Origin of the sequence: Salmonella sp. 741265055_HSA, assembly GCF_046569525.1 — a bacterium.
GTDB classification, from domain to species: Bacteria; Pseudomonadota; Gammaproteobacteria; order Enterobacterales; family Enterobacteriaceae; genus Salmonella; species Salmonella enterica.
The window spans coordinates 56,842-107,596 of record NZ_JBKFSQ010000012.1 but is presented as its reverse complement, the minus strand read 5'-3'; the positions used below and the strand labels follow the sequence as shown (position 1 = coordinate 107,596).

The 50,755-nt window shown below is 52.4% G+C and carries 52 protein-coding genes and 4 tRNA genes (1 of these 56 cut by a window edge); 23 read left to right on the top strand and 33 right to left on the bottom strand.

What is annotated here, in order from left to right; genetic code table 11:
- Nucleotides 1-18 precede the first annotated feature (18 nt).
- The 9 genes from ACLD4K_RS09350 to pncC form a co-directional block, all read right to left on the bottom strand.
- Nucleotides 19-95 (bottom strand) — tRNA-Arg (locus ACLD4K_RS09350).
- A 197-nt stretch (nt 96-292) separates the two neighbouring features.
- Nucleotides 293-369 (bottom strand) — tRNA-Arg (locus ACLD4K_RS09345).
- Between the two features lie 61 nt (nt 370-430).
- A tRNA-Arg gene (locus ACLD4K_RS09340) sits at nt 431-507 on the bottom strand.
- Between the two features lie 3 nt (nt 508-510).
- Nucleotides 511-603: transfer RNA gene (locus ACLD4K_RS09335), tRNA-Ser, on the bottom strand.
- 303 nt (nt 604-906) lie between these two features.
- Entirely contained in the window at nt 907-1,092 is a 186-nt protein-coding gene (gene csrA, locus ACLD4K_RS09330; RefSeq protein WP_000906486.1) for a carbon storage regulator CsrA, read from the bottom strand.
- Between the two features lie 234 nt (nt 1,093-1,326).
- On the bottom strand, nt 1,327-3,957 hold the full coding sequence (alaS, locus tag ACLD4K_RS09325; RefSeq protein WP_000047228.1) for an alanine--tRNA ligase: 2,631 nt from the start codon (nt 3,955-3,957) through the stop codon (nt 1,327-1,329).
- 235 nt (nt 3,958-4,192) lie between these two features.
- Nucleotides 4,193-4,693, bottom strand: coding sequence for a recombination regulator RecX (gene recX / locus ACLD4K_RS09320; protein ID WP_411011744.1), 501 nt, complete (start codon nt 4,691-4,693; stop codon nt 4,193-4,195).
- Between the two features lie 116 nt (nt 4,694-4,809).
- Complete coding sequence (gene recA, locus ACLD4K_RS09315) at nt 4,810-5,871, bottom strand: recombinase RecA (RefSeq protein WP_000963150.1); 1,062 nt, start codon at nt 5,869-5,871, stop codon at nt 4,810-4,812.
- 84 nt (nt 5,872-5,955) lie between these two features.
- A complete protein-coding gene (pncC, locus tag ACLD4K_RS09310) occupies nt 5,956-6,453 on the bottom strand; it encodes a nicotinamide-nucleotide amidase (protein WP_411011746.1) in 498 nt (165 codons plus the stop codon).
- Nucleotides 6,454-6,648: 195 nt separating this feature from the next.
- Between pncC and ACLD4K_RS09305 the strand changes: the two genes are divergently transcribed.
- Nucleotides 6,649-6,894, top strand: a complete 246-nt coding sequence (locus tag ACLD4K_RS09305; protein ID WP_001519391.1) for a hypothetical protein — start codon at nt 6,649-6,651, stop codon at nt 6,892-6,894.
- A gap of 37 nt (nt 6,895-6,931) precedes the next feature.
- Here ACLD4K_RS09305 and mltB read toward each other — a convergent pair whose 3' ends face one another.
- A complete protein-coding gene (gene mltB, locus ACLD4K_RS09300) occupies nt 6,932-8,011 on the bottom strand; it encodes a lytic murein transglycosylase B (RefSeq protein WP_411011743.1) in 1,080 nt (359 codons plus the stop codon).
- A 252-nt stretch (nt 8,012-8,263) separates the two neighbouring features.
- On the opposite strand from mltB, the gene srlA reads away from it, so the two are divergent.
- From srlA to gutQ, 7 genes are all read left to right on the top strand, one after another.
- Entirely contained in the window at nt 8,264-8,827 is a 564-nt protein-coding gene (gene srlA / locus ACLD4K_RS09295; protein WP_000573333.1) for a PTS glucitol/sorbitol transporter subunit IIC, read from the top strand.
- The gene (locus ACLD4K_RS09290) at nt 8,824-9,795 is read left to right on the top strand and encodes a PTS glucitol/sorbitol transporter subunit IIB (RefSeq protein WP_183060269.1); all 972 of its coding nucleotides are present in this window, start codon (nt 8,824-8,826) and stop codon (nt 9,793-9,795) included. Before srlA ends, ACLD4K_RS09290 begins: the two co-directional genes overlap by 4 nt.
- 11 nt (nt 9,796-9,806) lie before the next feature.
- Entirely contained in the window at nt 9,807-10,169 is a 363-nt protein-coding gene (gene srlB / locus ACLD4K_RS09285) for a PTS glucitol/sorbitol transporter subunit IIA (RefSeq protein WP_000111555.1), read from the top strand.
- An 11-nt stretch (nt 10,170-10,180) separates the two neighbouring features.
- Complete coding sequence (srlD, locus tag ACLD4K_RS09280; protein WP_001077372.1) at nt 10,181-10,960, top strand: sorbitol-6-phosphate dehydrogenase; 780 nt, start codon at nt 10,181-10,183, stop codon at nt 10,958-10,960.
- A 76-nt stretch (nt 10,961-11,036) separates the two neighbouring features.
- On the top strand, nt 11,037-11,396 hold the full coding sequence (gutM, locus tag ACLD4K_RS09275) for a transcriptional regulator GutM (RefSeq protein WP_000255198.1): 360 nt from the start codon (nt 11,037-11,039) through the stop codon (nt 11,394-11,396).
- A gap of 197 nt (nt 11,397-11,593) precedes the next feature.
- Complete coding sequence (srlR, locus tag ACLD4K_RS09270) at nt 11,594-12,367, top strand: glucitol operon DNA-binding transcriptional repressor SrlR (protein ID WP_411011742.1); 774 nt, start codon at nt 11,594-11,596, stop codon at nt 12,365-12,367.
- The gene (gene gutQ / locus ACLD4K_RS09265; RefSeq protein WP_411011741.1) at nt 12,360-13,325 is read left to right on the top strand and encodes an arabinose-5-phosphate isomerase GutQ; all 966 of its coding nucleotides are present in this window, start codon (nt 12,360-12,362) and stop codon (nt 13,323-13,325) included. Before srlR ends, gutQ begins: the two co-directional genes overlap by 8 nt.
- Here the strand turns inward: gutQ and norR are convergent.
- Nucleotides 13,322-14,842 (bottom strand): nitric oxide reductase transcriptional regulator NorR, encoded by a 1,521-nt coding sequence (gene norR, locus ACLD4K_RS09260; protein ID WP_052932506.1) that lies wholly within the window; start codon nt 14,840-14,842, stop codon nt 13,322-13,324. The genes gutQ and norR overlap by 4 nt on opposite strands.
- A 184-nt stretch (nt 14,843-15,026) precedes the next feature.
- On the opposite strand from norR, the gene norV reads away from it, so the two are divergent.
- Together norV and norW are read left to right on the top strand one after the other, a co-directional pair.
- Nucleotides 15,027-16,466 (top strand): anaerobic nitric oxide reductase flavorubredoxin, encoded by a 1,440-nt coding sequence (gene norV, locus ACLD4K_RS09255; RefSeq protein WP_000026006.1) that lies wholly within the window; start codon nt 15,027-15,029, stop codon nt 16,464-16,466.
- Nucleotides 16,463-17,596 carry an NADH:flavorubredoxin reductase NorW gene (gene norW, locus ACLD4K_RS09250; RefSeq protein WP_411011740.1) on the top strand — a complete coding sequence of 378 codons (1,134 nt, stop codon included), beginning with the start codon at nt 16,463-16,465 and terminating at the stop codon, nt 17,594-17,596. The genes norV and norW overlap by 4 nt, the downstream gene beginning before the upstream one ends.
- Nucleotides 17,597-17,692: 96 nt before the next feature.
- Here norW and hypF read toward each other — a convergent pair whose 3' ends face one another.
- The 12 genes from hypF to hycA form a co-directional block, all read right to left on the bottom strand.
- A complete protein-coding gene (gene hypF, locus ACLD4K_RS09245; RefSeq protein ID WP_411011739.1) occupies nt 17,693-19,933 on the bottom strand; it encodes a carbamoyltransferase HypF in 2,241 nt (746 codons plus the stop codon).
- A 145-nt stretch (nt 19,934-20,078) separates the two neighbouring features.
- Nucleotides 20,079-20,624 (bottom strand): electron transport protein HydN, encoded by a 546-nt coding sequence (gene hydN, locus ACLD4K_RS09240; protein ID WP_001078791.1) that lies wholly within the window; start codon nt 20,622-20,624, stop codon nt 20,079-20,081.
- 200 nt (nt 20,625-20,824) lie between these two features.
- Nucleotides 20,825-21,634, bottom strand: coding sequence for a hypothetical protein (locus tag ACLD4K_RS09235; protein WP_411011738.1), 810 nt, complete (start codon nt 21,632-21,634; stop codon nt 20,825-20,827).
- Between the two features lie 26 nt (nt 21,635-21,660).
- A complete protein-coding gene (hycI, locus tag ACLD4K_RS09230; RefSeq protein ID WP_411011737.1) occupies nt 21,661-22,131 on the bottom strand; it encodes a hydrogenase maturation peptidase HycI in 471 nt (156 codons plus the stop codon).
- The gene (locus ACLD4K_RS09225) at nt 22,124-22,534 is read right to left on the bottom strand and encodes a formate hydrogenlyase maturation HycH family protein (RefSeq protein WP_000003725.1); all 411 of its coding nucleotides are present in this window, start codon (nt 22,532-22,534) and stop codon (nt 22,124-22,126) included. The genes hycI and ACLD4K_RS09225 overlap by 8 nt, the downstream gene beginning before the upstream one ends.
- Nucleotides 22,531-23,298: a formate hydrogenlyase subunit HycG gene (gene hycG / locus ACLD4K_RS09220; RefSeq protein ID WP_411011736.1), complete on the bottom strand. Its 768-nt coding sequence runs from the start codon at nt 23,296-23,298 to the stop codon at nt 22,531-22,533. The genes ACLD4K_RS09225 and hycG overlap by 4 nt, the downstream gene beginning before the upstream one ends.
- The gene (gene hycF / locus ACLD4K_RS09215) at nt 23,298-23,840 is read right to left on the bottom strand and encodes a formate hydrogenlyase subunit HycF (RefSeq protein WP_000493767.1); all 543 of its coding nucleotides are present in this window, start codon (nt 23,838-23,840) and stop codon (nt 23,298-23,300) included. Before hycF ends, hycG begins: the two co-directional genes overlap by 1 nt.
- Before the next feature lie 9 nt (nt 23,841-23,849).
- Nucleotides 23,850-25,559, bottom strand: coding sequence for a formate hydrogenlyase subunit HycE (gene hycE, locus ACLD4K_RS09210; protein ID WP_001288154.1), 1,710 nt, complete (start codon nt 25,557-25,559; stop codon nt 23,850-23,852).
- 17 nt (nt 25,560-25,576) lie between these two features.
- Nucleotides 25,577-26,500: a respiratory chain complex I subunit 1 family protein gene (locus ACLD4K_RS09205; RefSeq protein ID WP_000110563.1), complete on the bottom strand. Its 924-nt coding sequence runs from the start codon at nt 26,498-26,500 to the stop codon at nt 25,577-25,579.
- A gap of 2 nt (nt 26,501-26,502) precedes the next feature.
- The gene (hycC, locus tag ACLD4K_RS09200; protein WP_000097041.1) at nt 26,503-28,329 is read right to left on the bottom strand and encodes a formate hydrogenlyase subunit 3; all 1,827 of its coding nucleotides are present in this window, start codon (nt 28,327-28,329) and stop codon (nt 26,503-26,505) included.
- Nucleotides 28,329-28,937 carry a formate hydrogenlyase subunit HycB gene (hycB, locus tag ACLD4K_RS09195; RefSeq protein WP_001079163.1) on the bottom strand — a complete coding sequence of 203 codons (609 nt, stop codon included), beginning with the start codon at nt 28,935-28,937 and terminating at the stop codon, nt 28,329-28,331. Before hycB ends, hycC begins: the two co-directional genes overlap by 1 nt.
- A gap of 145 nt (nt 28,938-29,082) precedes the next feature.
- Nucleotides 29,083-29,544: a formate hydrogenlyase regulator HycA gene (gene hycA / locus ACLD4K_RS09190; protein WP_000158073.1), complete on the bottom strand. Its 462-nt coding sequence runs from the start codon at nt 29,542-29,544 to the stop codon at nt 29,083-29,085.
- A gap of 209 nt (nt 29,545-29,753) precedes the next feature.
- On the opposite strand from hycA, the gene hypA reads away from it, so the two are divergent.
- From hypA to flhA, 6 genes are all read left to right on the top strand, one after another.
- Nucleotides 29,754-30,110, top strand: a complete 357-nt coding sequence (hypA, locus tag ACLD4K_RS09185; RefSeq protein ID WP_000544461.1) for a hydrogenase maturation nickel metallochaperone HypA — start codon at nt 29,754-29,756, stop codon at nt 30,108-30,110.
- A gap of 68 nt (nt 30,111-30,178) precedes the next feature.
- The gene (hypB, locus tag ACLD4K_RS09180) at nt 30,179-31,051 is read left to right on the top strand and encodes a hydrogenase nickel incorporation protein HypB (RefSeq protein WP_368372238.1); all 873 of its coding nucleotides are present in this window, start codon (nt 30,179-30,181) and stop codon (nt 31,049-31,051) included.
- Complete coding sequence (gene hypC / locus ACLD4K_RS09175) at nt 31,042-31,314, top strand: hydrogenase 3 maturation protein HypC (RefSeq protein ID WP_000334871.1); 273 nt, start codon at nt 31,042-31,044, stop codon at nt 31,312-31,314. The genes hypB and hypC overlap by 10 nt, the downstream gene beginning before the upstream one ends.
- On the top strand, nt 31,314-32,435 hold the full coding sequence (gene hypD, locus ACLD4K_RS09170) for a hydrogenase formation protein HypD (RefSeq protein ID WP_001212962.1): 1,122 nt from the start codon (nt 31,314-31,316) through the stop codon (nt 32,433-32,435). Before hypC ends, hypD begins: the two co-directional genes overlap by 1 nt.
- Nucleotides 32,432-33,442, top strand: a complete 1,011-nt coding sequence (hypE, locus tag ACLD4K_RS09165) for a hydrogenase expression/formation protein HypE (RefSeq protein ID WP_001059962.1) — start codon at nt 32,432-32,434, stop codon at nt 33,440-33,442. The genes hypD and hypE overlap by 4 nt, the downstream gene beginning before the upstream one ends.
- A gap of 218 nt (nt 33,443-33,660) precedes the next feature.
- Nucleotides 33,661-35,739 (top strand): formate hydrogenlyase transcriptional activator FlhA, encoded by a 2,079-nt coding sequence (flhA, locus tag ACLD4K_RS09160; RefSeq protein WP_411011735.1) that lies wholly within the window; start codon nt 33,661-33,663, stop codon nt 35,737-35,739.
- Nucleotides 35,740-35,800: 61 nt separating this feature from the next.
- Here the strand turns inward: flhA and ACLD4K_RS09155 are convergent, their stop codons facing one another.
- Nucleotides 35,801-36,145 (bottom strand): nitrous oxide-stimulated promoter family protein, encoded by a 345-nt coding sequence (locus ACLD4K_RS09155; protein WP_001117938.1) that lies wholly within the window; start codon nt 36,143-36,145, stop codon nt 35,801-35,803.
- A 181-nt stretch (nt 36,146-36,326) separates the two neighbouring features.
- On the opposite strand from ACLD4K_RS09155, the gene sitA reads away from it, so the two are divergent.
- Genes sitA through sitD form a run of 4 tightly spaced genes read left to right on the top strand, consistent with a single transcriptional unit; the run spans nt 36,327 to nt 39,758 of the window.
- On the top strand, nt 36,327-37,244 hold the full coding sequence (gene sitA, locus ACLD4K_RS09150) for an iron/manganese ABC transporter substrate-binding protein SitA (protein WP_411011734.1): 918 nt from the start codon (nt 36,327-36,329) through the stop codon (nt 37,242-37,244).
- A complete protein-coding gene (sitB, locus tag ACLD4K_RS09145; protein ID WP_000083153.1) occupies nt 37,241-38,062 on the top strand; it encodes an iron/manganese ABC transporter ATP-binding protein SitB in 822 nt (273 codons plus the stop codon). Before sitA ends, sitB begins: the two co-directional genes overlap by 4 nt.
- On the top strand, nt 38,059-38,919 hold the full coding sequence (gene sitC, locus ACLD4K_RS09140; protein WP_001104336.1) for an iron/manganese ABC transporter permease subunit SitC: 861 nt from the start codon (nt 38,059-38,061) through the stop codon (nt 38,917-38,919). The genes sitB and sitC overlap by 4 nt, the downstream gene beginning before the upstream one ends.
- Nucleotides 38,910-39,758 carry an iron/manganese ABC transporter permease subunit SitD gene (gene sitD, locus ACLD4K_RS09135; protein WP_076933146.1) on the top strand — a complete coding sequence of 283 codons (849 nt, stop codon included), beginning with the start codon at nt 38,910-38,912 and terminating at the stop codon, nt 39,756-39,758. Before sitC ends, sitD begins: the two co-directional genes overlap by 10 nt.
- A 274-nt stretch (nt 39,759-40,032) precedes the next feature.
- On the opposite strand, the gene sprB is transcribed toward sitD, so the two are convergent.
- The 9 genes from sprB to prgH all read right to left on the bottom strand — a co-directional run bounded on the left by sprB (nt 40,033) and on the right by prgH (nt 46,596).
- Nucleotides 40,033-40,788 carry a transcriptional regulator SprB gene (gene sprB, locus ACLD4K_RS09130; protein WP_183060245.1) on the bottom strand — a complete coding sequence of 252 codons (756 nt, stop codon included), beginning with the start codon at nt 40,786-40,788 and terminating at the stop codon, nt 40,033-40,035.
- Between the two features lie 384 nt (nt 40,789-41,172).
- Nucleotides 41,173-42,060 (bottom strand): invasion transcriptional regulator HilC, encoded by an 888-nt coding sequence (hilC, locus tag ACLD4K_RS09125; protein WP_097363372.1) that lies wholly within the window; start codon nt 42,058-42,060, stop codon nt 41,173-41,175.
- Between the two features lie 344 nt (nt 42,061-42,404).
- Nucleotides 42,405-42,857, bottom strand: coding sequence for a type III secretion system effector protein OrgC (locus tag ACLD4K_RS09120; protein ID WP_411011733.1), 453 nt, complete (start codon nt 42,855-42,857; stop codon nt 42,405-42,407).
- Between the two features lie 15 nt (nt 42,858-42,872).
- Nucleotides 42,873-43,544: a type III secretion system linker protein OrgB gene (gene orgB, locus ACLD4K_RS09115; protein ID WP_183060240.1), complete on the bottom strand. Its 672-nt coding sequence runs from the start codon at nt 43,542-43,544 to the stop codon at nt 42,873-42,875.
- Nucleotides 43,501-44,100 (bottom strand): oxygen-regulated invasion protein OrgA, encoded by a 600-nt coding sequence (gene orgA / locus ACLD4K_RS09110; protein WP_411011732.1) that lies wholly within the window; start codon nt 44,098-44,100, stop codon nt 43,501-43,503. Before orgA ends, orgB begins: the two co-directional genes overlap by 44 nt.
- Nucleotides 44,072-44,830 (bottom strand): type III secretion system inner membrane ring lipoprotein PrgK, encoded by a 759-nt coding sequence (prgK, locus tag ACLD4K_RS09105; RefSeq protein WP_183060238.1) that lies wholly within the window; start codon nt 44,828-44,830, stop codon nt 44,072-44,074. The genes orgA and prgK overlap by 29 nt, the downstream gene beginning before the upstream one ends.
- The gene (gene prgJ / locus ACLD4K_RS09100; protein WP_000020427.1) at nt 44,827-45,132 is read right to left on the bottom strand and encodes a type III secretion system inner rod protein PrgJ; all 306 of its coding nucleotides are present in this window, start codon (nt 45,130-45,132) and stop codon (nt 44,827-44,829) included. The genes prgK and prgJ overlap by 4 nt, the downstream gene beginning before the upstream one ends.
- Before the next feature lie 18 nt (nt 45,133-45,150).
- Nucleotides 45,151-45,393, bottom strand: coding sequence for a type III secretion system needle filament protein PrgI (gene prgI / locus ACLD4K_RS09095; RefSeq protein ID WP_001143300.1), 243 nt, complete (start codon nt 45,391-45,393; stop codon nt 45,151-45,153).
- A gap of 24 nt (nt 45,394-45,417) precedes the next feature.
- Entirely contained in the window at nt 45,418-46,596 is a 1,179-nt protein-coding gene (prgH, locus tag ACLD4K_RS09090) for a type III secretion system inner membrane ring protein PrgH (RefSeq protein WP_411011731.1), read from the bottom strand.
- A 315-nt stretch (nt 46,597-46,911) separates the two neighbouring features.
- On the opposite strand from prgH, the gene hilD reads away from it, so the two are divergent.
- The 3 genes from hilD to iagB form a co-directional block, all read left to right on the top strand.
- A complete protein-coding gene (hilD, locus tag ACLD4K_RS09085) occupies nt 46,912-47,841 on the top strand; it encodes a transcriptional regulator HilD (RefSeq protein WP_183060234.1) in 930 nt (309 codons plus the stop codon).
- 1,090 nt (nt 47,842-48,931) lie between these two features.
- A complete protein-coding gene (gene hilA, locus ACLD4K_RS09080; protein ID WP_411011730.1) occupies nt 48,932-50,593 on the top strand; it encodes a transcriptional regulator HilA in 1,662 nt (553 codons plus the stop codon).
- A 17-nt stretch (nt 50,594-50,610) separates the two neighbouring features.
- Nucleotides 50,611-50,755, top strand: partial view of an SPI-1 type III secretion system invasion protein IagB gene (gene iagB / locus ACLD4K_RS09075; protein ID WP_411011729.1) — the start only. Its footprint extends 338 nt past the window's final position; 145 of the gene's 483 nt are visible here — the first part of the coding sequence; it begins with the start codon at nt 50,611-50,613; its stop codon lies off the right edge, out of view.

Genomic DNA, 50,755 nt, shown 5'->3' with positions numbered 1-50,755 from the left:
CTGAAAGTACGGAGAATATGGTGCATCCGGGAGGATTCGAACCTCCGACCGCTCGGTTCGTAGCCGAGTACTCTATCCAGCTGAGCTACGGATGCATTGGGAAACTTGCTTTACTGCTGATATTGATACCGCGGTGAAAGCCGTATCAATTAAGAGATGGTGCATCCGGGAGGATTACTCGCCTTACGGCTCGCCCTTTGGGCCGTTGCTGACGCAACGTTATCCTTCCTGGTGCCAGCGGTGATTACCGCTTATCTTATCCGTATCTTCATCACTGAAAGTACGGAGAATATGGTGCATCCGGGAGGATTCGAACCTCCGACCGCTCGGTTCGTAGCCGAGTACTCTATCCAGCTGAGCTACGGATGCATCGGGAAACTTACTTTACTGCAGATTTTGATACCGCGGGAAAGCCGTATCAAGTAAGAGATGGTGCATCCGGGAGGATTCGAACCTCCGACCGCTCGGTTCGTAGCCGAGTACTCTATCCAGCTGAGCTACGGATGCAAATGGCGGTGAGGCGGGGATTCGAACCCCGGATGCAGCTTTTGACCGCATACTCCCTTAGCAGGGGAGCGCCTTCAGCCTCTCGGCCACCTCACCACACGCCTCTTACGAGTGCTTCGAAGAACTTGTTCTGCTCATCGTCGCTGCGTGGCGCACATATTACTTTCTGGGACTTATAAGTCAAACAATTTTTCCAGAGCTTTTATCGTTTGCACACTTCACGCTCAATTAGTCTGTAAAAAAGCCAAAAAGAGTGTTTTATCAACAGATAATTTGATGACACGCTGGCCGCCAAAAGCGCACCATATCAACAGTGAGGTTGAAAAAAGTCATGAAGGGACAACGCGGGCGAGCGAGAAGAGAGGCTGCGTCTCACCCGAAAAGTGAGACGCGAAAACCTTAGTAACTGGACTGCTGGGATTTTTCAGCCTGGATACGCTGGTAGATCTCTTCACGATGGACAGAAACTTCTTTCGGGGCGTTCACGCCAATACGCACCTGGTTGCCCTTCACCCCTAAAACTGTCACGGTGACCTCATCGCCAATCATGAGGGTCTCACCAACTCGACGAGTCAGAATCAGCATTCTTTGCTCCTTGAAAGATTAAAAGAGTCGGGTCTCTCTGTATCCCGGCATTATCCATCATATAACGCCAAAAAGTAAGCGATGACAAACACCTTAGGTGTAAGCAGTCATGGCATTACATTCTGTTAAACCTAAGTTTAGCCGATATACAAAACTTCAACCTGACTTTATCGTTGTCGATAGCGTTGACGTAAACGCCGCAGCACGGGCTGCGGCGCCAACGAACGCTTATAATTATTGCAATTTTGCGCTGACCCAGCCTTGTACACTGGCTAACGCTGCAGGCAGAGCTGCCGCATCCGTACCACCGGCTTGCGCCATGTCCGGACGACCGCCACCCTTACCGCCCACCTGCTGAGCGACCATACCAATCAATTCCCCTGCTTTAACCCGGTCGGTCACATCCTTCGACACGCCCGCAATCAGAGAAACCTTACCTTCAACAACCGTTGCCAGTACGATAACGGTAGACCCCAGTTGATTTTTCAGATCATCAACCATGGTTCGCAGCATTTTCGGCTCAATACCAGCAAGCTCGCTGACCAGGAGCTTCACGCCGTTGAGATCGACCGCTTTACTGGAAAGATTTGCACTCTCCTGCGCTGCGGCCTGGTCCTTCAACTGCTGCAACTCTTTTTCCAGCTGACGTGTACGTTCCAGCACGGCACGCACTTTGTCGCCCAGATTCTGGCTGTCGCCCTTCAGCAGATGCGCAATATCGTTTAAGCGATCGCTTTGCGCATGAACGGTGGCCATAGCGCCTTCACCGGTTACCGCCTCAATACGACGAATGCCCGCTGCGGTGCCGGACTCAGAGATAATACGGAATAGACCGATATCACCGGTACGACTGGCGTGAGTACCGCCGCACAGTTCGGTAGAGAAATCGCCCATGCTCAGAACGCGTACACGTTCGTCATATTTCTCGCCAAACAGCGCCATGGCGCCTTTCGCCTTCGCCGCGTCGAGATCCATGATGTTCGTTTCAATCGGCAGGTTGCGGCGAATTTGCGCATTCACCAAATCTTCAACCTGACGAATCTCCGACGGCTTCATCGCTTCATTGTGCGAGAAGTCGAAGCGCAGCACTTTATCGCTAACCAGCGAACCTTTCTGCGCAACGTGTGTCCCAAGCACCTGGCGCAACGCCGCGTGCATCAGGTGCGTGGCGGAGTGGTTCAGACGGATACGTGCGCGACGCGCTTCATCTACGTCAGCCTGTACCGCATCGCCCACTTTCAGAGCGCCCGCAGACAATTTGCCGAGGTGACCAATCGCCTGACCATATTTTTGCGTGTCGTCCACAGCGAAAGTAAATCCAGCGCCTTTCAGCTCGCCTTTATCGCCAACCTGACCGCCTGATTCCGCATAGAATGGGGTCTGATCCAGCACGACAACCGCTTCCTGTCCCGCGTTAATCGCTTCAACCGCTTTACCATCGACAAACAGCGCAGTCACTTTGCCGTTCAGTTCCAGATGGTCATAACCTTTAAATTCAGAAGCGCTATCAACGCGGATCATCGCGTTGTAGTCCGCGCCAAAACCGCTAGCTTCGCGCGCACGACGGCGTTGCTCTTCCATAGCGGCTTCAAAACCGGCTTCGTCGACTTTGATGTTGCGCTCACGGCAGACGTCCGCCGTTAGATCGACCGGGAAACCATAAGTATCATACAGACGGAAAGCGGTTTCGCCGTCCAGGGTGTCGCCCTGCAATTTCGCCAGTTCTTCATCCAGCAGTGCCAGACCGCGCTCCAGCGTACGGGCGAACTGCTCTTCTTCCGTTTTCAGAACCTGCTCGACCTGCGCCTGCTGACGTTTCAACTCTTCGCCTGCGGAGCCCATTACCTCAATCAGCGGCCCAACCAGCTTGTAGAAGAAGGTCTCTTTCGCGCCCAGCATGTTGCCGTGACGAACCGCGCGACGAATAATGCGACGCAGCACATAGCCACGGTTTTCATTCGACGGCAGCACGCCATCGGCAACCAGGAATGCACAGGAACGGATGTGGTCGGCGATAACGCGCAGCGACTTATTACCCAGATCGGTGGCGCCGGTGACTTTCGCTACCGCTTCAATCAACGTGCGGAACAGGTCGATATCATAGTTAGAGTTAACGTGTTGCAGTACCGCGGCAATACGCTCCAGCCCCATACCGGTATCTACAGACGGTTTCGGCAATGGTTCCATAGTCCCGTCAGCCTGACGGTTGAACTGCATAAAGACGATGTTCCAGATCTCAATATAGCGATCGCCGTCTTCTTCCGGGCTTCCCGGAGGGCCGCCCCAGATGTGGTCGCCATGATCGTAGAAGATTTCGGTGCACGGACCACAGGGACCGGTGTCGCCCATCTGCCAGAAGTTATCCGATGCGTATGGCGCGCCTTTATTGTCGCCGATGCGGATGATACGCTCGCGCGGGATGCCGACTTCTTTTTCCCAGATCTCATAGGCTTCGTCGTCGGTTTCATAGACGGTGACCCATAAACGCTCTTTTGGCAGAGCAAACCAGTTTTCACCGGTCAGTAATTCCCATGCGAACTGAATGGCGTCGTGTTTGAAGTAATCGCCGAAGCTGAAGTTGCCCAGCATTTCGAAGAAAGTATGGTGACGTGCAGTGTATCCGACGTTTTCCAGATCGTTGTGTTTACCCCCCGCGCGTACGCAACGCTGGGAAGTGGTTGCACGGGAATAATTACGTTTATCGAGCCCAAGGAAAACATCCTTGAACTGGTTCATCCCGGCATTGGTAAACAACAGAGTGGGGTCATTGTTAGGCACCAGGGAACTGCTGGCAACTACCTGATGCCCTTTACTATGGAAAAAGTCGAGAAACGCCTGACGGATCTCAGCGGTGCTCTTGCTCATAATTATCCTGAAATCAAGCTACACTTCATCCTTCAGGCCGCTTCTGCGTTGGCTGCGAGTTTCCCGGTCACGCGTTCCCGAGGCTCACTTGCCGCTTTGATGCGGCTTGAATGATTTTGTGTATTTAAGGAATATTCGTCGCAGACGCTGTTCGCCGTTAAGCAACCCGCGTCCAGACGGAAAAAGTGGGAATAAGATAAGTTTTCTTTACCGGGAAGTAAAATCCCGTATGCGCTCAATCTGCAAAATTTCGCCATATTTGCTGGATATCGTCCATCAGATACCCGCGATAGAGCAAAAAGCGCTGTACCTTAACCTTTTCTGAAAAGTTTGAAGGGAGCGGCTCGCCATATTTGCGAACGGCCTGTTCACGTGCCATTTCACTCCAGTCAATTTCACATTCTCGCATCGCTTTTTCAGTCGATTCACGGGAAATGCCTTTCTGATTCAACTCCTGGCGAATACGCGCCGGGCCATAGCCTTTGCGGCTACGACTGGCGATAAAGCGCATCACGAAGCGCTCGTCATCAAGATAGTGATGTTCGTGGCACCAGGCGATCACGCGTTCATAATCGTCTGCCGTCGCATCAATCTCTTCCGGCCCATTTTTGCCCATCACCGGCGCGGAGAGTTTACGCCGTAATTCCTGCTCGCTGTGATCGCGGACAGCAAGAATATGTACCGCACGATCAAGGAGACGAGCATAAGCGGGACGGCGCGATGTGGGTTCACTCATAAAAAACCTTAACAGGGAGAAATGCCAAAAGGGCCGCATAAATGCAGCCCTTGATGGTAATTTAACGTTTTGCTGAATGGCGGCTTCGTTTTGTCCGACCCACCATCACCTGATGATTAAAAATCTTCGTTGGTTTCTGCAACGCCTTCGCTATCGTCAACGGCGAAATCGGGCGTGGCATTCTGATTACTCAACAGTAATTCACGAACCCTTTTCTCAATCTCTTTCGCTGTCGCCGGGTTCTCTTTCAGCCAGGTAGTCGCGTTCGCTTTACCCTGGCCAATCTTCTCGCCGTTGTAGCTGTACCATGCGCCCGCTTTCTCGATCAGCTTCTCTTTCACGCCCAGGTCAACCAGTTCGCCATAGAAGTTGATGCCTTCGCCGTAGAGGATCTGGAACTCGGCCTGCTTAAACGGCGCGGCGATTTTGTTTTTCACCACTTTCACACGCGTTTCGCTACCCACGACATTATCGCCCTCTTTCACCGCGCCAATTCGACGGATATCAAGACGAACAGAGGCGTAGAATTTCAGCGCGTTACCGCCGGTGGTGGTTTCCGGGTTACCGAACATCACGCCAATCTTCATACGAATCTGGTTGATGAAAATCAACAGCGTGTTGGACTGTTTCAGGTTCCCCGCCAGCTTACGCATCGCCTGGCTCATCATACGCGCCGCGAGGCCCATATGAGAGTCGCCGATTTCGCCTTCGATTTCCGCTTTCGGCGTTAGCGCCGCTACGGAGTCGACCACAATGACGTCCACCGCGCCTGAACGCGCCAGCGCGTCACAGATTTCCAGCGCCTGCTCGCCGGTATCCGGCTGAGAACAGAGCAGGTTATCGATATCGACGCCCAGCTTGCGTGCGTAAACAGGGTCAAGCGCGTGTTCCGCATCGATAAACGCACAGGTTTTACCTTCACGCTGCGCAGCGGCAATCACCTGTAGCGTCAGGGTCGTTTTACCGGAAGATTCCGGCCCGTAAATTTCGACGATACGCCCCATCGGCAGACCGCCCGCACCGAGTGCGATGTCCAGTGAAAGCGAACCGGTGGAGATAGTTTCCACATCCATAGAACGGTCTTCACCCAGACGCATGATGGAGCCTTTACCAAATTGCTTTTCAATTTGGCCCAGTGCTGCCGCCAACGCTTTCTGTTTGTTTTCGTCGATAGCCATTATTACTCCTGTCATGCAACTTGGTATTGAACCGGATAGTGAATTCGTACTGTTGAAGCAATTATACTGTATGCTCATACAGTATCAAGTGTTTTGTAGAAATTGTTGCCACAGGGTGTGTAGCGCGTACGTCGTCGCCTGTCGACGCACCGATTCACGGTCGCCGTTGAAGCATTCCTGACGCGTAATCCCTTCTCCGCTGACGCTGGCGAAAGCAAACCACACCGTACCAACCGGCTTTTCTTCACTGCCGCCATCCGGCCCGGCAATCCCGCTAATAGCGACAGCAAAATCGGCGCGAGCGGCCTTCAGCGCCCCGATCGCCATTTCGACCACTACGGGTTCGCTGACCGCGCCATGCTGCGCCAGGGTCTCTTCACTCACGCCAATCATCTGCGCTTTGGCTTCATTACTATAGGTGACAAAGCCGCGTTCAAACCAGGCGGAGCTTCCGGCGATGTCGGTAATGGCTTTCGCCAGCCAGCCGCCGGTACAGGACTCTGCTGTCGTTACGGTCGCCCCGCACGCTTTTAACGCCAGTCCGACCTGTTCGCTAAGCCGCATCAGTTCACTGTCAGTCATCATGACCTCTGTCAGTTAGAAATCCTGCCGCACAAGATAGCACTTTCTCACCAGAGGTGGGGACGAGCAGTCGATTTTACGAGTCGGATTCCGAAAAAATGCCAGCAGGTTATTTATGCAGAATGAAATGAGGTAGCACATGACTAAATAGCAGTACCATGTCGCTAAATTTACACGCACGGAGAGAAAGCAAGGATGTCACTCAAAAAAACGGAAAGCACACAGCACAAACTGAAACAAACCTGTCAACTACGGCTGTGGTTAATTGTGGGTGGAGTATGTTCATTAGGAATGGGAGTACTGAATATATTGTCGTCAGGCTATTTTGAACCGTATGATGGCGGTCAAATTATCTTAGGCCTGGGATGTCTGGGATATAGTCTGGCACTATCAAAGAAGATATCCCACTTGCAGGCAGAGAATCAGCCCAAAAAGCCATAATAATAGCGGAGGGGGTGCTCCCCTCCCTAAGCGTAAATTAGCGCACCCGCGCCAGCGCTACCGCCTGCCCCAGTTGCCAAACCGCCATCGCATAATGCGTGCTGTGGTTATATCGGGTAATGGTGTAGAAGTTCGGCAGGCCGTACCAGTACTGGTAGCCCGTACCGATATCCAGGCGCAGCAGGCTGGCTTCCTGATGATTGTCCAGCGATTGCTGCGGCGTTAAGCCTGCGGCGGCAAGCTGAGAGAGGCTGTATTTTGTTTTGAAACCATTCGCCAGTCCCGGCGCCTGACCATTCGCCGGCACCGCAACCGTATCGCCTTTCACCCAACCATGCGCCTTGAAGTAGTTCGCCACACTGCCGATGGCATCTACCGGATCCCACAAGTTAATGTGCCCATCGCCATTGAAATCGACCGCATATTCTTTATAGGAAGATGGCATAAACTGGCCGTAGCCCATCGCGCCCGCAAAGGAACCTTTCAGATTGAGCGGATCGTCTTGCTCATCGCGCGCCATGAGCAGGAAGGTTTCCAGCTCGCCGGAGAAATATTCCGCCCGGCGCGGATAGTTAAATGACAGCGTCGCCAGCGCGTCCAGAATCCGCGTTTTCCCCATGATACGTCCCCAGCGGGTTTCCACGCCGATAATCCCCACGATGATTTCCGGCGGTACGCCGTATACCTGCCAGGCGCGGTTCAGCGCGTCTTCATACTGATTCCAGAACACGACGCCGTTTTGCACGTTATCCGGCGTAATAAATTGTTTGCGATAACGCAGCCAGGCGCCATTTGGTCCGGCGGGCGGCTGAGTGGTCGGCGCTTGTCTGTCCATCAGACGCAGGACGTAATCCAGTCTTTTAGACTGCGAGAGGATCTCCTGCAGTTGCTGACGGTCGAAACCGTGTTTACTGACCATGTTATCAATGAACTGCTGCGCATGAGGGTTGTTGGCGAAGTCGCCGCCCATTTGCATGACGTTATGCTGCGGCTCAAGCAGGAAGCCGCCGGAAGGCGTGCCCGTCGTCGCTTGAGTCTCGGAAGATTTTGGCGTGCTGCTACAGGCAGCAAGCAATACGCAAAGTGGAAGTAACGCTACATAACGACGCTTGAACATGAGACATCCATTAAACAAATTCAGCCAGGGAGAAGTATGGTAAAGCATCCCCCGCCGCACAAGGAAGCGGCACAAGAGAATAAATCACCTTTCTCCTCTTTTCAGTTTGTATCTGCTCCCCCACCCCACAAACTTTCAACTTAAAATATTTTTCTTTTATTTTGCGATCACAATAACACTTTTGAATCTTTCAACATGATTAAAATGAACAGGAAATTAGCAAGAAAACTAAAAACCCTACAGGAGAGAACAATGATCGAAACCATTACACATGGTGCGGAGTGGTTCATCGGGTTATTCCAGAAAGGCGGAGAGGTGTTTACCGGTATGGTGACAGGTATTCTTCCGCTACTGATAAGCCTGCTGGTTATCATGAATGCGCTCATCAATTTTATCGGCCAGCAGCGTATTGAGCGTTTTGCCCAACGTTGCGCCGGAAATCCGCTATCTCGTTACCTGCTTTTACCGTGTATCGGGACATTTGTTTTTTGTAATCCGATGACCCTGAGTCTGGGACGCTTTATGCCGGAGAAGTACAAGCCGAGCTATTACGCGGCGGCCTCCTATAGCTGTCACTCCATGAACGGTCTGTTTCCGCATATCAATCCCGGCGAACTGTTTGTTTATCTGGGTATCGCCAGCGGACTCACCACGTTAGGGCTTCCTCTCGGCCCGCTCGCGGTGAGCTATCTGCTGGTAGGTCTGGTGACGAACTTCTTCCGCGGTTGGGTCACCGATCTCACCACCGCTATTTTTGAGAAAAAAATGGGGATTCAACTTGAGCAGAAAGTACATCTGACAGGAGCGGTATCATGACACGGGTTCGTATTGAGAAAGGCGCCGGCGGCTGGGGTGGCCCGCTTGAGCTGGACGTTACGCCAGGCAAAAAGATCGTCTATATCACAGCCGGTACGCGCCCGGCGATCGTCGACAAACTGGCGCAACTAACAGGCTGGCAAGCGGTGGACGGCTTTAAAGAAGGCGAACCGCCGGAAGCGGAGATCGGCGCGGCCATTATCGACTGTGGCGGTACGCTGCGCTGCGGTATCTATCCGAAACGCCGGATTCCAACCATTAATATTCACTCGACGGGTAAGTCCGGCCCACTGGCGCAGTATATTGTTGAGGATATTTATGTCTCCGGCGTAAAAGAAGAAAACATTACTCTTGTCGGCGAAACGCCTGCCAGTCCCCAGCCTGCCAAAACGACATCAGGACGTGACTACGACACCAGCAAAAAAATCACCGAGCAGAGCGACGGGCTGCTGGCAAAAGTCGGTATGGGAATGGGCTCCGCCGTGGCGGTACTGTTCCAGTCCGGTCGCGACACCATTGATACGGTTCTGAAAACAATCCTGCCGTTTATGGCGTTCGTTTCGGCGCTGATCGGCATCATTATGGCCTCAGGTCTTGGCGACTGGATCGCCCACGGCCTGGCGCCATTAGCCAGCCATCCACTGGGGCTGGTGACGCTGGCATTGATCTGCTCTTTCCCGCTGCTGTCGCCCTTTCTCGGCCCTGGCGCGGTTATCGCTCAGGTCATTGGCGTCCTGATCGGCGTTCAGATAGGTCTGGGCAATATCCCCCCGCATCTGGCGCTTCCCGCCCTGTTCGCGATTAACGCGCAGGCGGCCTGCGACTTTATCCCGGTCGGCCTGTCACTGGCGGAAGCGAAACAAGACACCGTTCGCGTCGGCGTACCTTCTGTGCTGGTCGGACGCTTCCTTACTGGCGCGCCCACGGTACTTATCGCCTGGTTTGTTTCCGGCTTTATCTATCAATAAGAGGTTCAGACATGAGCGTGATTTATCAAACCACTATCACCCGTATCGGCCAGAGCGCGATGGAGGCGCTCGGCGAACAGATGCTGATTACGTTTCGGGAAGGCGCGCCGGCGGATATCGAAGAATTTTGCTTCATCCATTGTCATGGCGAACTGACCGGCGCGCTGCAGCCTGGCGCGCGGTGTGAATTGGGCCAACATTGCTATCCGGTCACGGCGGTCGGCAGCGTAGCCGAGCAAAACCTGCGTGAACTGGGGCATATCACTTTGCGCTTCGATGGTCTGCGCGAAGCAGAATTTCCCGGCACCGTACACGTTGCGGGGCCTGTACCGGACGATATCGCGCCGGGCTGTATTTTGACGTTTGTCGCTTAAGGAGAAAAAACATGAATCAAGTTGCCGTTGTCATTGGCGGAGGCCAGACCCTGGGGGCATTCCTTTGCCGTGGGCTTGCAGAAGAAGGATACCGCGTGGCGGTGGTTGATATTCAAAGCGATAAAGCCGCGAATGTCGCCCAGGAAATTAACGCCGATTTTGGCGAAGGTATGGCGTACGGTTTTGGTGCCGACGCCACCAGCGAGCAGAGCGTGCTGGCGCTGTCCCGCGGCGTAGACGAGATTTTCGGGCGCGTCGATCTGCTGGTTTACAGCGCGGGTATCGCCAAAGCGGCGTTTATCAGCGATTTCCAGTTGGGCGATTTTGACCGCTCGCTACAGGTGAATCTGGTGGGCTATTTCCTCTGCGCCCGTGAGTTTTCCCGCCTGATGATCCGCGACGGCATTCAGGGGCGCATTATTCAGATTAACTCTAAATCCGGCAAAGTGGGCAGTAAACACAACTCCGGCTACAGCGCGGCGAAATTCGGCGGCGTGGGGTTAACCCAGTCTCTGGCGCTGGATCTGGCGGAATACGGCATTACCGTACACTCGTTGATGCTCGGCAACCTGTTGAAATCGCCGATGTTCCAGTCACTGCTGCCGCAATACGCCACTAAACTGGGCATTAAGCCCGACGAGGTGGAGCAGTATTACATTGATAAGGTACCGCTCAAACGCGGGTGTGATTATCAGGATGTGCTGAACATGCTGCTATTTTATGCCAGCCCGAAAGCGTCTTATTGCACCGGGCAGTCGATCAACGTAACCGGCGGTCAAGTGATGTTCTGACCGTGAATTGCCGGATGGCGCCGTAGGCCGGATAAGACGGTTACGCCGCCATCAGGCAAAACAACAGGAGCACATTATGGTTTCCACTCTGATTACCGTCGCCGTTATCGCCTGGTGTGCGCAACTGGCGCTGGGCGGCTGGCAGATTTCCCGCTTTAATCGGGCCTTCGATAAACTTAGCCAGCAGGGACGGGTCGGCGTCGGGCGCTCCGGCGGGCGTTTTAAGCCCCGGGTGGTGGTTGCCGTGGCGCTGGACGAACAGCAGCGGGTGACGGACACTTTATTGATGAAAGGCCTTACGGTATTCGCCAGACCGGTTAAAATTGCCGCAATGCAAGGAAAACATTTGCATGAATTACAGCCTGATGTGATCTTTCCCCATGATTCGCTCGCGCAGAATGCACTATCATTGGCGCTTAAACTGAAACATGGGTAATTTCGTTGTGAATGCGTATAGCTTGCGAAATTATCATTTTGCAACCAATACCCTAAATAATTCGAGTTGCAGGAAGGCGGCGACGCAGTGAATCCCAGGAGCGTACATCAGTACGTGACCGGGGTGAGCGAGGAAAGCCAACGCACATGCAGCGTGAAGTATGACGGGTAAATACATAAGTCAGGGTAATCACGCCTATGAAACCTCGTCAGCGTCAGGCCGCGATTCTGGAGCACCTGCAAAAACAGGGAAAATGCTCGGTTGAAGAACTGGCCCAGTACTTTGACACGACAGGCACCACTATCCGTAAAGATCTGGTCATTCTGGAAAATGCCGGAACCGTCATCCGCACCTATGGCGGCGTGGTGTTGAATAAAGAAGAGTCCGATCCGCCTATTGATCACAAAACGCTTATCAACACCCACAAAAAAGCGCTGATAGCCGCAGCCGCCGTAAAATATATCCATGATGGCGATTCCATTATTCTGGACGCCGGAAGTACCGTGTTACAGATGGTGCCGCTGCTTTCGCGTTTTAGCAACATCACGGTGATGACCAACAGCCTCCATATTGTCAACGCGCTATCGGAACTGGACAACGAACAAACTATCCTGATGCCCGGCGGTACCTTCCGTAAAAAATCGGCGTCGTTTCACGGTCAACTGGCGGAAAACGCCTTTGAGCAATTCAGTTTTGATAAACTTTTCATGGGAACTGACGGTATTGACCTGAACGTCGGTGTGACCACATTCAATGAGGTTTACACCGTCAGTAAGGCAATGTGCAATGCAGCACGCGAGGTGATTCTGATGGCGGACTCCTCAAAATTTGGTCGTAAAAGCCCCAATGTGGTATGCAGTCTGGAAAGTGTCGATAAACTGATCACGGACGCGGGGATCGATCCGGCATTTCGTCAGGCGCTGGAAGCAAAAGGGATTGAAGTAATCATAACCGGAGAAAACAATGAGTAATGCACTACTAAACGCGGGCCGTCAGACCTTAATGCTGGAGCTACAGGAAGCCAGCCGTCTGCCGGAGCGTCTGGGCGATGATTTTGTCCGTGCCGCCAATATCATTATTCACTGTGAAGGCAAAGTGATCGTTTCCGGCATTGGCAAGTCAGGTCATATTGGTAAAAAAATCGCCGCGACGCTTGCCAGTACCGGTACTCCCGCTTTTTTTGTTCATCCGGCGGAAGCACTGCATGGCGATCTGGGGATGATTGAAAGCCGCGACGTGATGTTATTTATCTCCTATTCCGGCGGCGCAAAAGAACTCGACCTCATCATCCCGCGTCTGGAAGATAAATCCGTCGCGCTGCTGGCGATGACCGGTAAACTTCACTCTCCGCTGGGGCGAGCGGCAAAAGCCGTTCTGGATATTTCCGTCGAGCGAGAAGCCTGCCCGATGCATCTGGCGCCGACATCCAGTACCGTCAATACGCTGATGATGGGCGATGCGCTGGCGATGGCGGTCATGCAGGCGCGCGGTTTTAACGAAGAAGATTTCGCCCGTTCGCATCCGGCTGGCGCACTGGGCGCGCGTTTGCTCAATAATGTGCATCACCTGATGCGCCAGGGCGATGCAATACCGCAGGTGATGCTTGCCACCAGCGTGATGGATGCCATGCTGGAACTTAGCCGTACCGGGCTGGGGCTGGTGGCGGTTTGCGATGAGCAACATGTTGTGAAAGGCGTCTTTACCGACGGCGACCTGCGTCGCTGGCTGGTGGGCGGCGGCGCGCTCACCACGCCGGTAAGCGAAGCCATGACGCCCAACGGTATTACGCTCCAGGCGCAAAGCCGCGCCATTGACGCCAAAGAGCTCCTGATGAAACGCAAAATTACCGCCGCGCCGGTGGTCGATGAAAACGGCAAACTCACCGGTGCCATTAACCTGCAGGATTTCTACCAGGCGGGGATTATCTAATCCTTCAATCCCAGACGCTTCGCCAGCCGATGCAGGTTGGCGACGTCGGTTTCCAGCGCCCGCGCGCTGGCCGCCCAGTTATGATTATTTTGCGCCAGCGCCTGGCGAATCATCTCTCGCTGGAAGTTCTCCGTCGATTCGCGCAAATTGCGGCAAGTCGGCAGCGCCAGAAAGCTTTCCGCAGGCGGCGCGGGTAAAACGTCCTCTGACAAGGCAAAATGCTGCGCCTCCAGTACCACCTCATCCCCTGCCCGGGTCGCTCTCGCCAGTACAACCGCACGGTGAATGGCATGTTCCAGCTCCCGGACGTTGCCCGGCCAGCCATAGTTGAGCAAATGGCGGCGCGCGCCGGGACTCAGCACCACGCGGGACAGCCCCAGCCGCAGTCGGCACTGCTCGCAAAAATAGCCCGCCAGCAGCACCACATCATCGCCGCGCTCGCGCAGCGGCGGCACAAAGAGCGGAAAAACGCTCAGGCGATGGAACAGATCGGCGCGAAAACGCCCCGCCAGCACCTCTTCACGCAGGTCACGGTTGGTCGCCGCCAACACCCGCACATCCACGCGCAGGCTACGATCGTCGCCGACGCGCTGAATATCGCCATACTGCAACACGCGAAGTAGTTTGGCCTGTAGCGCCAGCGACAGTTCGCCAATCTCATCCAGAAACAGCGTACCGTTGTCGGCCATTTCGAACTTACCGCTACGATTACTGATAGCCCCGGTAAAAGCCCCTTTTACATGACCAAACAACTCGCTCTCCGCCACGCTTTCCGGCAGCGCGGCGCAGTTGAGATAGACCAGCGGATTGACCGCTCTGGGGGAGCCCTGGTGAATAGCTTTCGCCACCAGCTCTTTACCGGTCCCCGTTTCACCGCCGATCAGCACGTTAAGATCGGAGCCCGCCACAATCTCGATCTCTTTTTTCAACTGCGTCATCGCCGGCGACAGGCCGATCATGTGCGTCTCTTTTATCGGTTCAAACACGCCTGACGACCCCGGCAACATGTTCTGGCTTTCCAGTTGTTCAATTAACAGCGCATTACTCAATGCCCCGGCGGCCAGCGCGGCGACAAGCCGTAGTTCTTCATCGCTAAATACCTCGAACTGCTCCGGCGTCATAGCATCAAGGGTCAGCGCACCGATGAGGTTCTGTCCGGCAAACAGCGGCAGACCAACACAGGCGTGGACTTTCAGGCTTTCCTGTCCGGGAATTAACCCGTCATACGGATCGGGTAAATCGCTATCAGCCGGAAAACGCACCACGTCCCCCGCGCGGGCGATGGCTTCCAGGCGCGGATGGCCTTCCAGGGTAAAACGTCTGCCGAGGACGTCCTGCGCCAGGCCATCAATCGCCAGTGGAATAAATTGTCGTGATTCATAGCGCAGCAGCGCCGAGGCGTCACACGCCAGCACCTGACGCAGCGTAGTAATCAGCCGCTGAAAACGATCCTGATGCCCAATACCGCGTTGTAACTCAATGGCGATGCCCGCCAATACCTCCACGGAAAAACTCATGATTACCTCATTGTCATTTTGACAACCTATAGTGTCATATTGACAGCATCATTTATAGTCTTTTTGACTATACCAAAAATACAAATTATTATAAATCCATATAAATCAATAAGATGTAAAATTGGCACGCTACCTGCAATAAGCAAAACAACTTTTTGCAAACATTGAATGAATTGAGGTGGTTATGTCTATCCTGGTTAAAAATAATATTCATTGGGTTGGCCAGCGCGACTGGGAAGTACGTGATTTTCACGGCACTGAATACAAAACTCTGCGTGGCAGCAGCTATAACAGCTATCTCATTCGTGAAGAAAAGAATGTGCTGATCGATACCGTCGATCATAAGTTTAGCCGTGAGTTTGTGCAAAATCTGCGCAGTGAAATCGACCTCGCGGACATCGACTACATCATCATTAACCATGCCGAAGAAGACCATGCAGGCGCGCTGACCGAACTGATGGCGCAGATCCCGGACACGCCTATCTACTGTACCGCCAACGCCATTGATTCTATCAACGGCCATCACCATCATCCGGAATGGAATTTTAAGGTGGTGAAAACCGGCGATACGTTGGATATCGGCAACGGCAAGCAGTTGATCTTCGTAGAAACGCCGATGCTGCACTGGCCGGACAGCATGATGACCTATATGACCGGCGACGCGGTGTTATTCAGCAACGACGCCTTTGGTCAGCACTACTGCGACGAGCGCCTGTTCAATGATGAAGTGGACCAAACCGAGCTGTTTGAACAATGCCAGCGCTACTACGCCAATATCCTGACGCCGTTCAGCCGTCTGGTAACGCCAAAAATTACCGAAATCCTCGGCTTCAACCTGCCGGTGGATATGATTGCGACCTCACACGGCGTGGTATGGCGCGACAACCCAACGCAAATCGTGGAGCTGTATCTGAAATGGGCGGCAGATTATCAGGAAGATCGTATCACTATTTTCTACGATACCATGTCGAACAATACTCGCATGATGGCGGATGCCATCGCACAGGGTATCAACGAAGTGGACCCCAACGTGGCGGTCAAAATCTTTAACGTCGCCCGCAGCGATAAAAATGAAATATTGACCAACGTCTTCCGTTCGAAAGGCGTGCTGGTCGGCACTTCTACCATGAACAACGTGATGATGCCGAAAATCGCTGGTCTGGTGGAAGAGATGACCGGCCTGCGCTTTCGCAACAAACGCGCCAGCGCCTTCGGTTCTCATGGCTGGAGCGGCGGCGCGGTGGATCGACTGTCCACGCGCTTACAGGATGCCGGTTTTGAAATGTCCCTGAGTCTGAAAGCAAAATGGCGTCCGGATCTGGATGCGCTGGAGTTGTGCCGTCAGCATGGTCGCGACATCGCGCGTCAGTGGGCGCTTGCTCCGCTGCCGGAAACCACACAGAAAACCGCGCCAGCCGAAGAAATCACAACCTGCGCCGCCGCAGACCTCGGTCCTAAAATGCAATGCAGCGTATGCCAGTGGATTTACGACCCTGCGCTGGGCGAGCCGTTGCAGGATGTCGCGCCGGGTACGCCGTGGAGCGACGTGCCGGATAACTTCCTGTGCCCGGAATGTTCATTAGGTAAAGACGTGTTCGACGTACTGGCGACGGAGGCAAAATGAGTCGGGGAATCATCATTATTGGGTCGGGCTTCGCCGCCCGCCAGCTCGTCAAAAATATCCGTAAACAAGATGCGCATGTGCCGTTAACTCTGATTGCGGCGGACAGCATGGATGAGTACAACAAGCCCGATCTCAGCCACGTTATCAGCCAGTCGCAGCGCGCCGATGATCTCACCCGCCAGTTAGCGGGGGAATTTGCTGAACAGTTTAATCTGCGACTGTTCCCGCATACCTGGGTTGCTGACATTGATGCCGATGCCCATGTGGTGAAAAGTCAGGATAAGCAGTGGCAGTACGACAAGCTGGTACTGGCAACCGGGGCGACAGCCTTTGTGCCGCCGATTGCAGGACGTGAGTTAATGCTTACTTTGAATAGCCAGCAGGAGTACCGCGCCTGTGAGACACAACTGCGCGACGCGCAGCGAATGCTGATTGTCGGCGGCGGTCTCATTGGCAGTGAATTAGCGATGGATTTCTGCCGCGCCGGAAAAACGGTAACGCTGATGGATAACGCCGCCAGCCTTCTCGCCTCACTGATGCCACCGGAAGTGAGTAGTCGCTTACAGCATCACCTGACCGATATGGGGGTGCATCTGCTGCTGAAATCGCAGTTGCAAAAACTGGAGAAAATCGAAGCTGGTATCCGCGCTACACTGGCAAGCCAGCGTAGTATTGAGGTCGATGCGGTGATTGCCGCCACCGGCTTACGCCCGGAAACCGCTCTGGCGCGCCGCGCCGGGGTAGCCGTCAACCGCGGCGTCTGCGTGGATAGCTATCTACAGACCAGTCACCCGGATATTTATGCGATCGGCGATTGCGCGGAAATCAACGGTCAGGTGCTGCCCTTCCTGCAACCGATCCAGTTAAGCGCGATGTACCTGGCGAAAAATCTGTTTGGCGGCAACGCGCCGCTGAAGCTACCGGCGATGCTGGTCAAAGTCAAAACGCCGGAACTGCCGCTGCATCTGGCGGGAGAAACTCAGCGCCGCGATTTAAGCTGGCAGATTACCGCAGAATCTGACGGTATGATTGCCAAAGGCATGAGCGGAGAAGGCCAACTACGCGCCTTTGTGGTGAGTGAAGACCGCATGAAAGAGGCCTTTGCACTGCTGAAAACGTTGTCCGTATAAGCCTGTGATGCCGGATGGCGCCGCTTCGCGTCTTATCCGGCCTACGAGTGAGCATCTATTTACAGGCCGGATAAGGCGCAGCCGCCATCCGGCGCCCTACACTTCCCTTAACGCTCGCGCTGCGGCAATCACGCCCTGTCCAAACGACAGCCCGCCGTCGCCCGCTGGTAACCGCTGCGGAAATAACAATTTAAAATCAGAAAGATAAAAGGCAAGACGCGCGCGCAGTAAGCGGTTGTGTATCACCCCGCCGCTGAAGACCAGAGTGGTTATCCCCCGCGCCGTAGCCTGCTGGCGCATTAGCGTGGCAAACCCGCACGCCAGCGCATCATGAAAAGCCCAGGCGCGTTGCGCGGGCGTGGCCTGCCAGTTCAACCATTGCCGCCAGAAAACAGCGACGTCCAGTTGAGCGCCGTTAAGCGGCATCGTTACCGGATGCTCAACGTTAGCACATTGAGAGGCCAGCGCCTCCAGCGCGCAGGCGGCCTCGCCCTCATAGCTAAGCGATGCTGGCGCGCAGCGAAGCGCGGCAGCCACCGCGTCAAACAACCTCCCGCAGGAAGAGGCCAACGGGGCATTGACGCCGCGCTCAATGGCGCGCGCCAGGACATTCCAGTTTTGCTGTTGCAGCCCCGCTGTCTCCGGGTAATCCTGCCAGTCCGGCACAAAGCGCAGGCACTGCGCTAACAGATTACGCCACGGCTGTTTGGCAGCCAGATCGCCTCCCGGCAGCGCCACGGCGGGTAAACCACCTAAATGTTCGCATTCGCGATAATTGACCCGCAGACATTCTCCGCCCCATAGCGCACCATTCTCACCCATGCCGATACCGTCTACCGTCAGGGCAATCACCTCTCCGCCGTCCAGCGGCCAACCATGCTCGGCCAGGCAAGCCGCCGCATGGGCATGATGGTGTAGCACCGTCTCTGTCGGCAGACGCATCTCACTGGCCCACTGACTGGAAACATAGCCCGGATGCGCATCACAGACGATACGCTCTGGGGTAAAATCGTAAATTGACTGGATCAGACGCAATGCCTCGCGCCACTGCGCCTGGATACCGTCATCGCTGAGATCGCCCAAATGCTGGCTGACAACCGCCTGTTCGCCGCGTACCAGACAGAACGTGTTTTTCAGATCCGCGCCCAGACAAAGTATCGGCGGCACATCGCGAAATCCGGGCGGCAACGCAATCGCGTCCGGCACGTATCCCCGCGAACGACGCAGCATTTCGCCGCTGTCGCGCACGACAGAGTCGTCCATGCGCTGTACAATGTCGCGATTGTGCAACAGAAAACCATCGGCAATATCGTGTAAATCGTCCAGCGCCTGTTCGTTGGTGATGGCGGGCGGTTTGCCGCTCAGGTTGCCGGATGTCATCACCAGCGGGTAATTGAGCGCCTGCAACAAGAGATGTTGCAATGGGTTGGCTGGCAGCATCACGCCCACCTCCGTAAGCCCTGGCGCGATGCCCTCACTCAGCGAAGGTACATACTGCTTATCCACCAGCACAATCGGGGCCGCTGGCGTGGTCAGCAGCGAACGCGCCGCGCTCGGCAGCGTTTGCGCCGTGGGCAACATCACCGCCAATGGTTTCGCCGGGCGATGTTTACGCGCCCGCAGCATCGCCACTGCGTTATCGTTGCGCGCATCGCAGGCCAGATGAAAACCACCCAGCCCTTTAACGGCAATAATGCCTCCGGCGTTCAGTTGGGCGACCGCCGCCTGCAAAGCCGCCTCTTTTTCCGCTCGTTCATGTTGGCTCCGCCACTCAAGATGCGGCCCGCATGACGGACAGGCAACGGGCTGGGCATGAAAACGGCGATCGTACGGATCGCGGTATTCGCTGTCGCATTCCGGACACAAGGGAAACGCCGCCATCACTGTAAATGGCCGGTCATAGGGCATAGCGCGAATAATGGTAAAGCGTGGTCCGCAGTGGGTGCAATTGATGAAAGGATAACGGTAGCGCCGCTCGCCTGGGGTATTCATCTCGGCAAGACATGCCGGGCAGGTCGCCGCATCCGGCACGATTTGCGTGTTCATCGCACCGCCTGCGCTCTGACGAATGGCGAAATCCGTCGGTGCGCGCTCCCATATCAACGACGCGTGTTCAACGCTGTCAATGCGCGCCAGCGGCGGGCAATCCTGATAGAGCGCGGCAATAAATTGCGACGGCTCTTCCAGCAGCCGAACGACGACGCCGTCGCCGTCATTACACACGTCGCCGTGTAATCGCAACTGCTGCGCCAGCTGCCAGACAAAAGGACGAAAACCGACGCCCTGTACTTTGCCCCGAATGCGTAGCTGTACGCCGGAAGGTGTGTCTATCGCCATCTTATTTTCCCGCCATCATCGAACCCGGATGCCTGATGGCGCGACGCTTATCAGGCCTACAACCGCACGGACCGTAGACCGGATAAGGCATTGATGCCGCCATCCGGCAATGCTTTGTGGCGTATTCTACGCGCAATCGCAGAAATCAGAAAAGCAGCGATGCCGTTGAATCCAGCGCCGCACGACGGCGTTTTTCCGCGCTTAGCTGTTCGAGCTTATTGCGGTCCACGCAGATGAGGGCGTGCGTTGGGCAAGCGGCCATACAGGCCGGACCGGCTTCACGGTGGTGACACAGATCGCACTTGTTGGCTTCGGCTTTTTCGGCACGCACGTTCAGCCCCGCGCCGCTATTGCGAACCACCGGACGTACCACCACTTCCATGGCGCCGTAAGGACATGCCACTACGCAAGTTTTACAGCCAATGCAGCGTTCCTGCATCACATGAACAAAGCCTTTGTCACGGCTGATGGCGCCATTCGGGCAAACGTTGGCACACGGCGCATCTTCACACTGACGACACAGCGTTGCCGTGGAAACGTTCACGCCTTTGATGACATGGATACGAGGTAAAAAGGTTTCAGGGGTCAGCGATGCGCAATCCTGATTTTCCTGATGGGATACGACGCAAGCCACTTCACAGGTACGGCAACCAATGCACTTACTCGCGTCTGCAATGATGAAACGGTTCATCAAATTCTCCAGCAATAACAGATGATGTGCCGATATATACACGAATCGTGCCAATTTTTATTTCATTGTTATTTAAGAATATTATTTCTATTTTCATGAGCATTTACGTGTCATCGTCACAAGTGACGATGACACGTAATGTCGCCAGTGGTGGTCAAGATTTGCAGTGATAGTCATCCGACTTTGCACCGAAACTGGCATCAATCCTGATTAACGCCTGGCAATACGTTACCGCGTATTAAACAGCGCTGCGTAAGGGAAAGATCGTCCGTTTGCGGATGCCTTCCGGCAATAGATTTGATAATTAATTTACGGCCAGGATAGTGATTAAAACGGGTCAGCGCCGGATAACTCAACCGGCCAAACCAGCCGTGTACGCGCTGCCAGCGGGCGTCCTTCACCTGATATAAATTGGTTATCCAGTAGCCTGAGTCAAACTGCATATCCAACAGTTGCGTGCGCCCATTGCCCTGTAAATCAAGCAAATCATCGACGCCAGTATCGCTGGCGGTATAAAACCCCCACGGTTCAAAGACGCAGGGGCGGCCATTATTGAGAAAGGTGAAAATGATGTATTGCGCGCTCGGCGCCAGGCCCAACCCAGGATTGCCCAACCAGATAACCAGATCCTGAATGCCGTTACGATCGAGGTCAGCGCGATAAAATTGCGCATTACCCGCCACATTAATCAGTATTCCCACCGGGACAACCCACGAATTACCGGCTCTGTCTTTTCCGCTAATCCGCCATTCGTTATCTTTTTTCGGCTCCGGCAGTAACGTCACGCCACTGACTCCGACCTGGCGAAAATGCCAGGTCTGGTCGGGCGATACAGAATAAGGCAGGGTCAACAGCGGCTTCAGCGCACGCTTTTGCGCATATTCACCGTCGCTCATCGGCAGGTAACCGACAAAATCGGTGGCCAGTGCGCGCGCGGCGATGCAGAAAAATAGCAATCCGCACCATACGATAATCTTCACGTCCTTCTTACAACCTTTGCCGGGTAACACAAATTCTCCCTAAATATGTGCGCATTTTACGCCTCCGGCGCTTCCAGCGCGGCAAATCCGCCGTTTCCCTGCCAGCTTTCCAGGCGCTGATAGACGATGTTTACCGCGTCCTTAATCGGTTGAGTCATCGGATAATAAAACCCGACGATATCCGGCTGGATACCAACAAAAATCACCTCGCCGACATCCTCTTTGAGCTGATCGATAAGGTAGTTCAGCGGCATATTGTGGGTGGTCATCATAAACATTTCGGCGATATCATCCGGATCGATAATGCGGATCTCGCCCGGATTAAGTCCCATGTCGGTGGCGTCGACAATCAACAGACGCTGCGGGCGCAGTTCGCGAATCGCCACAATGTCGTTTTCCGGCGCGCTGCCGCCATCAATCACCACCCAATTACCCTTCGGCTGCGCCGCGCACATTTCCGCCAGTAACGGGCCTGCGCCGTCGTCGCCCATCATGCTGTTGCCGACACAGAGTAAAACGTCAGTCACGAAGCCTCCTCACCATCAGGTAGATGGCGCTTTCCTGATGAATGTCATGCAGCATACTGAGCATCAGTTTGCTCCATTCTTGCTGCTGCGGGGTCTGCGCGGCGCGCGCCTCATCAAACGCGCGCGCCAGCATCTGCACATGGTTGAAATCGATGACGATCTCGCCATACTTCGGCACGCCTTCCATTTTACGCCGGGCATCGCTACCGGCTTCCAGGGTGGCAATCCACGCCAGATACTCATCCCATGGGCAGGTGAGCGCGGCCTCCAGACAATCGATGACCCCCAGGTGGTGACCAATCGCCAGGCTGTAATAGACAACCTGCTGCGCCTCGGCAGGCGTCGCATCGTTCTCATCAATAAACTTACGGCTCAGTTGACTGAACACCACCTGTTCGCTCATCGGATACGCGCCTCTTCAACAACATGATTGAGATGGGTGACAATTTCGGTTAAACGCGGATCGTTTTCCGCTTCCAGCCAACGCGCCACTTGCTGCTCGCCCTGCCCCAACTGTGTCAGGTAATCATCGGCGATCTGACGACCATAGCGATAACCCGCCAGCCGGCGCGCCGCGCGATCCACCTTCACGCGCAGCGGCTGCACCATATCCGGATGCAGGATCTCTACGGGCTGATCGTCCAACTCACCCGGCGCGCGGGCGTGGATTTTCTGCTCCAGCAGGCCAAGCGCCATCGCAAAGCCATACAGCGTGGCGGCAGGCGTTGGCGGGCAGCCTGGAATGTACACATCCACCGGGACGATTTTGTCGGTACCGCCCCACACGCAGTAGAGATCGTGGAAGATGCCGCCGCTGTTGCCGCAGGCGCCGTAAGAGATACAAATTTTCGGGTCCGGCGCCGACTGCCAGGCGCGCAGCGCCGGAGAGCGCATGGCGCGGGTCACTGCGCCGGTAAACAGCAGAATATCGGCATGACGCGGCGACGGTACCACTTTGATACCGAAACGCTCGGCATCAAACAGCGGCGACAGCGTCGCAAAGATTTCGATTTCACAGCCATTACAGCCGCCGCAATCCACGCGGTAAACGTATGCCGAACGCTTAATATTTTTCAGTAGAGACGCCTTCATGCTGGCGATGGATTCATCCACCGTCATCGGTACCGGAATGCCGTTGGCGTCACGCGGGCCTAATAAATTGCTCATTAGCTGACCTCTTTCATATGGCGAGTCAGTTCAATACGGTCGGACGGCACCAGGCATTTCTGACGCTTACAGTCCGGGCAGGTCTCAAAGCTTTCGCGGTGGTTTTCCGCGCGGCTGTCGCCGTTGTGCGCAAGCAGCGCAATGGCGTAGTCGATCTCTTTCTGTACCGCGAAAGGACGATTACACACGCGGCAGTTGCACAGCGCAAAGCGGGACTGTTGCAGGAAATCTTCTTTCTTCCACACCGCCAGTTCGTACTCTTGCGACAGTTTGATCGCCGCCGTCGGGCACACCTCTTCGCAGCGGCCGCAGAAGATGCAGCGGCCAAGATTGAATTGCCACGCCAGCTCATTGGTCGCAAGATCGGTTTCCACCGTCAGCGCGTTCGACGGGCAGGCATTAACGCAGGCGGCGCAGCCGATGCACTGCTGCGGATTATGTTCCGGCTTGCCGCGGAAGTTTTTATCAACCGCAATCGGCTCCAGCGGATAAGACGAGGTCGCCGTGCCGGTTTTGATAACTTTTTTGATAAAGGTAAACATGGCGATTCCTTATTTCAGCGGCGAGTTTTTACGCTCAATGCTGTAGCGCTCAAGTTCTTTGTACGGCACGACTTTGCTCTTCTTCTTACGCACATCGACCACGGTCATCCGGTCGGTACAGGAGTAGCACGGGTCGAGGCTGCCGATAATCAGCGGCGCGTCGGAGACAGTGTTGCCGCGCAGCATATAGCGCAGCGTCGGCCAGTTGGCGTAGGTCGCCGCACGGCAGCGCCAGCGGTACAGCTTCTGGTTGTCGCCGGTCATGCTCCAGTGGATATCGTCACCACGCGGCGCTTCGGCAAAGCCGAGCGCAAAACGATGCGGAATATAGGTAAAGCCTTCCACCATCAGCGGGCCACCCGGTAGATTATCCAGACCGAAATCGATCATGTTCAGCGCGGTATAAACTTCGTTGATACGGACTTTCAGACGAGAAATCACATCGCAGCCCTGCTCGCTATGTACTTCCATCGGCAGCAGACCGTAACCGACAAACGGGTGGTCGGCGCGGGTGTCGCGGGCGTGGCCGCTGGCGCGCACCATCGGGCCGACATTACTGAAGTCGCGGGCAATTTCCGGGTCCAGACGACCGATACCCACGGTACGCTGTTCCATATTCGGCGTGCTCAGCAGCATATCCACCAGCTCCTGCACGTCACGACGCATCTGCTGCGCCAGTTGACGGGTCTGGATCATGTCCTCTTTGAGCAGATCGCGGCGAATCCCGCCGATCAGGTTCAGTCCGTAAGTTTTGCGCGCCCCGGTCAGTATCTCTGCCATTTTCATGGAGGTTTCACGCACGCGGAAGAACTGCATAAAGCCGGAGTCAAAGCCGGTAAAGTGGCAGGCCAGGCCAAGGTTGAGCAGATGCGAGTGCAGGCGTTCCACTTCCAGCAGAATAGCGCGGATCATCTGCGCACGTTCCGGCACCTGAATGCCCATCGCGTTTTCCACGGAAGTGGTGTAGGCGGTGCTGTGGGCGAAGCCGCAGATACCACACACGCGATCCGACAGGAAGGTGACTTCGTTATAACCCATGCGGGTTTCCGCCAGTTTTTCCATACCACGGTGGACGTAGAACAGGCGGTAGTCGGCGTCGATAATGTTTTCGCCATCGACGAACAGACGGAAGTGGCCCGGTTCATCGGAAGTAACATGCAGCGGGCCAATCGGCACCACGTTATTTTTCTTGTCACCCAGCTCGTTAATGAACTCGTAGGTTTCCGCATCGGTGGTCGGCGCCGGGCGCTGACGATAATCCATGCTGTCTTTACGCAGCGGATAGAGTTCATCCGGCCAGTCGTCCGGCAGCACCAGACGGCGCTCGTCCGGCAGACCGACCGGGATTAAACCGTACATGTCGCGTACTTCGCGCTCACCCCACACGGCAGCCGGCACGCGCGGCGTAACGGATGGGAATTCCAGCTTATTGGCATCCACTTCAACGCGGACGGTGATCCAGCACTTCGTGCCCTGCTCCATCGACAGCACGTAATAAACGGCATAGTGGCCGCACAACTGGCGTTCGTCATTACCGAACAGCACCGACAGCCACCCACCCTGCTGGTAGTAAAGAAACTCCACCACTTCCGGCAGGTAGTTCACTTTCACCGTAATAGTCAGCTGATCTTTGGTCTGCCAGGCTTCGTCCAGCACGACGCCCGGAAAGGCCTGGTGCAGCGCCGCAAGGTATTGTTGACCTAATTTTTCTTCAGACATGCTCAAACTCTCTTAAATCACGCCGCCAGCAAGGAGACGAAGGCTAAAAACGCAAACCCAAAACCGGCCCAGGTCACGCGTGAAGTGGCGCAAAAACGCAGTCGCGCCATGCTGTTTTCAAACAGGGCGATCACCAGTACGCCGACAATCAGCTTGACGACGGCAATCACCAGCGCCAGCAACAGTCCGCCTGCGCTGAAGGTTTCCATCTGTCCCCACGGCAGAAACACGCCGACGAACATTTGCAGCACCACCAGTTGCTTAAGGCTGATGCCCCATTTCAGCACCGCAAAGCCGCTACCGCTGTATTCGGTCAACGGCCCTTCCTGCAACTCCTGCTCCGCTTCCGCCAGGTCGAACGGTAGCTTGCCCATTTCGATAAAGGTGGCGAAGGCGCAGGCGCACAGCGCCAGAATCAGCGGAATACTGCGCGCGACAGGCCAGTGATAAATGGTATCGGCGATATTGCTGATATGAGTTGAACCCGCCACCTGCGCGGCGACCCACAGACCCAGCAGCAGAATCGGCTCCACCAGCACGCCGAGCATCGCTTCACGGCTGGCGCCGATCGCGGTGAACGGACTGCCGGTGTCCAGGCCTGCAATAGAGAAGAAGAAACGGGCGATGGCGAACAGGTAAATCAGGGTGATTAAATCACCCAGTTGCGGCAACGGAGATCCAACGGTGACGACCGGCAGCGCGGTGGCGATAGTCAGCATCACGCCGACCATCACAAACGGCGTCAGGCGAAAAACCCAGCCGGAGTCCGCGGGCGCAATACTCTGACGACCGAGCAGTTTGATAATGTCGCGGTACTCCTGCAACACGCCCGGCCCACGGCGATTGTGTAGACGGGCGCGCGCCACGCGAGTAATACCGGACAGCAATGGCGCAACGGCAAATAGCACCAGCGCCTGAATTAACGGATAAAACACACTCATTTTCAGGCTCCTCGTGAAACCACAATCACCACCAGCACCGCCAGCTCAATCAGCGCCAGACGACGGAACAGCACCGCGGCCGCCGCGTTCTGCCAGCCCGGCACCAGCGATACCGGGTTAAGCCATTTACGCAGTTTAAGTACCGGGGCAAAGGCCTCTTTCACCGGCATGGCAAAACCGTGCGCGGTAATCACCATCGACTGCTCATGATCGTAGCCGCACACCCAGGCCGCGCCGCGAGAACGCGACGGCAGACGGTTGCCTTTGAACATCGCCATAATGATGAACGGCAATAGCGGACAGGCGACCAACAGCAGCGTGATCATCGGCTGCGATACGGTGGTGTGCGCGGTTTCCAGCGGCAACGGTACCGCAGTGGAAATCATCGGCAGCAGCCACGGCGCGGCAACCCCGCCCAGTACACAGCAAATCGCCAATGCCACCACGCTGACGCCCATCAGGATCGGCGCGCAGCTGGCATTTTCAGCTTCCTTCGTGCGCGGCGCGCCAAGGAACGTCACGCCGTAAACTTTCGCCATACACATCACCGCCAGCGCGCCGGTAATCGCCAGGCCAACCGCCAGCAGCGGTCCTAACAGACGACCAACAAACGCGCCGCTGTTGCCCAGTTTGAAGAAGGACTGATAAATCACCCACTCGCCGGCAAAGCCGTTCAGCGGCGGCAGCGCGGCCATCGCCATCAGACCGACCAGCATGGCGATAGAAATAACCGGCATCCGTTTACCAATACCGCCCAGTTTTTCGATATCGCGATGACCGGTACGGAACCAGATGCTGCCCGCGCCCAGAAACAGCACGCTTTTAAACAGGCTATGGTTCAGCAGGTGATAGAGCCCGCCGGTCAGACCCAGCGCGATCAGTACCGGCTGATTGAGAGCAATCCCGGTAACGCCTGCGCCCAGACCGAGCAAAATGATGCCGATATTTTCCAGCGTGTGATAGGCCAGCAGACGCTGAATGTTATGCTCCATCAGCGCGTACAGACCGCCGACAAAGGCGGTGATCATCCCAAGCACCAACAGCGCCACGCCCCACCACAGCGGCGCATTGCCGCCAAGCAGAGATAGCGTGAGAATGCCCAGCAGTCCGATTTTCATCACTACGGTCGAGAACAGCGCGGCGGCGGGAGCGCTGGCGTTGGCGTGCGCCTGCGGCACCCAACCGTGTAGCGGGATAATCCCGGCCAGCAGACCAAAACCGATAACGCCGAGCAGCCAGATATCGGAGCCCAGCGGCAGTTGCTGAGCGCGTTGATCCAGCAGCCCCAGATCCAGCGTGCCGTAGCGCTGCCACACCAGCCAGCAGGCGATTGCCAGCAGCAGCGTACCGAGACGGCCCAGCGCAAACCACAGTTTGCCCTCTTTGCTACCGCCGGTGAGGAACACGGCGCAGAGCGCCATGATTTCCGCCATCACCACCATCGTCCCCAGATTACTGGCGACCACGGCGCAGACGGCTGCCGCCATCAGCAGGTTGATCAACAGTCCGTTGGCTTTTACCTGTGGATGGCGATGCCAGTCGATATTGAACAGGCTGACGAACAGACCGCACAGCCCCAGCGTAATCAGCCAGATAGCATTCAGCGGCGTTATTTGCAGCATGTGGCCGGTAAACGGCATCACGCCGCTCACCGTAACGGCGCTGGTCAGTGCGGTGAACCCCGCGCCAGCCGTACACAGGCTGCCGACCGCGCCGCCGATACCGGCAATCCAGCCGCTCAGCGCTTTATGAAACGAAAACAGAAACGCCAGAACGGCGGCGGCGGCAAACCACGCGACGCCGCTAGTAATCAGTGAAAGTGAACTCATTATGCATCCCCACTCTGAGCCTGCTGAAACAAGGTGAGATCGCCAAAATCGGTATTAAACGTCAGCTCACGTTTACGTTTGCTGGCGCGGGCGATATCCGTGTTATCCACCAGGTGTAGCGCTTTAGTCGGGCACATCCGCACACAGGCCGGGCCTTGCTCGTCAAAGCTGCACAGGTCGCATTTCACCGCAATAGCGCGTACGCCCGGCACCCAGTCGAGCAACGTACTGACGCGCGCAGGCGCTGGCGGCGCGGGCGGCGCTTTCGGCGTATTGGCGTTCGCTGGAATATGCAGCGGACGGCTGCCGGAAAACTCAATAGCGCCAAACGGACAGGCAATACCGCACAGTTTGCAGCTCACGCACAGGCTTTCATTAAGCTGGACAGCGCCGTCAACGCGATTAATCGCGTTAACCGGGCATACCGTGGCGCATGGCGCATCTTCACAGTGGTGACAAAGCTGCGGCGCAGATTCTTTTTCATTCAGCATCACTTTCAGGCGCGGCATTGACTGCAGGCCATGCTGGCGATGCGTCTCTGAACAGGCGGCCTCACAGGTGTGGCAGCCGATACAGAGAGTGGAGTCAGCAATTACAAAACGATTCACCAGGCATTCCTCAGGTGATTGTCATTTTTGACGAAAACATGCCGTTGAAATGTCATTTTCGACACTTATCGACACGCCCATCCCCAAAACATTCATGACGTGGCGCAACGCCACATCGCGAATCAAAGCGGGCAACGCCTCAGGCTTATACCGCCGGGCTGTTTCCCTTTACCAATTGACGCAAATTAACCGGCGAGTTGTTTTCTACAGCGGTATAGAGGCTGTCGTAAACGCTGGCGATTTTTTCCAGATAGTGCTCCAGCACCTGCTCGCGATCGCGGTTGTTAACCCGTTCGTCAACCTTGCCGTCGATATCGAGCTGCGCCTGTGCAATCAATTGTTTATCTTCGCCATCTTTGGTTTCAACGTAGTACTCAATGGTGTGGCTGTTAAAACCATCCGCCAACGCGACGTAAATACGAAAGTGCTCAAACAGGACAAAGCAAAGATCCCTTTCCGGCGCGCAGCTCATTGCGTGATGCAGGCGCGCTTTCGAGAGGGTGATCCCCTGAACCAGCGAGTTGCAGTAAATATGCCACTGGTCCTGTAGGCGACGATGCCGTTGCGCGATGTAATCGGCCTTTTCGCTTATTTCCCAAATAGTCATGTCAGGTTACCCGTTTAACAGAGATGCCTGCGTTAAGCATTTTCCATGCCAATTTTTAACTTATTGTTTTTAATGGCAGACGAGCACAGTCACTGCCGTTTCGACGCGGTGACGACATGTCATTTCGTCATTGTCGACATTGACCTGCCAGGGGATACAAATATTGGCATAAATATTGCTTTACAGGGGCAACCACTACGGGAGGCGATATGCACGAAATCACCCTCTGCCAACGGGCACTGGAATTGATTGAACAACAGGCTTCAGCATACGGTGCAAAACGTGTGACAGCCGTCTGGATCAAAATTGGCGCATTTTCTTGCGTGGAAACCAGCGCTCTTTCCTTTTGTTTTGATCTGGTATGCCGCGGCACGATAGCAGAAGGTTGTAAACTGCACCTCGAAGAACAGGAAGCCGAATGCTGGTGTGAGCATTGTCAACAATATGTCACGTTGTTAACCCACCGTGTACGTCGTTGTCCGCAATGTCATAGCGATACGCTGCGAATTGTGGCCGATGACGGCTTACAAATTCGGCGCATAGAGATTGATGAAACTGAAGATTAATGCCGGATAGACGCTCGCGTCGCCATCCGGCAAAAAGCCTGTAACAAGAAAAAGATCAGGAGTAAGCGATGTGTACGACTTGCGGTTGCGCTGAAGGCAACCTTTATATAGAAGGCGATGAACATAATCCGCACTCAGCGTTTCGTAGCGCGCCCTTTGCCCCAGCGGCTCGCCCGGCGCTGAATATTACCGGCATTAAAAAGCCTGACTTTACCCCAAGTCAGACCGTAGAAGGCGATCTGCATTACGGCCACGGCGAAGCCGGAACCCACGCGCCTGGTATGAGTCAGCGGCGGATGCTGGAGGTTGAAATCGACGTGCTGGACAAAAATAATCGTCTGGCTGAGCGCAACCGCGCCCGTTTCGCCGCCCGCCAGCAACTGGTGCTCAACCTGGTGTCCAGCCCCGGGTCCGGTAAAACCACCCTGCTGACCGAAACGCTGATGAAATTGAAAGACCGTGTACCGTGCGCGGTGATTGAAGGCGACCAGCAGACAGTGAACGACGCCGCCCGCATCCGTGCTACCGGCACGCCCGCCATTCAGGTCAACACCGGTAAAGGCTGCCATCTTGACGCGCAAATGATCGCCGACGCCGCGCCGCGCCTGCCGCTGGATGACCGCGGTATTCTGTTTATCGAAAACGTCGGTAATCTTGTCTGCCCGGCCAGCTTCGATCTGGGCGAAAAGCATAAAGTCGCAGTGCTTTCCGTGACCGAAGGTGAAGATAAGCCGCTGAAGTATCCCCATATGTTTGCCGCTGCGTCGCTCATGCTGCTCAATAAAGTCGATCTGCTGCCCTACCTCAATTTTGACGTTGAGAAGTGCATCGCCAGCGCGCGTGAAGTGAACCCGGAGATTGAAATTATCCTGATTTCCGCCACCAGCGGCGAAGGCATGGATCAGTGGCTGGCCTGGCTGGAGGCGCAGCGATGTGCATAGGCGTGCCGGGTCAAATCCGCGCCATTGACGGCAATCAGGCAAAAGTTGACGTCTGCGGCATTCAGCGCGACGTCGATCTCACATTAGTTGGCAGTTGTGATGAAAACGGTCAGCCGCGTCTGGGTCAGTGGGTGCTGGTTCATGTCGGATTCGCCATGAGCGTCATTAACGAAGCGGAAGCGCGCGACACGCTCGACGCGCTACAAAATATGTTTGATGTTGAGCCGGACGTCGGCGCACTGCTGTATGGTGAGGAGAGATAATGCGTTTTGTTGACGAGTACCGTGCGCCGGAACAGGTAATGCAGCTCATTGAACACCTGCGTGAACGCGCCGCCCTTCTTCCTTACACTGCCGAACGTCCGTTGCGCATTATGGAAGTCTGCGGGGGTCATACCCACGCAATTTTTAAATTTGGTCTCGATCAGTTACTGCCCGAAAACGTGGAGTTTATTCACGGCCCCGGTTGTCCGGTCTGCGTGCTGCCGATGGGACGCATCGACAGTTGCGTGGAAATCGCCAGCCATCCGGAGGTGATTTTCTGCACCTTTGGCGATGCCATGCGCGTGCCGGGGAAACAGGGTTCTCTGTTGCAGGCTAAAGCGCGCGGCGCGGATGTGCGTATTGTTTATTCTCCGATGGACGCGCTGAAGCTGGCGCAGGATAACCCGACCCGCAAAGTGGTATTTTTCGGGCTGGGCTTTGAAACCACCATGCCGACCACCGCCATCACGCTACAGCAGGCAAAACAGCGTGACGTGCGAAACTTCTACTTTTTCTGCCAGCACATTACGCTGATCCCGACGCTGCGTAGCCTACTGGAGCAGCCGGACAACGGCATTGACGCCTTTCTTGCGCCAGGCCACGTCAGCATGGTCATCGGCACCGAGGCGTACCAGTTTATCGCCGCCGATTTTAATCGCCCGCTGGTGGTAGCTGGATTCGAACCGCTTGATCTACTGCAAGGCGTGGTCATGCTGGTTGAGCAGAAAATAGCGGCCCTAAGCCAGGTTGAAAACCAATACCGTCGCGTGGTGCCGGATGCCGGAAACATGCTGGCGCAGCAGGCCATCGCCGATGTGTTCTGCGTTAATGGCGATAGCGAGTGGCGCGGTCTGGGCGTGATTGAATCCTCCGGCGTCCACCTGACGCCAGAGTATCAGCGCTTTGACGCCGAAGCGCATTTCCGCCCAGCGCCGCAGCAGGTCTATGACGATCCGCGCGCCCGCTGCGGCGAAGTGCTGACCGGCAGATGCAAGCCGCATCAGTGCCCGCTATTTGGTAAAACATGTAATCCAGAGACCGCGTTCGGCGCGCTGATGGTCTCTTCCGAAGGCGCATGCGCCGCCTGGTATCAGTATCGTCAGCAGGAGTGTGAAGTTTGAACAATATACAACTCGCCCACGGCAGCGGCGGCCAGGCTATGCAACAGTTGATTAATAGCCTGTTTATGGAGGCCTTTGCCAACCCGTGGCTGGCGGAACAAGAAGATCAGGCGCGTCTGGAGCTGGCGCAGCTGACGGCGGAGGGCGACCGTCTGGCGTTTTCTACCGATAGCTATGTGATCGATCCGCTCTTTTTCCCCGGCGGCAATATCGGCAAACTGGCGATTTGCGGTACGGCGAACGACGTTGCGGTGAGCGGCGCGATCCCCCGCTATCTCTCCTGCGGCTTTATCCTTGAAGAAGGGCTGCCGATGGAGACGTTAAAAAGCGTGGTCAATAGCATGGCGGCGACCGCGCGGGAAGCGGGTATCGCCATTGTAACCGGCGACACCAAAGTTGTGCAGCGCGGCGCGGCGGACAAATTATTTATCAACACTGCCGGCATGGGGGCGATTCCCGCCGATATTCGCTGGGGCGCGCAAACGCTGAGCGTTGGCGATGTGCTGTTAGTCAGCGGTACGCTTGGCGATCACGGCGCCACTATCCTCAACCTGCGTGAGCAACTGGGACTGGATGGCGAGCTGGCGAGCGACTGCGCAGTATTAACGCCGCTTATTCAGACGCTGCGTCATATTGACGGAGTGAAGGCATTGCGTGACGCCACGCGCGGCGGCGTGAATGCGGTCGCCCATGAGTTTGCGGCGTCCTGCGGTTACGGTATTGAATTGTCCGAATCCGCACTGCCGCTCAAACCTGCCGTGCGCGGCGTCTGCGAGCTGTTGGGGCTGGATGCCCTGAACTTTGCCAACGAAGGAAAACTGGTGATTGCCGTTGAACGGCAGGCCGCAGATCGGGCGTTGGCGGCATTACGCGCGCATCCGCTGGGACGTGATGCGGCGCTGATTGGCGAAGTCGTGGAACGCAAAGGCGTTCGCTTAGCCGGACTCTATGGCGTGAAGCGAACCCTTGATTTGCCACACGCCGAACCATTACCTCGTATATGCTAGCAGCCTGTTGGCAGCATACTGTAGGCCGGATAAGACGCATTTGCGTCGACATCCGGCATTAACGCTGCATTAACGCCTGATGGCGCTTTGCTTATCAGGCCTACGGATTGTGTGACCAGAGAGTTTGCGGTCAGCCATCCGGCAATAACTTACGACTTATACCTATAATTCATTTACCGTTTTCGCACCGTTTTGCGGTATTTTCCTGGAAAAGCAACATGTCGTATACACCCATGAGCGATCTTGGACAGCAAGGCTTGTTCGATATCACTCGTACCTTATTGCAGCAGCCCGATTTGGCGTCGCTCAGTGAAGCGCTTTCGCAACTGGTAAAGCGTTCAGCGCTCGCCGACAGCGCCGGCATTGTGCTATGGCAGGCGCAGTCGCAACGCGCACAATATTATGCGACGCGAGAAAATGGCCGTCCTGTTGAATATGAAGATGAAACCGTACTGGCGCACGGCCCGGTACGTCGCATCCTTTCTCGCCCCGATGCATTGCACTGTAATTTCCATGAGTTTACCGAAACCTGGCCGCAGCTTGCCGCGAGCGGCCTCTACCCTGAATTTGGTCATTATTGTCTGCTTCCTTTAGCCGCGGAGGGCCGTATTTTCGGCGGCTGCGAATTCATCCGTCAGGAAGATCGCCCCTGGAGTGAAAAGGAATATGACCGCCTGCATACGTTTACCCAAATTGTCGGCGTGGTCGCCGAGCAAATTCAAAACCGGGTAAACAATAATGTCGATTATGATCTGTTGTGCCGCGAACGCGATAACTTCCGTATTCTGGTTGCGATTACCAACGCCGTCCTGTCGCGTCTGGATATTGATGAGCTGGTAAGCGAAGTCGCAAAAGAGATCCACCACTATTTCAATATCGACGCAATCAGCATCGTGTTGCGCAGCCATCGCAAAAATAAGCTGAATATCTACTCCACCCACTACCTTGATGAGCATCATCCGGCGCACGAACAGAGTGAAGTCGACGAAGCCGGCACGCTCACGGAGCGCGTCTTTAAAAGTAAAGAGATGCTGCTTATCAACCTCAACGAACGCGATCCGCTTGCCCCCTACGAACGCATGCTGTTCGATACCTGGGGCAATCAGATCCAGACGCTTTGCCTGCTGCCGTTGATGTCCGGCAAGACGATGCTTGGCGTGCTCAAACTGGCCCAGTGCGAAGAAAAAGTGTTTACCACCGCCAACCTCAAGCTGCTGCGTCAGATTGCCGAACGGGTAGCCATTGCCGTGGATAATGCGCTGGCCTATCAGGAAATCCACCGCCTGAAGGAACGCCTGGTCGACGAAAATCTGGCGCTCACGGAGCAGCTTAATAACGTCGACAGCGAGTTTGGCGAGATCATCGGGCGCAGCGAAGCGATGTACAACGTGCTAAAGCAGGTTGAGATGGTGGCGCAGAGCGACAGTACCGTACTGATTCTGGGCGAAACGGGAACCGGTAAAGAGTTGATTGCCCGCGCCATTCACAACCTGAGCGGACGTAGCGGGCGCAGGATGGTAAAGATGAACTGCGCCGCGATGCCGGCGGGGCTGCTGGAAAGCGATTTGTTTGGTCATGAGCGCGGCGCGTTTACCGGCGCCAGCGCGCAGCGGATTGGCCGTTTCGAGCTGGCGGATAAAAGCTCGCTGTTTCTGGATGAAGTGGGCGACATGCCGCTGGAGCTACAGCCTAAGCTGCTGCGCGTCCTTCAGGAGCAAGAGTTTGAACGTCTCGGCAGCAATAAACTGATCCAGACCGACGTGCGGCTGATCGCCGCGACTAACCGCGATCTGAAAAAAATGGTCGCCGATCGCGAATTCCGTAACGATCTCTACTATCGGCTGAATGTTTTTCCGATCCAGCTTCCTCCGTTACGCGAACGTCCGGAAGATATTCCACTACTGGTCAAAGCGTTCACCTTCAAAATCGCCCGCCGAATGGGGCGTAATATCGACAGCATTCCCGCTGAAACGCTGCGCACGCTCAGCAGCATGGAATGGCCGGGGAACGTTCGCGAGCTGGAGAATGTCGTCGAGCGCGCCGTGCTGCTGACACGCGGCAATGTGCTACAACTGTCGCTGCCGGATATTACCGCCGTAACGCCCGATACCTCGCCTGTTGCGACGGAAAGCGCCAAAGAAGGCGAAGATGAATATCAGCTTATTATACGCGTGCTGAAAGAGACCAATGGCGTAGTGGCTGGACCAAAAGGCGCGGCGCAGCGTCTGGGGCTTAAACGAACCACCCTGCTGTCGCGTATGAAGCGATTGGGTATTGATAAAGGCGCGTTAGCGTAACGGGTTGCCGGATCTGATCCGGCCTGGAGATGATGCGCGCCGTAGGCCTGACGCTTCCCCTTCACTTCTTGCGCTGATATTTTTCCGGCAATTCCGGAACGGGGCGCTTATCGTCGATAAGGTGCCGCACGGTCAGGACAGGGTGTCGCCAAAGCATTCGCGGACCTGCCCAACGCATAATCTGCTTCATCTCCTCGCGTTTAGCCGGCTGATAGCAGTGTACCGGGCACTGCTTACAGGCAGGTTTCTCCTCGCCAAATACGCACTTATCAAGACGTTTTTGCGCGTAGGCGAACAGCGCGTCGTAATGCCCCTGCACCGCTGACGCCTGTGGGCACTGGCTTTCATACAGCGCGATCATTTTTTTGATCGTCAGTTTTTCACGAGCGATACGTTTACCAGGCATCGTGCTCTCTCCGAACATTAAGGTGTATTTATTTTACACCTTATCCCTCTTTAGCACTATCACTGCATATCGTCGCCATTACGCAAATAAGAATTATTTTCATTTATTCATGCCTTGTGCTATATAACATAGCAAAGGCTATATTCGATGATTAATTAACCACATTGTTGCGAGGGATACTATGACGAATCTACATCGTCTGAAAACGCTCCTGATTGCCGGTATTGTCGCGATACTCGCGCTATCGCCAGCCTATGCAAAAGAGAAATTTAAAGTCATCACCACGTTTACCGTTATTGCCGACATGGCGAAAAACGTGGCGGGCGACGCAGCGGAAGTCAGCTCAATTACCAAGCCCGGCGCTGAAATCCATGAGTATCAGCCAACGCCCGGCGATATTAAACGAGCGCAGGGGGCACAGCTTATCCTCGCAAATGGTCTGAACCTGGAGCGATGGTTCACCCGCTTTTATCAGCACCTTTCCGGCGTACCGGAAGTCGTCGTCTCCACCGGCGTCAAACCGATGGGCATTACCGAAGGCCCGTATAACGGTAAACCGAACCCGCACGCCTGGATGTCGGCAGAAAACGCGCTGATTTATGTCGATAACATTCGCGACGCCCTGGTGAAGTACGATCCGGATAATGCGCAGATCTATAAGCAAAACGCCGAACGCTATAAAGCAAAAATTCGTCAGATGGCCGATCCGTTGCGTGCCGAACTGGAAAAAATTCCCGCCGATCAGCGCTGGCTGGTCACCAGTGAAGGCGCGTTCTCTTACCTGGCGCGCGATAACGACATGAAAGAGCTTTATCTCTGGCCAATTAACGCCGATCAACAGGGGACGCCAAAACAGGTGCGTAAAGTGATTGATACCATTAAAAAGCACCATATTCCCGCCATCTTTAGCGAGAGTACGGTTTCCGATAAACCGGCCCGCCAGGTCGCGCGTGAATCCGGCGCCCATTATGGCGGCGTACTGTATGTCGATTCTCTGAGCGCCGCTGACGGCCCTGTGCCAACCTATCTGGATCTGCTGCGCGTCACGACCGAAACCATCGTCAACGGCATTAACGACGGACTGAGGAGTCAACAATGAGTCAATCTGCGATTACCGTTGATCAAGTCACGGTGACGTATCGCAACGGTCATACCGCCCTACGGGACGCCACTTTTCAGGTGCCTGGCGGTTCAATCGCCGCGCTGGTAGGCGTAAATGGTTCCGGTAAGTCTACGTTATTTAAAGCGTTAATGGGCTTTGTTCATCTTGCGCAGGGCGATATCACTATCCTGCAACAGTCAGTCAACAAGGCGCTGAAAAAAAACCTCATTGCTTATGTTCCGCAATCGGAAGAAGTGGACTGGTCATTTCCGGTGCTGGTAGAAGATGTGGTGATGATGGGACGCTACGGCCATATGGGCTGGCTACGCCGTCCCACTGCGCATGATCATGCCTGTGTTGACGCCGCGCTGGCGCGGGTGGATATGCAGGAATATCGTCACCGGCAGATTGGCGAGCTGTCCGGCGGGCAGAAAAAACGTGTGTTTCTTGCCAGGGCCATCGCTCAGGATGGACAGGTGATCCTGCTGGATGAACCTTTTACCGGCGTGGATGTAAAAACCGAAGCGCGAATCATCGATCTACTGCGGGAACTGCGCGATGAAGGCCGCACGATGCTGGTCTCAACGCATAATCTCGGCTCCGTCACCGAGTTTTGCGACTATACGGTAATGATTAAAGGAACCGTACTGGCCAGCGGCCCTACCGAAACCACGTTTACCGCCGCGAATCTGGAACAGGCGTTTAGCGGCGTTCTACGTCATATCGCGCTAAGCGGAGGCGAAGAGCACATCATCACCGATGACGAGCGCCCCTTTATTTCCCGACGCGTGGCCAGCGGAGGAAAATCGTCATGAACTGGCTTGTTGAGCCGTTTGGCTACCAGTATATGCTCAACGCGATGTGGGTCTCCGCGATGGTGGGCGGTCTGTGCGCATTTCTCTCCTGCTATTTGATGCTCAAAGGCTGGTCGCTCATTGGCGATGCGCTATCTCACTCTATTGTGCCTGGCGTCGCTGGCGCCTGGATGTTAGGGCTGCCCTTCTCGCTCGGCGCGTTTCTTTCCGGCGGACTGGCTGCTGGCAGTATGCTCTTTCTTAACCAACGCTCACGCCTGAAAGAAGATGCGATTATCGGACTTATCTTCTCCTCTTTTTTTGGCGTCGGCCTTTTTATGGTGTCGCTCAATCCGATGTCGGTGAATATCCAGACGATTATTCTCGGCAACGTGCTGGCGATCGCGCCAGCGGATATTGCGCAACTGGCGATTATCGGCGCAGTCTCGCTGACGATTCTGCTGTTAAAGTGGAAAGATTTGATGGTCGTCTTTTTCGATGAGACCCATGCGCGTTCTATCGGGCTTAATCCGGGTCGACTAAAGCTGTTGTTTTTCACTCTATTGTCCGTCTCCACCGTGGCGGCCCTGCAAACCGTTGGGGCGTTCCTGGTAATCTGTCTCGTCGTCACGCCGGGCGCAACGGCCTGGTTACTCACCGACCGTTTTCCACGTCTGCTCATGATTGCCGTCGTGATTGGCAGCCTGACCAGTTTTCTGGGCGCATGGCTTAGCTACTGGCTGGATGGCGCCACGGGTGGAATTATTGTCGTCATGCAAACCTTACTGTTCATCACAGCCTTTATTTTCGCCCCGAAACACGGTCTGTTAGCCAACCGTCGACGCGCCCGCCTGCAGAAGGAGCCGACATGTTCTTAACAACGTTACTGGAACCCTTTCAGTTTGATTTTATGGTGAACGCCCTTATGGTTTCGGTCATTGTGGCGATTCCCTGCGCCTTACTGTCCGTGTTTTTAGTGTTAAAAGGCTGGGCGTTAATGGGCGACGCAATGAGTCATGCGGTATTCCCCGGGGTCGTGCTGGCATATATTGTGGGGATCCCCCTGGCGATTGGCGCTTTCATTGCCGGATTATTTTGCGCTATCGCGACCGGTTATCTGGACGATAACAGCCGCATCAAACGTGATACGGTGATGGGCATCGTCTTTTCCGGGATGTTTGGCGCAGGTCTGGTGCTCTATGTTTCTATTCAATCGGAAGTGCATCTGGACCACATCCTGTTTGGGGATATGCTGGGCGTATCGCTGGGGGATATCGTACAAACGTCGGTTATTGCACTGGGTATTGCGTTAATCATAGGGCTGAAATGGAAAGATCTCCTGCTACACGCTTTTGACCCGCACCAGGCGAAAGCCAGCGGGCTGAATACCACGCTACTGCATTATGGCCTGCTATGTATGATTGCGCTGACTATCGTCGCCACGCTGAAATCGGTGGGCATTATTCTGTCAATCTCACTACTTATCGCCCCCGGCGCAATTGCCATTTTGCTGACGCGACGCTTTGCGCGCGCGCTGGGATTAGCGGTGAGTCTGTCAGTTATTACCGCTTTTGCGGGCGTCTATCTGTCTTTTTATCTTGATAGCGCGCCAGCGCCGACCATCGTGGTATTATTTGCCATTGTGTTTATTGTGGTATTTATTTACGCAACATGGCGCGACAGGCGTAATGAAATCGTACCAGAGGCGCAAGGTTAACAGCAGCGTTCAGAAAATAAATACGGCAGCTGTAGTAGAAATCCACCCTATATCTGTTGTTGGTTAGTATGGTAAGCAGCTATCTTTAAATTTCTTTGCAACAAGCCTAAAGATGAGCTGCTTTACTCCCCATTTTTTTCCTGTTTCGAAATTTTTCAGAGTCTGGTTAACCCAGCACAATGTGATTATTACTCACAAGATCTGTAATATCTCAGAAAAAAATAAATTTATAACTACACGTAATATAAGAGAATGATTTTCAAATAAAAATATTTTAATTCATTCCTACTGCAATCGGTAATGCGCAATTATCATCCGGTACACCAGGGTTATGTGCAAAAGCAGTGCGCTGTAAATGCGCGTTTAATTTCAATCCCCGGAACAGCGATAGCGGTGAAGAATCCATCCCCAAACGATACATAACCTTCTTACGATAAATACTGACGGTTTTTGTTCCCAGACCAAATTTTTTCGCCAGTTCAATTGCCGGATGTCCGGAGGATAATAATATCAGCAGCGCATATTTCGCCTGAGTGACGCCGGGAGGTAGATTCCACCAGGCGTATTGATTGATATTAAACAATACCTCTTCCGGCGTCTCACCGGCATTAAAAGCATACGTAGCAGCCACGGTTTTCTTTTGTGGCCTGTGGCAAAAACGCAGCCAGGCTTCCGGAAGACGGAGCTTCTCTCGATCCGAGCGGATAGCGCAGGATAGTTCGTCTTTTAAAACATAATCCATAACGCCAAAATATTGCAGCACACAGCGATCGATATAATACAAGCGATCTGCCACTACCAAGACTTTACGGTTCTGCAACCGCGTCTGCAACGCATGAAAAAGATAAACATGCTCATGCGGGTTCAAAGCTAAAATCAGCCCAGCGTCCGGCATATCGGATAGAGAATGCAAAAGTGCGGTTAATGAGTTACACGTTTTAACGCACTTTTCCGGATACTTTTGCTTAAAAATAGACTGAAGGGCATAACAATTAGTCCAGTTAATACCGTATATAATTACATTTTTCATTTATTTATCCTTTTTTGAAAACTGACCACAGCTTCGGTAAAGATTTTTCTTCCTGGGTGACTACTGCGCAAGTGGATAACGTCCTCTTACTACAAAGGTAATAAGACCAGATACGTTATTACATGCGCAATGTCGTTACCGAAATGAATTCCTTTTACAAATCTGATAATGATTAAATTTTCTGTTTTACTTTACCGTAATCTCCTGGAGTGCAACGATTGCCCGACGCCTGGTGGCCATGTATGTCTGACAATGAACGCTTTCGATTCCCTTTCATTAACTACATATCACTGGTGTAGTGATACTGGAATATACACTACGATTAAAAAAATATTTTATATCCGTAACGCAAACAGATAGTAACGCTTAAAATAATTTCACAAATCAATGATTCATTGTACGCATAAAGCTAAGCGGTGTAATCTTAAAATGCCGTTTAAAAATAGCGATAAAATAGGAGGGCGTATCATAGCCACACATCGTCGCGACTTGTGAAATATTTCCAGCGCCCATACGTAATAATTTGATAGCCTGATTCATACGAGCATCCAGGTATATTTTGCTAAAACTCACCTCTTCAGCGGCCAGTTTTCGCTTCAGACTTGATACGCTCATAAACAGCTTTCCTGCCACCTCAGTCTGTGACCATTTGCGGGTGATATCGCTGATAATGATGTTATAAACTTTCTCTTTTGTCGTAATTTTTATTGCTCGTTTAAGGAAATCAAACCCACCGGACTTGCGTACAAATGCCGATATAAGATACATCAATGAGAAATATGAATAATCATGATCATCAATACTCACATTACTACAAACCCGTGGACATGCCACACCATGCAAAATAGAGTCAAAAGTATCACTCATCCCTGGCAACAAGTCCGCATGAAAAAAATGCTTTGGTTTCGTTTTTAATGATGGCTCTCGATCATTATAGTTTCTTGTACTGTCAAAAACTTTATAGAATTTTTGCATTAAGTCATAGGAAACTTCCAGTGAGGAAAAATCAATATGCCCTTCTATTTCGCTCATACTAAGCGTGATTGTTTGATCTTTTTCCAATAAAAATAAACACGGCGCAGATTGTTCGATAAACTCCCCAAATTCATTTTCAATTCGCAAACTGCCTTTATTAAGTTTAATCAATAAGCAGTTTGCGACATAATAGTCTCTTACGTCAGCTAATCCATTTATTAATGGAAATTTTTTCGGCTGTTGAAGGTGATTATTGCTAATGGCCTCAACTGATTTATTCATTGAAGGCAATACCATATTTTATCCTGTGTGCTATAAGGAACTTAAAATCGTTATATTCTTATAAAGAAATAATTAAAACTCACAGAAATGATTTAAATCCGATTTTTTTATTATCATAGCCAATAATTACATTCCAACGCGCGCTCATTTCATCATAAAAAGATACTCTTACAAACCTTATGCAAAATTTTGTAATAAAACCTTACAATATTAATATAATTCTTTCAGGATAAAACGCCTGGCAGAGACCTTAATAATCCATATATATCATTAAGATAGACACACCGGCATGGTGCATTTTCTGCATTATTTGCTGATATATACACCATACCCTATCACAAATCGCCAGCAATGGGGGTTCACCAGTCAATTGCCTCTTTGTTTTCCCCGCCCGATAAAATAATCTCCTGCATCCAGGAGGTCATTTGTGACTGCGCATTCATTGTGCCAACTAATACCCCGTTTAAAGCCTCATATAAATGGGTGCCCGATTCAACTTTTGCTAACATATTTTGTAGCATAGCCGTTTGCTGCTCAAAAGAGACAAATGCCGAATCGCCACTTTTGGGATCTTTGAAGGCATTCATCTCTTGATAAATGCTATCTTTAAGCGTTTCAGAAGAGGCTGACTCAGGAAGCGACAAAAGTCGTTGGTAGAATGCATCATAAAGATCAACGTCGCTGCCCTTGCTTAAAGGCGCGCTATCCACATTATTCAGCATAGCGGCCCTGGCACTCAACGAAACAACACTCGTCGCTTCAGTATCCGCTGTCGGGACCAAATAAGAAGTCGAAATCGTACCCGGTATCACCTTATAGCCTCCATTTTACAATGCTTGCGTTTTTGTCTTCCACTCATCAATAAGTGCGTTAATGGCGTTATCAGAAATCGTCCGACAGTCTTGTGGAAGTTCATCAAGATGATGCTTAATGACGCCTACAGCCGTTTCAACAAACTGTTCAGGTGAAAATTCAGCGATCTGATCGCCGCAACTCATGATAAAGCGCTGTTCCTGATGATATTTAAGATTAAAAGTGCCTGGCCAGTTCTCCATAAGCAACACCATCAGCTTTTGGTGATCTTTTTTCGCATTAACTGGCAGTGTTAAAAAAAGTTGCCCCTCAGGCTTAGCAAAATCTCTCAGCCACTCATCCAGTACGGTTAAAAGCGTTTCGGGATGGTCGACCGCTGCTGAAAATAAGTCGCGGGCATAAATCTGTATTTTTTCCATCCACTTCCAGGCCATTGTCTGATTATCAGTAAGATAAGCTGCAACCTGCTGTAACGCGTCTATCATTCCCTGCTCGTAACCTTCCTGGTAGGCGTACATCCGCAAGGTCTTTGCCTCTTCTTCCGCCTCTCGCAAAATACGCTTAGCCCGTTGATGCGCCTGCTGTTCTAATCTTTCAATAGAGAAATAACGTTCCAGCGTTTTACGCTTTATCAGTATCCCCTCAACAGGCGAAAGCGGGGACGGAATTGGGATATTTTTGAGCATATTGTAAGGCCAGTAGCAAAATTGACATTTCTACAGCATCCTGCTTCGATGCCTCCTCAATAAATGGAGGAAAAAGCAAAGGAAAACGCTGTGCTAAAGATTCAGGTAAAAATTCATTCAGGGCATTTAACTGTGCATACCCGACGCTAAGTAAAAACCGGTGATTCGGCGCCTTATTGCAGACAGATAAACTTATTCCCTGATGCATTGCCAAAAATGCTTGCGCCCAATCCGGCAGGCCAAGCAAGGCTCCCTGCCTTGCCAGATCGGCTCTCAGTTTATGGCAACCGAGTAAATACGCTACTTGCGGCAGTCGGCGCCACTGACGCAGCCACAGCTGCGTCAGTGAGTTTTGAATACACTCCTTTTCTCCGTTCTTAAGCCGCCATGCCGCCAGTATTAACTCATTCGCTGCCGCCCTGGCGGCGGGTCTGACAATCATTTCTGGGGCTATCTGCAACCGCTGAGGATGAATATACGACAACGGATCAAAAATGATTTTTTGCCAGATAATGGGTAATGGCTGCCTATTCATTTGACGATTTCGCCTTATCATCAGCCGTTATGCCTTTCTTATTGCGGGCATAATGGTTTTTGTAATACCAGACGCCAAAGCCTGCTGACATCGCGGATAACAAAATAATCAACACAATCCAACTGGTTGCAAAAGAATTACGTTTTACTGGTGTGCCGGGAGCCTGTAATTGGGCATCAGAACGTTCTGACAACACAACAGAAATGTTGTCATAATCCACATCGGCAAAACTATTCTTTAAGAAACGCTTGATATCGCTGATCTGATGCGCAAGCGGCGAACCTCGTTCATATACGGCTAATGCCGACAGATGAACCGGTTTTGGCGGGCGGCCATTTTCACCAGCATCAATATCATAACTAATATGGACCCTGGCGGAGAGCACGCCCTCCATCGTCTGTAATGACTGCTCCAGTCGCTGTTCAATAGCCGAATATAACCTGGCTTTTTCAGCTCGCGGAGACGATACCAGCGAATCCGCCGGGAACATCTGCGCAATTTCCACCCGTGGCCGGGGAGGAAGCTGATAGGTTTTAATCCAGTACACTGCGGCGGTAAAATCAGGCTCAGCAACGGTAATGCTATAGCCCAATTTTCCGCTATCAATTTTATTCGCCTCTATATTGTGCATTTGCAGAACGGCAATGACCTCATTAGCCTGTTCCTGGTCCAGTCCTTTTAAAAGATCCTTATCCTTACAGCCGGCAAGGGTCACTACCAGCAGAAAGGTATATAGATATCGACGAATCATGAGCGTAATAGCGTTTCAACAGCCCCGACTCCTTTACGAGTCAGGGTACTTACCATAGAAACATACAGGTTATAATCTGAAATCATCTCTTGCGAAATAGCCAGCTCTTTAGGGTCCGTCACCAGATTAGGGTCCTCAATCCTGTTGGTAATCGTCTGTTTATCCACAGCCGTGGCAATCGCCGAACCAGAAAAAGCCTGGAGTAGCCGATCATCCAGCGAGACAATGTCTGTTTCCATAGGTCTGATATTGACCGCCTGCCCTATAACGGCATTCTCAGGGACAATAGTTGCAATCGACATAATCCACCTTATAACTGATTAACGGAAGTTCTGAATAATGGCAGCATCAATATCCTTAAAGACTTTTACCGTGTTCGATTGCGCGTTACGGTACAAGTTATATTCCGAGAGCTTACTCTGATACGCCGCCAGTAGCGCCGGATCGGAGGGTTTTGCTGCTAATTTATCCAGCGCCTCTGTTACCTGCGTTTGTAGATCATCAACGCCCGTATCAAATTTTGCTGAAACTTCATCCAGATAACCTGACCAAGATGTTGGCATAATGACTTCCTTATTTGCGTTAAATTAAAGTGGACTTGGGAAATACCAATGGCCTGGGCTCATTTTGATATATCCTTCCGCCCCGTACTGAAATGAGCGCCCCTTGAGCCAGTCATCTTTTAATTCGATCGCAAACTGCACATAGCGTCCTCCCCATGTGCGGTAATAGCTATCGACAAATTGACGAGCTCTGAGTATTTCTACATCATCGAGCGCCCCCTGAATAACAAACGTTACGCCCCCCTTATGATTCCTGCGGGAATAAGGTAACGCCTGCTGTTTTAGCCCCGCTTCCGCCTGGCCTGCTGCGGTAACATCGTCCATCAACGTGATGTTAACCGAATCCGCGTAAGGCATTAGCGCTCTCAGCTTTTGACTTAACACCTCGAGCTCTTTCTTGCTCATCGTGTTTCGCTGGCGGCTTAGCCAGAAAACGGGTTTACGCGGCTCATCGAAATGAAGCCGATAATAAGCCAGCTGCGGATAATAGGTATCCAGCCAGGTAGAGATACGTTTATTTTCTTCGTTTTCGTTAATCACTCGCGCATTTTTATCATAATCGCCCCTGGCTAAAACCTGACGAGCCCACAGCGTATCTCTTTCATTTTGCGCAGCGACATAGAGCATTTTGTCCCGTCCTGGCAACACCTGAAAGCGCTCCTTCTCCTGTCCCAATAGCGAATCGAGCTCTGCGGCCTGCCGCTGCGGCGAGTTAAGTATCCATAACGTCCCCACCGTCCCAATCCCTAATATAAAAAACCCGGCCAGTGCGGCTACAATTCCGTTTTTAAAACGCGGCTCGTTCTTTTTTGCAGACGTTTCTAACTTCTCAGGCTGCTCGGGCACCCACGGCTCGCTTTCCGGGCGAATCAGGATAAGCAATTCACCGACCTGTATTGGCGTATTTAATTGCACTGAACGAGATTCGGAATTTCCTTCTTTTAGCTTATGGAGTATAATTTTGGTCGCATCCGTATCCACCTGGATTTCAAAATTTACTCCGCCATGGTCCAGCGGGATAAAAAAGCTATCGGCAGGTATATCAGGGAGTTGGCCTGAAGCAGTGAGCACATCACTCTGACCTACCACAAAGAGTGTTCGGCCTGTCAGCAATGGAAACTCACAGCCGTTCAGTGAGCTGTTAAGTAATCGAACTATGTATGGCCCAGGGCTTGTTATCGTCTTCTCTTTTGATGTTTCCATATATACTGTTAGCGATGTCTGTCGTTCTCGATAGCAGCAGAGTACCGCACAGGACACAGGGATTCCTGATGAAAATAGAATGAAAAGTGAGAAATAAAATCAATTTATTCTGTATAATGCGTCTCAACACATATTAAAAGAACCATCGTCCCCATTGGGGCTTAAACTACTGTAGATAAATTACCCAAATTTGGGTTCTTTTGGTGTAACAATCAGACCATTGCCAACACGCGCTAATAAAGAGCATTTACAACTCAGATTTTTTCAGTAGGATACCAGTAAGGAACATTAAAATAACATCAACAAAGGGATAATATGGAAAATGTAACCTTTGTAAGTAATAGTCATCAGCGTCCTGCCGCAGATAACTTACAGAAATTAAAATCACTTTTGACAAATACCCAGCAGCAAATTAAAAGTCAGGCTCAGCAGGTTACCATCAGAAATCTTTATGTAAGCAGTTTCACTTTAGTTTGCTTTCGGAGCGGTAAACTGACGATTAGCAATAATCACGATACGATTTACTGTGACGAACCTGGGATGTTGGTGCTCAAAAAAGAGCAGGTAGTTAGCGTGACGCTTGAAGAGGTCAATGGCCACATGGATTTCGATATACTCGAGATACCGACGCAACGACTTGGCGCTCTCTATGCACTTATCCCAAACGAGCAGCAAACCAAAATGGCGGTACCCACAGAGAAAGCGCAGAAAATCTTCTATACGCCTGACTTTCCTGCCAGAAGAGAGGTATTTGAACATCTGAAAACGGCGTTCTCCTGTACGAAGGATACAAGCAAAGGTTGCAGTAACTGTAACAACAAGAGTTGTATTGAAAATGAAGAGTTAATTCCTTATTTTCTGCTGTTCCTGCTTACTGCTTTTCTCCGACTCCCGGAGAGTTATGAGATCATCCTTAGCTCGGCTCAGATAACGTTAAAGGAGCGCGTTTACAACATTCTATCTTCGTCACCCAGTAGACAGTGGAAGCTTACGGATATTGCCGATCATATATTTATGAGTACGTCAACGCTCAAACGGAAACTTGCAGAAGAAGGTACCAGCTTTAGCGACATCTACTTATCGGCAAGGATGAATCAGGCAGCAAAACTTTTACGCATAGGCAACCATAATGTTAATGCTGTAGCATTAAAATGTGGTTATGATAGCACATCCTACTTCATTCAATGTTTCAAAAAATATTTTAAAACTACGCCATCGACATTCATAAAAATGGCGAACCATTAACATTTTTTGTATCTGTCACTCAAGTAAAGATTTTTATTAAAATTGTAATAATTTAAAATTCAGACTGCGCATTAACACGCTCTATCAGGATGGGAGGCTATTCAACATCATTGTTCTGTCTGGAAGACAGCTTATACTGATATCTCTGGTAATTTAAAGTAAGGCTGATTATATAAACGATTTTTGTGAACTTGTCATCGCTATGATGACTGGTAAACCGATATTGCCTTATTCACAGCGTAAGAATCCGTCCAGATGACACTATCTCCTTCCGGCTTTAACCCTTTGGATTAAGGCCGGCATTTTATTCATATTTATACATCATCCGTTCCCTCTGAGAACTATTTGCCTGAACGGTCTACACCGAAACAGTCACGCTTGTTAGCTTTCTGCCAGGCATACCTCTTCTCTTCCTACTGATATCGATATAATGCCTGGGGGCCAGCCTGAGGATGATACTGCTCATAAACCCCCTACCTTTTTGACGCTATAGCTGAAGGGAGTAAAGAAAAGGCGATATCATTATTCCGCAAAAAAACATAAAAATAAGCGCACCATTAAAAATAGTCTTTCATTTATATTTTGGCGCCTAAGCCAAATTACACTCTTAAACTTTCAACGAATGGTCATTTAGTGAAAATCTTCGAAAAAAATGGTTCTGATGGTGTAATTATCAGACCATTAACCATGAAGATATAATAAGCAGCATTTACACCCAAAAAAAATGCAGTAAGATAGCTACAAAACTAATCTCTATTGCAATGAGGTCAAGTTAAATATGTAAATATTTAGATGCCCGACGCTGACTCTCTCTGCAACAGGACATACGGCAGGGCCCATTCGATAATCACAGTCAGTTATAATAATATCATTACCAACATGTCAGTTATTTAAAGCACAGACATAAGCTAAATAATCAAATGTTAAAAACATATAAATCCGAGCCCGTAGAATATGACATTAAGCTCATAATAAAAGCTCAATCTGACCGTTAGTACTAACAGCAGAATTACTGAGACAGTAGATTCTATCCTAACGACTTGTATTAGCTATTATAACTTTTCACCCTGTAAGAGAATACACTATTATCATGCCACATTTTAATCCTGTTCCTGTATCGAATAAAAAATTCGTCTTTGATGATTTCATACTCAACATGGACGGCTCCCTGCTACGCTCAGAAAAGAAAGTCAATATTCCGCCAAAAGAATATGCCGTTCTGGTCATCCTGCTCGAAGCCGCCGGCGAGATTGTGAGTAAAAACACCTTACTGGACCAGGTATGGGGCGACGCGGAAGTTAACGAAGAATCTCTTACCCGCTGTATTTATGCCTTACGACGTATTCTGTCGGAAGATAAAGATCATCGTTACATTGAAACACTGTACGGACAGGGCTATCGGTTTAATCGTCCGGTCGTAGTGGTGTCTCCGCCAGCGCCGCAACCTACGACTCATACATTGGCGATACTTCCTTTTCAGATGCAGGATCAGGTTCAATCAGAGAGTCTGCATTACTCTATCGTGAAGGGATTATCGCAGTATGCGCCCTTTGGCCTAAGCGTGCTGCCGGTGACCATTACGAAGAACTGCCGCAGTGTTAAAGATATTCTTGAGCTTATGGATCAATTACGCCCCGATTATTATATCTCCGGGCAGATGATACCCGATGGCAATGATAATATTGTACAGATCGAGATAGTTCGGGTTAAAGGCTACCACCTGCTGCACCAGGAAAGCATTAAGTTGATAGCAAACCAACCCGCTTCTCTCTTGCAAAACAAAATCGCGAATCTTTTGCTCAGATGTATTCCCGGACTTCGCTGGGACACAAAGCAGATTAGCGAGCTAAATTCGATTGACAGTACCATGGTTTACTTACGCGGTAAGCATGAGTTAAATCAATATACTCCCTATAGCTTACAGCAAGCGCTTAAATTGCTGACTCAGTGCGTTAACATGTCGCCAAACAGCATTGCGCCTTACTGTGCGCTGGCAGAATGCTACCTCAGTATGGCGCAAATGGGGATTTTTGATAAACAAAACGCCATGATCAAAGCTAAAGAACATGCGATTAAGGCGACAGAGCTGGACCACAATAATCCACAAGCTTTAGGATTACTGGGGCTAATTAATACAATTCATTCAGAATACATCGTCGGGAGTTTGCTATTCAAACAAGCTAACTTACTTTCGCCCATCTCTGCAGATATTAAATATTATTATGGCTGGAATCTCTTCATGGCTGGCCAGTTGGAGGAGGCCTTACAAACGATTAACGAGTGTTTAAAATTGGACCCAACGCGCGCAGCCGCAGGGATCACTAAGCTGTGGATTACCTATTATCATACCGGTATTGATGATGCTATACGTTTAGGCGATGAATTACGCTCACAGCACCTGCAGGATAATCCAATATTATTAAGTATGCAGGTTATGTTTCTTTCGCTTAAAGGTAAACATGAACTGGCACGAAAATTAACTAAAGAAATATCCACGCAGGAAATAACAGGGCTTATTGCTGTTAATCTTCTTTATGCTGAATACTGTCAGAATAGTGAGCGTGCCTTACCAACGATAAGAGAATTTCTGGAAAGTGAACAGCGTATTGATAATAATCCAGGATTATTACCGTTAGTGCTGATTGCCCACGGCGAAGCTATTGCCGAGAAAATGTGGAATAAATTTAAAAACGAAGATAATATTTGGTTCAAAAGATGGAAACAGGATCCCCGCTTGATTAAATTACGGTAAAATCTGAGAGAGGAGATATGTATTATTTTTTTATCATCGTAATCTGGTTGCTTAACATAAATACGGCATGGGCTGATTGCTGGCTTCAGGCTGAAAAAATGTTCAATATTGAATCCGAACTACTTTACGCTATCGCCCAGCAGGAATCGGCGATGAAACCAG

Coding starts and splice junctions, on each gene's coding strand:
- csrA (WP_000906486.1), bottom strand. CDS start 1,092: ATGCTGATTCTGACTCGTCGAGTTGGTGAGACCCTCATGATTGGCGAT.
- alaS (WP_000047228.1), bottom strand. CDS start 3,957: ATGAGCAAGAGCACCGCTGAGATCCGTCAGGCGTTTCTCGACTTTTTC.
- recX (WP_411011744.1), bottom strand. CDS start 4,693: ATGAGTGAACCCACATCGCGCCGTCCCGCTTATGCTCGTCTCCTTGAT.
- recA (WP_000963150.1), bottom strand. CDS start 5,871: ATGGCTATCGACGAAAACAAACAGAAAGCGTTGGCGGCAGCACTGGGC.
- pncC (WP_411011746.1), bottom strand. CDS start 6,453: ATGACTGACAGTGAACTGATGCGGCTTAGCGAACAGGTCGGACTGGCG.
- ACLD4K_RS09305 (WP_001519391.1), top strand. CDS start 6,649: ATGTCACTCAAAAAAACGGAAAGCACACAGCACAAACTGAAACAAACC.
- mltB (WP_411011743.1), bottom strand. CDS start 8,011: ATGTTCAAGCGTCGTTATGTAGCGTTACTTCCACTTTGCGTATTGCTT.
- srlA (WP_000573333.1), top strand. CDS start 8,264: ATGATCGAAACCATTACACATGGTGCGGAGTGGTTCATCGGGTTATTC.
- ACLD4K_RS09290 (WP_183060269.1), top strand. CDS start 8,824: ATGACACGGGTTCGTATTGAGAAAGGCGCCGGCGGCTGGGGTGGCCCG.
- srlB (WP_000111555.1), top strand. CDS start 9,807: ATGAGCGTGATTTATCAAACCACTATCACCCGTATCGGCCAGAGCGCG.
- srlD (WP_001077372.1), top strand. CDS start 10,181: ATGAATCAAGTTGCCGTTGTCATTGGCGGAGGCCAGACCCTGGGGGCA.
- gutM (WP_000255198.1), top strand. CDS start 11,037: ATGGTTTCCACTCTGATTACCGTCGCCGTTATCGCCTGGTGTGCGCAA.
- srlR (WP_411011742.1), top strand. CDS start 11,594: ATGAAACCTCGTCAGCGTCAGGCCGCGATTCTGGAGCACCTGCAAAAA.
- gutQ (WP_411011741.1), top strand. CDS start 12,360: ATGAGTAATGCACTACTAAACGCGGGCCGTCAGACCTTAATGCTGGAG.
- norR (WP_052932506.1), bottom strand. CDS start 14,842: ATGAGTTTTTCCGTGGAGGTATTGGCGGGCATCGCCATTGAGTTACAA.
- norV (WP_000026006.1), top strand. CDS start 15,027: ATGTCTATCCTGGTTAAAAATAATATTCATTGGGTTGGCCAGCGCGAC.
- norW (WP_411011740.1), top strand. CDS start 16,463: ATGAGTCGGGGAATCATCATTATTGGGTCGGGCTTCGCCGCCCGCCAG.
- hypF (WP_411011739.1), bottom strand. CDS start 19,933: ATGGCGATAGACACACCTTCCGGCGTACAGCTACGCATTCGGGGCAAA.
- hydN (WP_001078791.1), bottom strand. CDS start 20,624: ATGAACCGTTTCATCATTGCAGACGCGAGTAAGTGCATTGGTTGCCGT.
- ACLD4K_RS09225 (WP_000003725.1), bottom strand. CDS start 22,534: ATGAGCGAACAGGTGGTGTTCAGTCAACTGAGCCGTAAGTTTATTGAT.
- hycG (WP_411011736.1), bottom strand. CDS start 23,298: ATGAGCAATTTATTAGGCCCGCGTGACGCCAACGGCATTCCGGTACCG.
- hycF (WP_000493767.1), bottom strand. CDS start 23,840: ATGTTTACCTTTATCAAAAAAGTTATCAAAACCGGCACGGCGACCTCG.
- hycE (WP_001288154.1), bottom strand. CDS start 25,559: ATGTCTGAAGAAAAATTAGGTCAACAATACCTTGCGGCGCTGCACCAG.
- ACLD4K_RS09205 (WP_000110563.1), bottom strand. CDS start 26,500: ATGAGTGTGTTTTATCCGTTAATTCAGGCGCTGGTGCTATTTGCCGTT.
- hycC (WP_000097041.1), bottom strand. CDS start 28,329: ATGAGTTCACTTTCACTGATTACTAGCGGCGTCGCGTGGTTTGCCGCC.
- hycA (WP_000158073.1), bottom strand. CDS start 29,544: ATGACTATTTGGGAAATAAGCGAAAAGGCCGATTACATCGCGCAACGG.
- hypA (WP_000544461.1), top strand. CDS start 29,754: ATGCACGAAATCACCCTCTGCCAACGGGCACTGGAATTGATTGAACAA.
- hypB (WP_368372238.1), top strand. CDS start 30,179: ATGTGTACGACTTGCGGTTGCGCTGAAGGCAACCTTTATATAGAAGGC.
- hypC (WP_000334871.1), top strand. CDS start 31,042: ATGTGCATAGGCGTGCCGGGTCAAATCCGCGCCATTGACGGCAATCAG.
- hypD (WP_001212962.1), top strand. CDS start 31,314: ATGCGTTTTGTTGACGAGTACCGTGCGCCGGAACAGGTAATGCAGCTC.
- flhA (WP_411011735.1), top strand. CDS start 33,661: ATGTCGTATACACCCATGAGCGATCTTGGACAGCAAGGCTTGTTCGAT.
- ACLD4K_RS09155 (WP_001117938.1), bottom strand. CDS start 36,145: ATGCCTGGTAAACGTATCGCTCGTGAAAAACTGACGATCAAAAAAATG.
- sitA (WP_411011734.1), top strand. CDS start 36,327: ATGACGAATCTACATCGTCTGAAAACGCTCCTGATTGCCGGTATTGTC.
- sitB (WP_000083153.1), top strand. CDS start 37,241: ATGAGTCAATCTGCGATTACCGTTGATCAAGTCACGGTGACGTATCGC.
- sitC (WP_001104336.1), top strand. CDS start 38,059: ATGAACTGGCTTGTTGAGCCGTTTGGCTACCAGTATATGCTCAACGCG.
- sitD (WP_076933146.1), top strand. CDS start 38,910: ATGTTCTTAACAACGTTACTGGAACCCTTTCAGTTTGATTTTATGGTG.
- sprB (WP_183060245.1), bottom strand. CDS start 40,788: ATGAAAAATGTAATTATATACGGTATTAACTGGACTAATTGTTATGCC.
- hilC (WP_097363372.1), bottom strand. CDS start 42,060: ATGGTATTGCCTTCAATGAATAAATCAGTTGAGGCCATTAGCAATAAT.
- orgB (WP_183060240.1), bottom strand. CDS start 43,544: ATGCTCAAAAATATCCCAATTCCGTCCCCGCTTTCGCCTGTTGAGGGG.
- orgA (WP_411011732.1), bottom strand. CDS start 44,100: ATGATAAGGCGAAATCGTCAAATGAATAGGCAGCCATTACCCATTATC.
- prgK (WP_183060238.1), bottom strand. CDS start 44,830: ATGATTCGTCGATATCTATATACCTTTCTGCTGGTAGTGACCCTTGCC.
- prgJ (WP_000020427.1), bottom strand. CDS start 45,132: ATGTCGATTGCAACTATTGTCCCTGAGAATGCCGTTATAGGGCAGGCG.
- prgI (WP_001143300.1), bottom strand. CDS start 45,393: ATGCCAACATCTTGGTCAGGTTATCTGGATGAAGTTTCAGCAAAATTT.
- prgH (WP_411011731.1), bottom strand. CDS start 46,596: ATGGAAACATCAAAAGAGAAGACGATAACAAGCCCTGGGCCATACATA.
- hilD (WP_183060234.1), top strand. CDS start 46,912: ATGGAAAATGTAACCTTTGTAAGTAATAGTCATCAGCGTCCTGCCGCA.
- hilA (WP_411011730.1), top strand. CDS start 48,932: ATGCCACATTTTAATCCTGTTCCTGTATCGAATAAAAAATTCGTCTTT.